The organism is Microbispora sp. CSR-4, assembly GCF_008033685.1.
In the GTDB taxonomy this organism is placed as follows: domain Bacteria; phylum Actinomycetota; class Actinomycetes; order Streptosporangiales; family Streptosporangiaceae; genus Microbispora.
The window spans coordinates 1-45,660 of record NZ_VJVX01000062.1 but is presented as its reverse complement, the minus strand read 5'-3'; the positions used below and the strand labels follow the sequence as shown (position 1 = coordinate 45,660).

Annotated in this window: 40 protein-coding genes, 1 rRNA gene and 1 pseudogene; 22 read left to right on the top strand and 20 right to left on the bottom strand. The window is 71.3% G+C overall.

Annotated features, from left to right (window positions below; all coding sequences use genetic code 11):
- Positions 1–882 precede the first annotated feature (882 nt).
- The 3 genes from FLV34_RS33225 (at position 883) to FLV34_RS33215 (ending at position 3,530) form a co-directional block, all read left to right on the top strand.
- Entirely contained in the window at positions 883–2,205 is a 1,323-nt protein-coding gene (locus FLV34_RS33225; RefSeq protein ID WP_147944973.1) for an alkyl sulfatase dimerization domain-containing protein, read from the top strand.
- 81 nt (positions 2,206–2,286) lie between these two features.
- Positions 2,287–3,111 carry a HipA family kinase gene (locus FLV34_RS33220; RefSeq protein ID WP_142651907.1) on the top strand — a complete coding sequence of 275 codons (825 nt, stop codon included), beginning with the start codon at positions 2,287–2,289 and terminating at the stop codon, positions 3,109–3,111.
- Positions 3,108–3,530: a DUF3037 domain-containing protein gene (locus FLV34_RS33215; protein ID WP_147944972.1), complete on the top strand. Its 423-nt coding sequence runs from the start codon at positions 3,108–3,110 to the stop codon at positions 3,528–3,530. Before FLV34_RS33220 ends, FLV34_RS33215 begins: the two co-directional genes overlap by 4 nt.
- 111 nt (positions 3,531–3,641) lie before the next feature.
- Here FLV34_RS33215 and FLV34_RS33210 read toward each other — a convergent pair whose 3' ends face one another.
- The 3 genes from FLV34_RS33210 to ispG form a co-directional block, all read right to left on the bottom strand.
- Positions 3,642–4,484, bottom strand: coding sequence for a GNAT family N-acetyltransferase (locus FLV34_RS33210; protein ID WP_142651937.1), 843 nt, complete (start codon positions 4,482–4,484; stop codon positions 3,642–3,644).
- A gap of 55 nt (positions 4,485–4,539) precedes the next feature.
- Entirely contained in the window at positions 4,540–6,312 is a 1,773-nt protein-coding gene (locus tag FLV34_RS33205) for an alpha/beta hydrolase (RefSeq protein ID WP_261985991.1), read from the bottom strand.
- A 124-nt stretch (positions 6,313–6,436) separates the two neighbouring features.
- Entirely contained in the window at positions 6,437–7,600 is a 1,164-nt protein-coding gene (gene ispG, locus FLV34_RS33200; RefSeq protein ID WP_142651910.1) for a flavodoxin-dependent (E)-4-hydroxy-3-methylbut-2-enyl-diphosphate synthase, read from the bottom strand.
- A gap of 334 nt (positions 7,601–7,934) precedes the next feature.
- Between ispG and FLV34_RS33195 the strand changes: the two genes are divergently transcribed.
- The gene (locus FLV34_RS33195) at positions 7,935–9,080 is read left to right on the top strand and encodes a lytic polysaccharide monooxygenase (RefSeq protein ID WP_222709706.1); all 1,146 of its coding nucleotides are present in this window, start codon (positions 7,935–7,937) and stop codon (positions 9,078–9,080) included.
- A gap of 52 nt (positions 9,081–9,132) precedes the next feature.
- On the opposite strand, the gene dxr is transcribed toward FLV34_RS33195, so the two are convergent.
- Entirely contained in the window at positions 9,133–10,320 is a 1,188-nt protein-coding gene (gene dxr / locus FLV34_RS33190) for a 1-deoxy-D-xylulose-5-phosphate reductoisomerase (protein WP_147944971.1), read from the bottom strand.
- Between the two features lie 221 nt (positions 10,321–10,541).
- Between dxr and FLV34_RS33185 the strand changes: the two genes are divergently transcribed.
- On the top strand, positions 10,542–11,690 hold the full coding sequence (locus FLV34_RS33185; protein ID WP_147944970.1) for a serine protease: 1,149 nt from the start codon (positions 10,542–10,544) through the stop codon (positions 11,688–11,690).
- Positions 11,691–11,741: 51 nt separating this feature from the next.
- Positions 11,742–12,836 carry a serine protease gene (locus FLV34_RS33180; RefSeq protein WP_147944969.1) on the top strand — a complete coding sequence of 365 codons (1,095 nt, stop codon included), beginning with the start codon at positions 11,742–11,744 and terminating at the stop codon, positions 12,834–12,836.
- A gap of 4 nt (positions 12,837–12,840) precedes the next feature.
- Here the strand turns inward: FLV34_RS33180 and FLV34_RS33175 are convergent, their stop codons facing one another.
- The gene (locus FLV34_RS33175) at positions 12,841–13,782 is read right to left on the bottom strand and encodes a cytochrome d ubiquinol oxidase subunit II (protein WP_187280796.1); all 942 of its coding nucleotides are present in this window, start codon (positions 13,780–13,782) and stop codon (positions 12,841–12,843) included.
- Between the two features lie 25 nt (positions 13,783–13,807).
- Positions 13,808–15,019 carry a cytochrome ubiquinol oxidase subunit I gene (locus FLV34_RS33170; protein ID WP_222709705.1) on the bottom strand — a complete coding sequence of 404 codons (1,212 nt, stop codon included), beginning with the start codon at positions 15,017–15,019 and terminating at the stop codon, positions 13,808–13,810.
- A gap of 267 nt (positions 15,020–15,286) precedes the next feature.
- On the opposite strand from FLV34_RS33170, the gene FLV34_RS33165 reads away from it, so the two are divergent.
- Together FLV34_RS33165 and FLV34_RS33160 are read left to right on the top strand one after the other, a co-directional pair.
- Entirely contained in the window at positions 15,287–16,453 is a 1,167-nt protein-coding gene (locus tag FLV34_RS33165) for a sensor histidine kinase (RefSeq protein ID WP_147944967.1), read from the top strand.
- Positions 16,450–17,118, top strand: coding sequence for a response regulator transcription factor (locus FLV34_RS33160; RefSeq protein WP_142651915.1), 669 nt, complete (start codon positions 16,450–16,452; stop codon positions 17,116–17,118). Before FLV34_RS33165 ends, FLV34_RS33160 begins: the two co-directional genes overlap by 4 nt.
- 153 nt (positions 17,119–17,271) lie before the next feature.
- Here FLV34_RS33160 and FLV34_RS33155 read toward each other — a convergent pair whose 3' ends face one another.
- Positions 17,272–18,237, bottom strand: a complete 966-nt coding sequence (locus FLV34_RS33155) for an aldo/keto reductase (protein ID WP_147944966.1) — start codon at positions 18,235–18,237, stop codon at positions 17,272–17,274.
- Here FLV34_RS33155 and FLV34_RS43485 point away from each other — a divergent pair.
- Positions 18,128–18,898 carry a TetR/AcrR family transcriptional regulator gene (locus tag FLV34_RS43485; RefSeq protein ID WP_369074161.1) on the top strand — a complete coding sequence of 257 codons (771 nt, stop codon included), beginning with the start codon at positions 18,128–18,130 and terminating at the stop codon, positions 18,896–18,898. The two genes, FLV34_RS33155 and FLV34_RS43485, sit on opposite strands and share 110 nt — an antisense overlap.
- An 83-nt stretch (positions 18,899–18,981) precedes the next feature.
- Here FLV34_RS43485 and FLV34_RS43480 read toward each other — a convergent pair.
- Both FLV34_RS43480 and FLV34_RS33140 read right to left on the bottom strand, forming a co-directional pair.
- Positions 18,982–19,776, bottom strand: a pseudogene (locus FLV34_RS43480) (sensor histidine kinase); the annotation flags it as partial.
- 287 nt (positions 19,777–20,063) lie between these two features.
- Positions 20,064–20,717 carry a response regulator transcription factor gene (locus FLV34_RS33140; RefSeq protein WP_142651919.1) on the bottom strand — a complete coding sequence of 218 codons (654 nt, stop codon included), beginning with the start codon at positions 20,715–20,717 and terminating at the stop codon, positions 20,064–20,066.
- Between the two features lie 309 nt (positions 20,718–21,026).
- Between FLV34_RS33140 and FLV34_RS33135 the strand changes: the two genes are divergently transcribed.
- Positions 21,027–22,217, top strand: coding sequence for a S41 family peptidase (locus FLV34_RS33135; RefSeq protein ID WP_142651920.1), 1,191 nt, complete (start codon positions 21,027–21,029; stop codon positions 22,215–22,217).
- Positions 22,218–22,282: 65 nt separating this feature from the next.
- Here FLV34_RS33135 and FLV34_RS33130 read toward each other — a convergent pair whose 3' ends face one another.
- Entirely contained in the window at positions 22,283–23,728 is a 1,446-nt protein-coding gene (locus FLV34_RS33130; RefSeq protein WP_147944963.1) for an aldehyde dehydrogenase family protein, read from the bottom strand.
- Positions 23,729–23,946: 218 nt separating this feature from the next.
- Here FLV34_RS33130 and FLV34_RS33125 point away from each other — a divergent pair, with 218 nt between their 5' ends.
- Positions 23,947–24,576, top strand: coding sequence for a TetR/AcrR family transcriptional regulator (locus FLV34_RS33125; protein ID WP_142624811.1), 630 nt, complete (start codon positions 23,947–23,949; stop codon positions 24,574–24,576).
- A gap of 22 nt (positions 24,577–24,598) precedes the next feature.
- Here FLV34_RS33125 and FLV34_RS42840 read toward each other — a convergent pair whose 3' ends face one another.
- Complete coding sequence (locus FLV34_RS42840; protein ID WP_261985992.1) at positions 24,599–26,776, bottom strand: PucR family transcriptional regulator; 2,178 nt, start codon at positions 26,774–26,776, stop codon at positions 24,599–24,601.
- A 37-nt stretch (positions 26,777–26,813) separates the two neighbouring features.
- Here FLV34_RS42840 and gabT point away from each other — a divergent pair, with 37 nt between their 5' ends.
- Both gabT and FLV34_RS33095 read left to right on the top strand, forming a co-directional pair.
- Positions 26,814–28,163, top strand: a complete 1,350-nt coding sequence (gene gabT, locus FLV34_RS33100) for a 4-aminobutyrate--2-oxoglutarate transaminase (protein ID WP_142651922.1) — start codon at positions 26,814–26,816, stop codon at positions 28,161–28,163.
- A gap of 170 nt (positions 28,164–28,333) precedes the next feature.
- Positions 28,334–28,582, top strand: a complete 249-nt coding sequence (locus FLV34_RS33095) for a hypothetical protein (protein WP_139576006.1) — start codon at positions 28,334–28,336, stop codon at positions 28,580–28,582.
- Between the two features lie 31 nt (positions 28,583–28,613).
- Here the strand turns inward: FLV34_RS33095 and FLV34_RS33090 are convergent, their stop codons facing one another.
- The gene (locus tag FLV34_RS33090) at positions 28,614–28,799 is read right to left on the bottom strand and encodes a hypothetical protein (protein WP_142651923.1); all 186 of its coding nucleotides are present in this window, start codon (positions 28,797–28,799) and stop codon (positions 28,614–28,616) included.
- Entirely contained in the window at positions 28,796–28,951 is a 156-nt protein-coding gene (locus tag FLV34_RS40865; RefSeq protein WP_168066557.1) for a hypothetical protein, read from the bottom strand. The genes FLV34_RS33090 and FLV34_RS40865 overlap by 4 nt, the downstream gene beginning before the upstream one ends.
- 427 nt (positions 28,952–29,378) lie before the next feature.
- Between FLV34_RS40865 and FLV34_RS33085 the strand changes: the two genes are divergently transcribed.
- Entirely contained in the window at positions 29,379–30,467 is a 1,089-nt protein-coding gene (locus FLV34_RS33085) for a sel1 repeat family protein (RefSeq protein WP_147944962.1), read from the top strand.
- A 106-nt stretch (positions 30,468–30,573) separates the two neighbouring features.
- Here FLV34_RS33085 and FLV34_RS33080 read toward each other — a convergent pair whose 3' ends face one another.
- Complete coding sequence (locus FLV34_RS33080; RefSeq protein WP_147944961.1) at positions 30,574–31,164, bottom strand: TetR/AcrR family transcriptional regulator; 591 nt, start codon at positions 31,162–31,164, stop codon at positions 30,574–30,576.
- Between the two features lie 87 nt (positions 31,165–31,251).
- Here FLV34_RS33080 and FLV34_RS33075 point away from each other — a divergent pair, with 87 nt between their 5' ends.
- On the top strand, positions 31,252–31,890 hold the full coding sequence (locus FLV34_RS33075) for a hypothetical protein (RefSeq protein WP_222709704.1): 639 nt from the start codon (positions 31,252–31,254) through the stop codon (positions 31,888–31,890).
- Between the two features lie 48 nt (positions 31,891–31,938).
- Here FLV34_RS33075 and FLV34_RS33070 read toward each other — a convergent pair whose 3' ends face one another.
- From FLV34_RS33070 to FLV34_RS33055, 4 genes are all read right to left on the bottom strand, one after another.
- Positions 31,939–33,105 (bottom strand): extracellular solute-binding protein, encoded by a 1,167-nt coding sequence (locus FLV34_RS33070; RefSeq protein ID WP_147944960.1) that lies wholly within the window; start codon positions 33,103–33,105, stop codon positions 31,939–31,941.
- 96 nt (positions 33,106–33,201) lie between these two features.
- Positions 33,202–34,695, bottom strand: a complete 1,494-nt coding sequence (locus FLV34_RS33065; protein WP_142651927.1) for a CoA-acylating methylmalonate-semialdehyde dehydrogenase — start codon at positions 34,693–34,695, stop codon at positions 33,202–33,204.
- Positions 34,682–35,977 carry an aspartate aminotransferase family protein gene (locus FLV34_RS33060; RefSeq protein WP_147944959.1) on the bottom strand — a complete coding sequence of 432 codons (1,296 nt, stop codon included), beginning with the start codon at positions 35,975–35,977 and terminating at the stop codon, positions 34,682–34,684. Before FLV34_RS33060 ends, FLV34_RS33065 begins: the two co-directional genes overlap by 14 nt.
- 69 nt (positions 35,978–36,046) lie before the next feature.
- Entirely contained in the window at positions 36,047–37,516 is a 1,470-nt protein-coding gene (locus FLV34_RS33055; protein ID WP_147944958.1) for an MFS transporter, read from the bottom strand.
- A gap of 83 nt (positions 37,517–37,599) precedes the next feature.
- On the opposite strand from FLV34_RS33055, the gene FLV34_RS33050 reads away from it, so the two are divergent.
- From FLV34_RS33050 to FLV34_RS33030, 5 genes are all read left to right on the top strand, one after another.
- On the top strand, positions 37,600–38,310 hold the full coding sequence (locus FLV34_RS33050) for a TetR/AcrR family transcriptional regulator C-terminal domain-containing protein (protein WP_142651930.1): 711 nt from the start codon (positions 37,600–37,602) through the stop codon (positions 38,308–38,310).
- Positions 38,311–38,392: 82 nt separating this feature from the next.
- Entirely contained in the window at positions 38,393–40,003 is a 1,611-nt protein-coding gene (locus FLV34_RS33045; RefSeq protein ID WP_142651931.1) for a PucR family transcriptional regulator, read from the top strand.
- Positions 40,004–40,043: 40 nt separating this feature from the next.
- A complete protein-coding gene (locus FLV34_RS33040; RefSeq protein WP_222709703.1) occupies positions 40,044–41,117 on the top strand; it encodes a P1 family peptidase in 1,074 nt (357 codons plus the stop codon).
- Between the two features lie 87 nt (positions 41,118–41,204).
- Positions 41,205–41,417 (top strand): hypothetical protein, encoded by a 213-nt coding sequence (locus tag FLV34_RS33035; RefSeq protein ID WP_142651933.1) that lies wholly within the window; start codon positions 41,205–41,207, stop codon positions 41,415–41,417.
- A gap of 132 nt (positions 41,418–41,549) precedes the next feature.
- Entirely contained in the window at positions 41,550–43,019 is a 1,470-nt protein-coding gene (locus tag FLV34_RS33030) for a phosphodiester glycosidase family protein (protein ID WP_147944956.1), read from the top strand.
- A 115-nt stretch (positions 43,020–43,134) separates the two neighbouring features.
- Here FLV34_RS33030 and FLV34_RS33025 read toward each other — a convergent pair whose 3' ends face one another.
- The gene (locus FLV34_RS33025) at positions 43,135–44,025 is read right to left on the bottom strand and encodes a phenylalanine 4-monooxygenase (protein WP_147944955.1); all 891 of its coding nucleotides are present in this window, start codon (positions 44,023–44,025) and stop codon (positions 43,135–43,137) included.
- A 131-nt stretch (positions 44,026–44,156) separates the two neighbouring features.
- Here FLV34_RS33025 and FLV34_RS33020 point away from each other — a divergent pair, with 131 nt between their 5' ends.
- On the top strand, positions 44,157–44,630 hold the full coding sequence (locus FLV34_RS33020; RefSeq protein WP_142651936.1) for an Lrp/AsnC family transcriptional regulator: 474 nt from the start codon (positions 44,157–44,159) through the stop codon (positions 44,628–44,630).
- A 229-nt stretch (positions 44,631–44,859) separates the two neighbouring features.
- Positions 44,860–45,078 (top strand): hypothetical protein, encoded by a 219-nt coding sequence (locus tag FLV34_RS33010; protein WP_205831160.1) that lies wholly within the window; start codon positions 44,860–44,862, stop codon positions 45,076–45,078.
- 473 nt (positions 45,079–45,551) lie between these two features.
- Here FLV34_RS33010 and rrf read toward each other — a convergent pair.
- Positions 45,552–45,660: ribosomal RNA gene (gene rrf, locus FLV34_RS33000) — 5S ribosomal RNA — on the bottom strand; the annotation flags it as partial.

Here is a 45,660-nt window from a genome sequence, read left to right as displayed (position 1 = left end):
GGACCAGCCCACTCGGACACCCCTACCGCAGCCCACTCCCGAAGATCATCCAGCCCGTCCCCGACCCCCAGCCCCGCCCCTGGCCCGACGCCCCACCCGGACGCCTGCCCGCCGACCTCCCCGGAGCACCAGACACGATCATGGCCCCACCATGCCCTCCCACCACCCCACCAGCACAAACCCCCGCAGAAACCCCGGCACAACCAACCCGTAGGCACACGACCCAGACACCCGACGCGGACAGCCCCGACACGGAGGAACACGACAACGCCACACCACAGGACGAATCAAGAGGAACACTCATCCAACGCGACCTCGAGGCACCGCCCTTTTGACGCCCCCTCCTCGCCCCCGACACTGTTGGAGGGAGAAGCAGTGTCAAGACGCGGCCCGCATCCCGTTCGGCTGCTGAGCCACGCCGGGTGCCACACGCAGCACTGACCCGAATGACGCTGACTTCACGGTGATGAACTGCGCTGTGCCGAACTGTGCGCTGCGACGGAACTGCGCGGCGGTGAACTGCGCGGCGCTGACCCGCATAGGGCCAGCCTGCGCGGTGGTGGATCGCGCTGCGGTGACCCCCGTGACGCTGGCCCGCGCGACGGCGGCCGGCGCGGTGGCAGATCACGCGGCACTGACCCCCGTGACGCTGGCCCGCGCGGTGGTGAGCTGGGGGTGAACTGCGGGCGGTGAAATGCGGGCGGTGAACTGCGGGCGGTGAACTGCGGGCGGTGAACTGCGGGCGGTGAACTGCGCGCGCCGGCCCCTACGGCGCGGGCCTACGCCGCCCACGCGGGGCGTACGGGGCGCGGTGCGAGACCGGCACGGACATTAGGGATCTCCCTACTGTGCACCGTCCGCCTAGAGGATCAGGCTCTTGACATGGAATCACCGATCCTTTCGTACGCCGACGAGGTCTGGCGTGGTTCGGTGCGCCCCGAGGACGTGCCCTACGCGGAGCTGCGCCGCGACGGAGTGCAGGAGATCGCCTACGGCGTGGCGATGTGGCCGGCGTGCGGCAACGTGTACGTGGTCCGTGGCGAGGACGGGCTGGGCCTCTTCGACACGGGCGACGCCCGCGAGGCCGAGCAGTCGTACCGTGCGATCAGGAAGTGGTCGTCCGAACCGCTCAAATATGCGATCTTTTCCCGCAGCCGGGCCGACCGGCTGGCGGGGATGGAGGAGTTCGACGCCGAGCCGGGCCCCCGCCCACTGGTGGTGGCGCAGGAAAGGCTGGCCCTCAGACTCGCCCAGCAGGGCAGGACCGCCGGATACAACGCGGTCGTCGACCTGCGCGAGCGCGGCTTCCCCCGGCTGGTCTGGCCGCCGCCGCAGCGGTTTCCCGACCTGACCTACCGCGACCGGCTGTCCCTGTCGCTGGGAGACGTCACGTTCCAGCTCACCCATGCCTGCGGCGACACCGACGACGCCACCTGGGCGTTCCTGCCCGAGCGGGGCGTGCTGATGACCGGCGACCTGTTCGCGTGGTCGGTCCCGGGGGCGGGCCACCCGCAGCGGATCCAGCGCTATCCGGACGACTGGGCGGTGGCGCTGCGGGCCATGGCCGCGCTCGACGCCGACCTGCTGCTCCCCGGGCGGGGGCTGCCGATCCGCGGCCCGGCCCGGGTGCGCCGGGCGCTCACCGACACGGCCGACTATCTCGACAGCCTGGTCGAGCAGACGCTCGATCTGATGAACGCCGGAGCACGCCTGGACGAGATCCTGCACTCGGTCAAGCCACCGCCCGCGCTGGCCGGGCGGCCCTACCTGCGTGAGCGCCACGACGAGCCCGAGTTCATCGTGCGCAACATCTGGCGGCTGCACGGCGGCTGGCATGACGGCAACCCCGCCAATCTCAAGCCCGCACCGGACGCAGTGTTCGCCCGGGCGGTCGCCGAGCTGTCGGCGGGGGCGGCGTCGGTCGCGGGCCGGGCCGTCGCCGCGGCGGCCGACGGTGATCTGCGCCTGGCCTGCCAGCTCGCCGAGCTCGCGGCGCAGGCCGAGCCGGAGAACCACAAGGTGCACGAGATCAGGGCCCTCGTCTATGCGATGCGGGTCCAGCAGGAGAGCGGCTCGATCGCGCGAGGCGTGTACGCCTGGGCCGCCGCCGAGTCGCGCAGCAAGATCACCGGCATGGACCTGCTCGACGTCTACCACGACGTCGCCGAGGGACGGATGTGGTGGCTGCCGAGCAAGGCCAACTGAGCCGGCCGAGCGGAGCCGCCCAGGTGGCCGGCGGGCGCGAGGAGGGGAGCGCCCGCCGGCCCTGCCGGTAACCTTCCTTCCGTGCTCGAACAGATCACGGCGACCCGGTATGTCGCGCCCCTGCGCGAGGGCGGGTCGCTGCCCGGAGTCGTCGAAGCCGACGACCTCGGCACGTACGTCGTGAAGTTCCGCGGTGCGGGACAGGGCAGGCGGGTGCTCGTGGCCGAGATCGTCTGCGCCGAACTCGCCAGGCGGCTCGGCTTCGCCACGCCGGAGCTCAAGGTCATCGACCTCGATCCGCAACTCGGCGTCCGCGAACCCGACGAGGAGATCCAGGACCTGCTCACGGCGAGCGCCGGGCACAACCTCGCGATCGACTTCCTGCCCGGTGCGCTCGGTTTCGACCCGCTCGCCTGGGAGCCCGACGCCGAGTTCGCCTCCCGGGTGCTGTGGTTCGACGCGTTCGTCCACAATGTTGACCGGAGCTGGCGCAACCCGAACCTGCTCGTCTGGCACGGCGGGGTGTGGCTGATCGACCACGGCGCCGCCCTGTGGTTCCACCACAACTGGCCGACGGCCGACCCGCGCCGCCGGTTCGACGGCCGCGACCACGTGCTCGCGCCGTTCGCGACGAAACTGGAGCAGGCCGACGCCGACTTGGCCGGGCTCGTCACCCGGCCGCTGCTCGACGAGGTGACCGCGCTGGTGCCGGACGAGTGGCTGGAGGACGAGCCGGGCTTCCCGGACGCCGACGCCGTACGGCAGGCCTATGTCGAGCATCTGCTCGCCCGGGCCGCCGGCCCCCGCGACTGGCTCCCCGACCCCGCCGCTCCCGCTCCGCGCCGGGGCGGGCCGAGCGCGACGATCGGCGGCTTCTGGCGTGCGGCGCGAGAGGGCGGCCGATGAGCGACGTCTACGAGTACGCGGTGATCCGCGTGGTGCCCAGCGTGGAGCGGGGCGAACTGGTCAACGCCGGGGTCATCCTCTACTGCCAGCCGCGCGGCTACCTGTGCGCACGGGTGGAGCTGGACGAGACCCGGTTGCTGGCGCTGGGCGTGCCGGTGGACCTGCCCGGCGTACGGCTGGCCCTGGCCGCCTACGAGCGGGCGTGCGGCGAGGAGGCGGGCCCCCTGTGCGGGGAGCCGCTGGGCGCCCGGTTCCGCTGGCTCACCGCACCGCGCAGCACGGTCGTGCAGACCGGGCCGGTGCATGCCGGGCTGACCGGCGACCCGGCGGCCGAGCTGGACCACCTGCTGACCCGGCTGGTGCGACCCGTGCAGGCCGGCCTCGGCACCGGTTGTCAGGCCGGCCTCGGCACTGGTTAGTGCGCCGCCCGCCGACGTTCACCGGGTTCGGGAAGCGGAGCGAAAGGGAGCGAGGACCACAGCGAAAGCCCGGCGGAGCGGGCTTCGCGACGACCGGGGTCCCAGGACCGGCTAGAACAGCACGGACATGAACGTGTCGACCTCCTGGAAGCCCACCTTGCGGTAGACGGCCCTGGCCGGGAGGTTGAAGTCGTTCACATAGAGGGTGACGACCGGGGCGAAATATTTCAGCGCCTGCTCGACCACGGCGGCCATGCCCGCCGCGGCGTGACCACGTCCGCGTAGATCGGGGTGGACCCACACGCCCTGGATCTGGCACGCCTGCGGTGTGACCGCGCCGATCTCGGCCTTGAAGACCACCTGGCCGTCGTCGATCCGCGCGTACGACCGGCCGATGCGGATGAGCTCGGCGACCCGCGACCGGTAGAGCGCTCCACCGTCGCCGTTGTCCGGGGAGACGCCCACCTCTTCGGTGAACATCGCCACGCAGGCGGGCAGCAGGATGCCGAACTCCTCGGGACGGACCCTCCGTACGAGCGGGTCCGGGTCGACTGCGGGCGCGGAGGTCGTGGCCATGACCGGCTGGGCCCACCGGATCGCCCGGGCACCGCCCCAGTGCGGCTCCAGCCGCTCCCAGAGCTGTTCCACGGCGCCGGCCGGGCCGACGATGGACGAGCAGCGGCGGCCCTGCTTGCGCGCCCGGTCGGCGAACGCGTGGATGGCCTCGCGGGTGGCGTTCACGGGCACCAGGTTGGCGCCCGCGTAACACAGGGACACCAGCCCTCCGCGGGGGCCGTAGCCCCACATCTGACCGCCGAGCCGTGAAGGGCTGAGGCCGACGGCCCTGACCCGGGCCGCTACGAACACATTGGCGACCGGATCGGTGTCGAGGAGTGCCAGCACCTCGTCACGATCGTTGTCGTCGAGCACGCGCGACGCCGATGTTCGCAGCATCACGGGCCCAGCCTACGCGAACGGTTAGCGTTTGGGAGGTATCGGCCGGGCCGGGCTACCGCCGTTTGGCGGAGGTGTGGGACGCCGTTCCCTGCCCACCCTCCGTGACCTTCATCAGCGTGGCCCGCGGCTCCGGTTCGCCCGGGCAGGTCGCGTCGGCACCCCGCGTGCCCCTGCGCTGCGGCGACAGCACCGCGTCGCGCAGATAGGCCGACAGTTGCCGGTCGACGCACGCGTTCCCGGCGAGCGACACACCGTGGTTGCCGCCGTGCGAGACGAGCAGGCGCGAGGTCGGGAACAGGCTGCGCATGCGCAGCGCCCCCGCGTACGGCGTGGCGGCGTCGCGCTCGGCCTGGATCAGCAGGACGGGCGGTAGGTGCGACGTGCCCACCTTGACGGGGGTGCCGCCCTTCTCCGGCCAGAAGGCGCACGGTGCGTTGTAGACGGCGTTGGGCCAGGCCATGAACGGCGCCTCGGCGTGCTCCTTGCGGGTGTCGGCCCGCCAGCGGTCCCACGACCGGGGCCAGGCCGCGTCGCGGCACTCCACGCCCAGGTAGACCGCGTAGGAGTTCTCCTCCTCCTCATCGATCTCGGCCACCGTACGGAACAGTTTCACCAGGACCGAGGAGTCGCCGTTGCGGACGTACGCCGAGAAGGCGGAGCCCAGGTAGGGCCAGAGGCGGTCGCTGTAGGCGCCGTTGGAGAAGACGTCGTCCAGTTCGCTCGGGCCCACGACCCCGCCCGCGGGCCTGTCGCGCAGGCGGGAGCGCATGGAGTACCACGCGAAGGACACCGTCGCCTGGGTCGTGCCCAGCTTGTAGACGTCGTTGTGCTCGGCCACCCAGGCGAGGAAGTCGCGGTGCCGCCGGTCGAAGCTGCGGTCCTGGGCGATGTTGGCCTGATACCAGACGCCGGCGGGGTCCACCACGCTGTCGAGCACGAGGCGGCGCACCCGCTGCGGGAACAGCGTGGCGTAGACCGCCCCCAGGTAGGTGCCGTACGAGTAGCCGAGGTAGCTGATCTTCTCCTCGCCGAGCGCCGCGCGCACCGCGTCCATGTCGCGGGCGGAGTTCTCGGTGGTCAGGTAGGGCAGGAACCAGGCCCAGCGGTTGCCGCACCCCTCGGCGTACTGCTTGGCCCGGCCGACCAGCACCCGTTCCTCGGCGTCGTTCTTCGGAACGTTGTCGGGGCGGGGCGGCGCGTAGAAGCGGGCCGGGTCCACGCACGACATGGCGGGCTGGCTGGGCGCCACCCCGCGCGGGGCGAACCCGACGATGTCGAACCGGGCCGCGACCTCCTTGGGCAGCTTGGCCGCGACATACCTGGCCAGGCTGAGCCCCTCGCCGCCCGGTCCGCCGGGGTTGACCAGCAGCGTGCCGAGGTGGTTGCCGTCACGTGAGACGGTGCCCCTGATGCGGTTGAGCGACAGGGTGATCTGCTGGCCGTACGGCTCGCGGTAGTCGAGCGGGACACGCAGCTCCGCGCACTCCTGCACCGGCTCCCGCCGACCGGCCCGGCGAGCCGGCGCGGCCGACGCGAAAGGCTCGGCCGGCCCGCTCGACGCAAAAGGCCCGCTCGACGCAAAAGGCCCGGCGAAACGCCCGGTCGATGCGAAAGGCTCGATGGACCCGATCGGCCGGGCCGAGCCGAGGCCGAGCAGGCCGCCGGAGGACGATTTCTTCTCCGGCGGGCACTGCTTCCACTCGAGCGGACGCTTCGGCGGCCCCCAGTGCCCCGGCCGGTCCGTCCCGGCTGCCACACCTTCCGGCCCGACCAGCCCGGCGACCAGCACCGCCACGCCCGCGACCACACCAACGACCCGCTTCACCGGCATTGCTCCTCTGCTTCCGAACAGCAGAGGACAGCTTCGCGATGTGATCGACCGAGTACGGTCCGTACTACCCGTTCATTGCCATTGTGTAGTCAGAGCATTGCGAACTGTAATGCCAGGGTCAGCTGACGACGACCTCCGGACCGGCGTCCTCGTCGTCGAGGTCCACGTCGACGCCCATCTCCTCGGCCAGGCGCAGGGCCTCCTCGATGAGGGTCTCGACGATCTGCGACTCGGGGACGGTCTTGATGACCTCGCCCTTCACGAAGATCTGGCCCTTGCCGTTGCCGGAGGCGACGCCGAGGTCGGCCTCCCTGGCCTCGCCGGGCCCGTTGACCACGCAGCCCATCACGGCCACGCGCAGCGGCACCTTGAGCCCGGTCAGCCCGGCCTGCACCTGCTCGGCGAGGGTGTAGACGTCCACCTGGGCACGGCCGCAGGACGGGCACGAGACGATCTCCAGGCCGCGCTCGCGCAGGCCCAGCGACTCGAGGATCTGCGTGCCGACCTTGACCTCCTCGACCGGAGGCGCCGACAGCGACACCCGGATGGTGTCGCCGATCCCCTCGGCCAGCAGCGCGCCGAACGCCACGGCCGACTTGATCGTGCCCTGGAAGGCCGGCCCCGCCTCGGTCACGCCGAGGTGCAGCGGGTAGTCGCAGCGCTGGGCGAGCAGCCGGTAGGCCTGGACCATGACGACCGGGTCGTTGTGCTTGACCGAGATCTTGATGTCGCGGAAGCCGTGCTCCTCGAACAGGGAGCACTCCCACAGCGCCGACTCGACCAGGGCCTCGGGCGTGGCCTTGCCGTACTTCTGCAGCAGGCGCGGGTCGAGCGAGCCGGCGTTGACGCCGATCCTGATCGGCACACCGGCGTCGGAGGCCGCGCGGGCGATCTCTCCGACCTTGTCATCGAACTTCTTGATGTTCCCGGGGTTCACCCGGACGGCGGCGCATCCGGCGTCGATCGCCGCGAAGACGTATTTGGGCTGAAAATGGATGTCGGCGATGACGGGGATCTTGGACTTCTTCGCGATGGCCGGCAGCGCGTCGGCGTCGTCCTGCGAGGGGACCGCGACGCGGACGATCTGGCAGCCGGCGGCGGTGAGCTCGGCGATCTGCTGCAGGGTGGAGTTGACGTCGGCGGTCAGGGTGGTGGTCATGGACTGCACCGAGACCGGCGCGTCCCCGCCGACGGGGACCGAGCCGACCATGATCTGACGTGACACCCGCCGCTTGGCGATCGGCTGGGTCCGTACGGCGGGAATCCCGAGATCAACAGACATTTCTGCACCTTGTTGTGATAGGCGACGCCCGGTGGGGGCCCTCCCAGTCTAAGGAGTGCCGCGACGCCGGGCGGGCCGAAAGCTTTTCACGATGAATGAAGGTTTCATGACCCGCGGCTGAAGGAAGAGCCGCCACCTGCGAGGACGGGCGCGGCGGCCATCGCGCGGGTGGGCAGGGGGCGGAGGCCGACCTAGAGTCCGAATCGCGTGAGCGCTCTCGCACCACCTGGTTGGTAAGTCAACGGCTGTCCCCCCGGGCCGACGTGCTCGCGCCGTCGGCGGTGCCGTGCTGCACCACGAGTGCGGCAGCCATGACCACGCGAAAGGGTAGCCCGTGGGTAGACCACGAAGAAAACTGTCGACAGCGACGATCGCACTGATCGTCGCCGCGCTGTCCGCCCTCGTCTCCGCCGTCGTTCTCGCCTCCCCGGCGTCCGCGCACGGCGCTCCGATGATGCCCGGCAGCCGCACCTACCTGTGCTGGAAGGACGGCACGACCTCAAGCGGAGCCATCCAGCCGAAGAACCCCGCCTGCGCGGCCGCGGTGGCCAAGAGCGGCACCAACGCGCTGTACAACTGGTTCGCCGTGCTGCGTTCGGACGGCGCGGGCCGGATGTCCGGCTTCATCCCGGACGGGCAGCTGTGCAGCGGCGGCGCGGTCGTCTACGACTTCAGCGGTTTCGACCTCGCCCGCGACGACTGGCCGGTCACCCACCTGACCTCCGGGGCGACCATCCAGTTCAAGTACAACAAGTGGGCCGCGCACCCGGGCACGTTCCGGTCGTACATCACGAAGGACTCCTGGAGCCCGACCCGCGCACTGGCCTGGAGCGACCTGGAGTCGACGCCGTTCGACAGCGTCACCGACCCGCCGAGCGTCGGCTCGGTGGGCACCGAGGACGGCCACTACTACTGGAACGCCCGCCTGCCCTCGGGTAAGAGCGGCCGCCACATCATCTACACCGTGTGGCAGCGCTCGGACAGCAACGAGACGTTCTACAGCTGCTCCGACGTCGTCTTCGACGGCGGCAACGGCGAGGTGACCGGCGTCGGCGAGACGGGCAACCCGCCCGTCAGCCCGTCCCCCAGCCCGCGCGTCTCCCCGTCGCCCGGCACCACGCCGGACACGTCGCCGAGCCCGCGGGTCAGCCCCACGGTGAGCCCGACCCCCGGTGGCAACGGCGGAGCCTGCTCGGCCACCTACAAGGTCGTCAGCTCGTGGGGCAGCGGATACCAGGGGGAGGGCACGGTGACGGCCGGCTCCTCGTCCATCGGCAGCTGGGCGGTGAGATGGACCCAGCCGAGCGGCGCCACGATCACGCAGGTCTGGAACGGCACGCTCAGCCAGTCCGGCAGCGAGATCACTGTGAAGAACGTCAGCTACAACGGCAGCGTGAGCGCCGGAGCCTCGACCACGTTCGGCTTCCTGGCCAACGGATCGGGCAGCGGCACCCCGACGCTGACCTGTTCGACGACCTGACCCGACCGGCCTCGGCGCGGCCCGCCTGACCCGGATCGCGCCGAGGATCGGCTCAGGCCGTGAGCTCGGCCGCCCGCGCTCTCGCCCACGCGTCCGCCGCGAGGACCTCCTCGACGGACGCCGCCGGGCCGGGGGTGTGGGCGGCCACCACGCGTTCCACCGTGTCCACGATGCCGAGGAACGGCAGAGCGCCCTTCAGGAACGCCTCCACGCATACCTCGTTCGCCGCGTTGTAGACCGCCGGCGCCGTGCCGCCCAGGGCTCCGACGTGACGGGCCAGCCCGACCGACGGGAACGCCTCGTCGTCGAGCGGCTCGAAGGTCCAGGTGTGGGCCGTGGTCCAGTCGACCGCACGCGCCGCGCCGGGCACCCGCTCGGGGTAGGCCAGCGCGAGCGAGATCGGCAGCCGCATGTCGGGCGGGCTCGCCTGCGCGACCGTCGAGCCGTCGGTGAACTCCACCATCGAGTGGATCATCGACTGCGGGTGGACCACCACCTCGATCCGGTCGAACCCGATGTCGAACAGCAGATGGGCCTCGATCACCTCCAGGCCCTTGTTCACGAGCGTCGCCGAGTTCACCGTGATGACCGGCCCCATGCTCCAGGTCGGGTGGTTGAGCGCCATCTCAGGGGTCACGTCCGTCAGCTCGGAGCGCTTCCTGCCCCGGAAGGGGCCGCCGCTCGCTGTCACGACCAGCCGCCGTACGGCCGCCGGGTCGGCCCCGCCCGGACCTGCCGCCCACAGGCACTGGGCGAGCGCGGAGTGCTCGGAGTCCACGGGGATTATCTGCTCCGGCCCGGCCAAGCGCTTGACCAGCGGGCCGCCCACGATCAGCGACTCCTTGTTGGCCAGCGCGAGCACCCGGCCCGCCTCCAGCGCGGCGAGCGTGGAGGTCAGCCCCAGGGCTCCGGTGATGCCGTTGAGCACGATGTCGCAGGGCGACGCCGCGATCTCTGCCACCCCTCCGGGACCCGCCAGCCCCCGCGCCCGCGCGCCCGCCGCCGCCAGGGCCTCGCGCAGCGCCGGTACGGCCGGGGGGTCGGCGACCGCCACCGCCTCGACCTCGAAGTCGGCCGCCTGCTTCGCCAGGAGGTCGACCCGGCCGCCGCCCGCGGCGAGCGCGGTCACGCGGAACCGTCCGGGGGCGTTGGCGACGACGTCGAGAGCCTGGGTGCCGATGGAGCCGGTCGAACCCAGCACGACGACAGACCGGGGCTGCGGCAGGGATTGGGAGCTCATTCCCTCATTGTCTCCGAGACGGTCCGCGGGCCCGCAACGGCACGCGGCCGTACGCGGAGGGGCCGCCGAGGGGGCGGGCGCCGCGTCCAAAGATGCTGGGGAGAAACAAGCACATATATGCCCGAATCTGCCCATAACCGTATCGGCAGATCGTGAGAAATCCAGTTGAAGGCGTCGCTACTTTCCCGCGTCAGGACATCCCGACACGGAGGTAGCCGAGCATGCACCCCAGGGCACGACGTCTCGCCGTTCTCGCGGTCCCCGCCCTCGCCGCGGCGGGGGCGATGCTCCCCGCCGCACACGGCGCCGCGGCGACCGGGACAGGAACCGTCACGCGGTCGGCCGCGGCCCCACGGCCCGCCGTGCACGAGGCGGCCGACACGGCGAAGGAACAGACCACGGTCAAGAAGTTCTGGACCGTCGCGCGCATGAAGGCCGCGAAGCCGCTGGACGCCCCCGGCACCGGCGACCGGCACTTCGCGGCGGCCGGCTCCGCGACCGGCTCCGCGACCGGCTCCGTGACCGGCTCCGCGGGGGGCTCGACGGCGGCCACGGCGCGGTCCATGACCGTCTCCCCCACGCAGATCTCCGCCACGCAGACCTCCGCCACGCAGACCTCCGCCACCCTGACCGCGGCCACGACGTCCGCCGCGGCCCAGCCCTCGTCGCGTACCTCCGGGTCGTCCTGGACGGCGGGCGGGACGGTGGCGAAGACGACGGGCAGGGTGTTCTTCACGGTCACGGCCGGATCGGACGCCGGGCGCAACGCCTCCTGCTCGGGCACCGCCGTCACCAGCGCCAACAAGAGCGTGGTCATCACCGCGGGGCACTGCGTGAAGCTGAACGGCGCCTTCCACGCCAACTGGGTGTTCGTCCCCGGATACGACCAGGGCAACCGGCCCAACGGCACCTGGCCGGCGACCACCCTGCTCACCACCCCGCAGTGGAACTCCGGCGAGAACATGAACTTCGACATCGCGGCCGCCGTCGTCGCGCCGCAGGGCGGCAAGAACCTCACCGACGTCGTCGGCGGCCAGGGCGTCGCGTTCAACCAGCCGCGCGGGCAGCAGACGTACGCGTTCGGCTACCCGGCGGGCGCGCCGTACGACGGGTCGAGGCTGGTCTACTGCGGCGGGCGCACTTTCGACGACTACCTCAGCTCGCAGGACCAGGGGCTGAGCTGCGGCATGACCGGCGGCGCCAGCGGCGGCCCGTGGTTCGTGCGGTTCGACACGCGCACCGGCAGCGGCCTGCTCAACTCGGTGAACAGCTTCAAGTACAACTTCGCGTCCTACTGGATGTTCGGGCCCTACTTCGGCCCGGAGGCCGAGGCGGTCTACAACACGGCCCAGAAGACGGCCCTCACCTGATTCACGGAAAGTAGCGGCAAGAACACGCCGGGTGGTCCACACTCGGGAGCCATGACTCCGAGCCTCCCCTTGCTTGCCGTCACCGCCCTCGTCACCGGACTCCTGAGCGCCCCCGGCCGGGACATCTCCCCTGTGGGAGACGTCGTGGAGCACGTGGCCGGGCATGTTTCCGAGACCTACTGGACGCCGCAAAGGATGGCGGGCGCGGTCCCGATCGGGCTGCTGGGGGGTCTGCAGAAGATCGCCGCCGCCCGGCCCGCCGCCTCCTCGGTGCTGAAGCCGGCCGCTCCCCCGGCGTCCGTGCTGCCGCCCGTCGCCCGGGCCGCCCTGCTACCGGCCGCCGGCGTGGTCCTCGCCTCCGAGCAGGCGGCGCGTACCTCCACCGGAACGGCCAGGACGGGCACGACCAGCAGGACCGGCAGGACGGCCAGGGCCCGGCAGGCGGCGGCGATGCCCCCGGCGACGACGAGCGGCACACGCTGGGCGGCGGGCGGCTCCGTGACGAGGACCACCGGCAGGGTCTTCCTCACGCTGAACGGCGTGGACTTCTCCTGCTCGGCCAGCGCCGTGCGCAGCGCGAACAGGGACCTCGTCGTCACCGCCGGGCACTGCGTCAAGGACGGCGCAGGAGACTGGGCGGAGAACTGGACCTTCGTCCCCGGATACGACGGCGGGCGGCAGCCGTACGGCTCCTTCCCCGCACGGCGGATGTTCGTCGCCGGGCCCTGGTCGCGGTCGGGCAACGACGACTACGACGTGGGCATGGTCGCCGTGGACGACCTCGGCGGGCAGCACCTGACCGACCTGGTGGGCGGGCAGCCCATCGCCTTCGACCCGCCCCGGGGCCGCCGGACCTACGGATTCGGCTTCCCCGCGGATCCGCCGTACGACGGCGAGCGGCTGCTCTACTGCGCGGGCGTCCCCCACGGCGACCCACAGAGGCAGACCCGCGACCAGGGCCTGCGCTGCGACCTCACGGCGGGGGCCAGCGGCGGGCCCTGGCTCAGCGGCTTCGACCCCGCCTCCGGCCGGGGCACGCTGACGTCCGTCAGCAGCTTCAAATACAGCAACGACCACCGCACGATGTACGGCCCCTACTTCGGCTCCGCCGTACGCGACCTGTTCCGCACCGCCGAGCGGGCATGACGGGCTAGAAGAAGACAGGGGTACGCGCGTCGATCCGGCGGAGGAAGGCCCACCAGGTCCACGCCTGGACCGCAGTCACGAGCGGAATCACGACCACGAGGAACGCGGCCAGCGCGTCCAGAGCGGGCCCGGCGGCGAGTGAACGCGCGGCGGCCGGTTCCAGGCGGAGGCCGACGGGCACCGCCGGGACGGCCGCCGCGAGCGCGGTCAGGGCCGGCGCGATGCGGGGCCGGGCCGCGACGATCCTGACCGAGGCGACCAGGGCGACCACGGCCGTCGCCTCGGCGGCGACCGCCCCGGTCCCCTGCGAGGGCGATCCGGTGAGGAGACCGGCGCCCAGCAACACGGCGTACGACGCGGCGGCGGCAGGGGCCAGGCGGCGGACCACCCGCAGCGGACCCCCGATCAGGTCCGCGGACAGGCGCACGACGAGAAACGCGGCACCGTGGACGAGAAAGACGACGGTCACGGTCAGCGCCCACAGCAGCGGATGCCAGCCGAAGGGCATCCGGACCGGCTCCGACCCCGGCGGCGTGGTCACCACGTTGCCTACAAGGAGTCCGAGCGCCGCCGCGAAGGCCGTGCTCGCCCCGGTGAGCACGCGGTCCCACCCCCGCCGCCAGCCCGGCCTCTCCAGCCGGCTCCGGAACCAGACGGCGGCGTCCCTGATCATCCAGATCACCAGCACGGCCGCGATGAGGGGGTAGTGGGTGCGGAACAGCGCTCCCTCCAGACGGGGCAGTACGGCCAGGAACGTCGCCACCGTGACCACCAGCCACACCTCGTTTCCGAGGAAGAACGGGCCGAACGCGGTGACCGTGGCGCGCCGCGCCCGCTCCCCGGATCCGCCGGCGCGCAGCAGCATGCCGGCACCGATGACCGTGCCGTCCAGCATCAGGTAGACGCCGAACAGCGCACCGAGCAGGCAGAACCAGAACGTGTTCACATGTGCTCCCGGATGGTCGACGATGTCAGATCACGGCGGTGCCGACCGGCCCGGCCGGTTCGGCCTGGCCGAGGGGCGTGCCGAACGCGCCGTCCTCCGGTCCCCGCCGGGCGAAGCGGGCGATCAGCAGGCAGCCGGTGACCGCGAGCACCAGCATCACTCCGGCCGTCACCAGGAAGGTCGTGAGAACGACGTTCGCCGACATGGGCGTCACCGCCTGCTCGGTGGTGAGCAGGCCGTAGACGGTCCAGGGCTGGCGGCCCACCTCGCGCACCAGCCAACCGGCCACGACCAGCCCGAACGGAACCGGGATCGCCGCGACCAGGACGCGTAGAGGCACGCGAAGCCGGATGATCCAGTCGCGGAAAAGCAACACCGCCAGAGCCACGGACAGGAGCACCAGCCCGAATCCGGTCCGCAGCATGACCTGATAGGCGACGCCGATCCATTCCGGCGGCGCGTGGTCACCGGGACGGATCGCCTCCAGCACCGCGAGCTTCATCGGCTGGATGTCCTCGATGACGACGAGTTGCAGCATCCCCCAATGAACGGTGGCGAGCGTCCCGACGGGCAGGACCGCGACGGCCATCCGCAGCGAACGCCGGAAGAACGCCGCCTCGCCGGTGCGCCTGAGCAAGTGCCAGGCGCTCACGCCTGCCACGAACATCGAGCCGACGATCAGCGAGGCGAACACCACGTGCAGGAAGGCGTCCCCCAAGGCGGGGTTGCCCAGCAGCTCTCCGAACCCGGCGAGCGGGCGGCCGTCCGCGTCCCGCGTCCCGACCGGGTGCTGAAGAAACGCGTTGGCGGCGAGAATCCACAGCGCCGACGCGTAGGCGGAGATCCCCACCAGCCAGATGAGGACCAGGTGGGTTTTCCTGCCGAGCACGCCCCAGCCGAAAACCCAGGCGCCGAGAAGCGTCGACTCCACGAAGAAGGCGGTCAGGGTCTCCAATGCCAGAGCGCCGCCGAACGCGTCGCCGAAACCCTTCGTCAGGGTGCCCCAGTTCAGCGCGAATTGAAGTTCGACGACGATGCCGCCGATGACGCCCACTCCGTAGTTGACGACGTACAGCCGGCCCCAGAACTTCGCCATACGCTCGAACGACGCGTTGCCCGTGACGACGTACGCGGTCTCCATGGCGATCACGAAAACGACGAGGCCGAGCGACAGCGCGACGAAAAGGAAGTGGATCGACGCGGTGGTCGCGAACTGCAGGCGGGCGATCGTCGCCACATCCATCATCCCTCCGGCACGGTCACCTAGTCGGCGCCGTCACACAGTCGGCACGGTTTGCGCGGTTTGCGCGGTTTGCGCGGTTTGCGCGGGGAAGCCTCCTGGTGACGAGGCTGCCGCAGGCCCGGATGCCCGTCATCGCGCCGTGGGCGCCCGGCGCGCACGACCCGGGGAAGGATTTCGCACCCCCGCGATGTCCGGCAGTCGTACGGCGGATAATCCCGCGGGATGATCCGCACGCGCCTGCGACGTCGTACGGTCGATTGAGTGGGTCGCGAGAGCTTGCGCCGGATGCCCAGGGCGTTCGTCGTCGACTGTGCCTTGTCCTTCGCCGTCGCCGTCTCCACCGTCCTCACCAGCGTCATAGCCGGAGGCCGGGCGGAGCAGGGCCCGCCCGACTGGGTCGGCCACCTGCTGCTGGTGGTGGCCGCCGCGTTCCTCGTGGCGCGACGCCGATATCCGCCGCTGGTGATGGTCCTCACCATGCTGGTGTCGCTTGTCTATTTCGGCCTCGGATTCGGAACCGGCGCCTTCACCATCGCACCCGCCCTGGCCGTCTACACCGCGATCACCGCCAAGCACAGGATCGCCGGATTCGCGGGTGCCGCCGTCTACCTCGTCATCGTGCTGCTGGCCGACAGCTCTCGCGGACCGCAGGACGTCTCCGAGGGCCACGTCTGGCTGGTCATCTGGATTTTGGTGATCGTCGTGGCGGGCGAGGTGTCGCGCAGCAGGGCCGAACACCTGCGGATGATCGCGGAGCAGGCGGCACGGGCCGAGCTCACCCGCGAGATGGAGGCACAACGGCGGGCCGATCAGGAGCGCCTGCGCATCGCGCGCGAACTGCACGACGTGCTGGCGCACAACATCTCGGTGATCAGCATCCAGGCGGGCGTCGCCGAGCATCTCCTGCGCAGGGATCCCGACAAGGCCCACGCCGCGGTGACGACGATCAAGCGAGTGACCAAGGACGTGCTGGTCGAACTCCGCTCGATCCTCGACGTGCTCCGCCGTGTCGACGAAGCCGGCGAGATCTTCCCTCCGTCCGGCATCGAGGACATCGAGCGGCTGGCGGGCATGGCGGCCGCGGGCGGCATCACGGTCGACCTCGACGTACGGGGCCAGGCGAGCCGCGTGCCCGCGGACGTCGGCCTGGCCGCCTACCGCGTTGTTCAGGAGTCGCTGACCAACGTGATCAGGCACTCCGGTGCGGCACACGCGAGTGTCGTCGTCCACGTGAACGAGGCCGACGTACTGGTTCGCGTGCGGGATGACGGGCGGGGCGCCTCGGGGGACGATGTCCGGGCCGGCAACGGAATAGCGGGGATGACGGAGAGGGTGAGAGCGATGTCCGGCACGATCACGGCCGCGCCCGCGGACGGGCGCGGCTTCGTGGTGGAGGCGTGGTTGCCGCTGCGACGGCCCGAGCCATGATCCGCGTCCTGCTGGCCGACGACCAGCCGCTCGTGCGCATGGGACTGCGTACGCTGCTCGACTCCGAAGACGACATCGAGGTGGTGGGTGAGGCGAGCCGGGGCGACCAGGCGGTCGGGATGACCGTGGCGCTCCGGCCGCACGTCGTCCTCATGGACGTCCGCATGCCGGGAGTCGACGGCATCGAGGCCACCCGCAGGATCGCGAGAGACCCGCGCCTCGACCATGTCCGTGTCGTCATCCTCACCACGTTCGAGAACGACGAGTACATCTTCAGGGGGCTGCGTGCGGGAGCCGTCGGGTTCCTGGTCAAGGACATAGAGCCGACCGGCCTGCTGGAGGCGGTGCGAGTGGTCGCCGCGGGCGACGCCCTGCTGTCCCCCACCGTGACCCGGCGGCTGATCGAGGAGTACGTCGACCGCAGCGGCGACCCTGTGCACTTCCCGGAGCTGCGGCACCTCACCGAGCGGGAGCGTGAGGTGCTCGTGCTGGTCGCGCGTGGACTGTCCAACAACGAAGTGGCCGACGCCCTCCGGTGCAGCCCCGCGACCGCCAAGACGCACGTCAGCAGGATCATGACGAAGCTCGCCGCCAGAGACCGGGTCAGGCTCGTCGTCATCGCGTACGAGTCGGGCCTGGTCCGGCCGGGGTGGAACGTCGGCTGAGGGGTCTAGAACGGCGACAGCGGCTCGGCGTTGTCCTCGTCCACGATGTCGGCGGCGGACACGACGGAGGCGTCGCGAAGCTTCCGCAGCTCGATCTGCGGCAGCCGCTTGTCCCGCCGGGTCTCGTCCGCCCGGCACCGCCGTTCGCGTCCCTCAGCGGGAGATCTCGTCGAGATGGGCGGCGACGTCGGGCGGCAGGACGAGGTCGAGCCCGGCGAGGTTGGCGCGCAGCTGGTCGAGCGTACGCGGGCCGACGATGACCGAGGTCACCTCCGGCCTGCTCCGCACCCAGGCCAGCGCCACGGCCGCCGGGGCGACGCCGAGCTTTGCGGCGGCGTCGGCGACGTGCGCGGCGATCGCGAGGTTGCGCTCGGTCAGAAAGCCCTCGGCCCAGGTGCGGGCCGCGGGGATGGGCGACGCCATGAGCCGCCCCAGCCGGGTGTCGGCTCCGGGGGTCTCGCCGCTGCGGTAGCGCCCGCTGAGCACGCCGCCGCCGAGGGGCGACCAGACGAGCGTGCCGAGCCCATACCGCTGGGATACGGGCAGGATCTCCGCCTCGATCCCCCTGGCAACCAGCGAATACTCCGGCTGGAGGCTGACGAAGGGCGTCCCGCCCACGCGCTGCGCGGCCCACTGGGCCTCCACGATCTGGGCCGCGGTGAAGTTCGAGCAGCCGATGTATCGCACCTTGCCCGACCGCACGAATCCGTCCAGAGTCGCCATGGTCTCCTCGATCGGAGTCGAGTCGTCCCAATGGTGGCATTGGTAGAGATCGATGTGGTCGGTCCCGAGCCGGCGCAGGCTGTTCTCCAGCGCCCTGGTGAGGTGGGCCCGGGACAGCCCGTGGTCGTTGGGACCGGGCCCCTGCGGCAGGAACGCCTTGGTGGCGAGCACCCCCTCGTCCCGCCTGCCCCGCACGGCCCGCCCGACGATCCGCTCCGACTCTCCGCCGGTGTAGGCGTCGGCGGTGTCGATGACGTTCCCGCCCGCCTCCAGGAACGCGTCCACGATGCGGGTGGCCTCCGTCTCGTCGCAGCCTCCGGGGGCGCCGAAGTTCATCGTGCCGAGGCCGGCTGTGGAGACCCGGAGTCCCGAACGGCCGAGCGTCGCGTACTCCATCACGTATCCTCCCGTAGTATCAGGAACGCCTGTTCCGGTTGATTCGGGACGATACGGAACATGCGTTCCGGATGTCAAACGTGCGAGGAGGACGATGACCGGCGAAGCAAGGCCCCGGCGTGCGGACGCGCAGCGCAACCGGGAGCGCATCCTGGAGGCGGCCGAAGCCGTGCTGGCCCGCGAAGGGACGTCCGCGTCCGTGCGCGCGGTCGCCGGGGAGGCAGGGGTGGGGCTCGGAACGATCTACCGGCACTTCCCCACCCAGGAGGCGCTCTACCAGGCGGTGATCGTGGACCGTACGCGACGGCTCCTCGCTGAGGCGGACAGGCCGTCGCCGGATCCGGGCACGGCCTTCTTCATGTTCCTCGAGCGGATCGTGGCACACGCGGCCCGGACGAAGACCGCCGCCGACCTGCTCGCCGAGTCCGGGGCCGATCCCAAGGCCGGGACGGCCGACGTCAGCCGCGACATGCGACAGGCGATCGGGCGGCTGCTCACGGCCGCGCAGCAGGCGGACGCGGTGCGGCCCGACCTCCGGGCGCCCGAACTGCTGGCCCTGCTGTGCGGGGTGTGCCTGGCGGCCGAACGCGACGAGTGGAGCGACGAACTGCGTCGTCGCGCCCTCGCCGTCTTCTTCGACGGCCTGCGCCCCCGTCCCTGACCACGCCCCATGTCCCGGGGCGACAGGTCCTGGGGCGACCGGTCATGAGGCGGCCGCTGTCTTACGGCGCCCGCCGGGAACGTCACGGCGACTTCGAGACCGCCGCCGGGATTCGGGCGCGCCGCGACGGCGGCCCCGTGCGCCGCCGCGATCGACGCGACGATCGACAGCCCGAGCCCCGCGCCCTGCCCTCGCGTCGTGTGCAGGCGGCGGAAAGGCGCGAAGAGGTCGCCGAAGCGTTCGGCAGGCACCTCGGGGCCGGTGTTGCGGACCCTCAGCACACCCCCGGCGAGCGTCACCTCGACGGAGCCGCCGGGGTGGTTGTAGCGCACGGCGTTGTCGACGAGGTTGGTGACGAGCCGGTTCAGCAGCACCGGGTCGCCGTGGACGAGGAACGGCTCGACGCGCGCCGTCACCGTCACCGCGCCCATGTCCGTCACCGCGCCCGTGTCCGTCTCGGCCAGGACGAGCCGTACGACCTCGTGGAAGGCCACCGGATCCCGCCTCTGCAGGCCGTGCTCGGCCTGGGAGAGGACCAGCAGGGCGTCGATGAGGCCCTCGATGCGGTGGTTGTGGACCAGGAGCGTGTCGCGGATCTCCCCGACATCCTCGGGGAGGCCGACCTCGATCGCCGTACGCTGCACGGCCAGCGGGGTCCGCAGTTCGTGGGACGCGTTGGCGATGAACCGCCGCTGCCCCTCGACCGAGCGCTCCAGCCGGTCGAGCATGGCGTCGAAGGTGTCCGCCAGCTCCTTCAGCTCGTCACGCGGCCCGGTGAGGGCGATCCGCTCGTGCAGGGTGGACAGGGACAGCCGCTGCGCCGTGGCGGTGATCCGGTGGAGCGGCCGCAGGATCCGTCCCGCGATCAGCCAGCCCACGACCACCGACACAAGGGTCAGGACCCCGATCGCCAGCGCGCTCACGTCCCACTGATAGTGGATCAGGTCCCTGGCCAGCTCGGACAGGGGCGGGAGCGGCTCCACCCCGGCTTCGATGTCCGGGGCCGGCGGCGCCACCGGCGCCTCGCCCGGCAGCGGCGCCACGAGGCGTTCGATCCGCGCGTGCAGCGCCTGGCGCAGGAGCGTGTTGACGATGACCAGCAGCACGACGGAGGTGAGCAGGAAGAGCCCCGAGTAGATGAGCGTCAGCCTTACCCGGACCGTCGTCACAGCAGATATCCGGCGCCGGGAACGGTCTGGATGCACGGCGGTTCACCCAGTTTGGCCCGCAGGCGGCTGACCACGACCCGCACCACGGTCGTGAAGGGGTCGGCGTTCTCGTCCCAGGCCTCCTCCAGGAGCCGCTCGGCGCTCACCACCGCGCCCTCCGCCCGCATGAGCACCTCCAGGACGGCGAACTCCTTGAGCGACAGGTGCAGGTGCCTGCCGTCCCTGGACGCCTGGAGCCGATGCGTGTCGAGCACGATCCCGTGCCGGGTCAGCACCGGGGGCACCTGGTCGCGGCTGCGCCGTCCCAGCGCCCGCACGCGCGCGACCAGTTCGGTGAAGTCGAAGGGCTTGGGCAGGTAGTCGTCGGCCCCCATGCCGAGCCCGGCGACCCGCTCCGGCACCGACGACGCCGCCGTCATCATGAGGATCCGCGTACGGCTCCCGCGCGCGACCAGCTCGCGGCACACGAGGTCGCCGTGCAGCCCGGGCAGGTCGCGGTCGAGCACGAGGACGTCGTAGTCGCTGACCGCGAGCCGCTCGGCCGCGGCCGTCCCGTCGTACACGACGTCGACCGCCATGGCCTGGCGGCGCAGGCCCATCGCGACGAGGTCGGCCAGATCACGCTCGTCTTCGGCCACGAGAATCCGCATGCGAGCTTCGTATCCGAAGCGGGGTAACAGCGGCGTTAACGGTGTCGTTCACGGCCGTGCAACCCGTCGGTGGCCACGCTGACCGGCATGATCAGAACTCTTCCCGCCGCCGTCCTGCTGACGGCCGCCGCCTTGTCCACCGCTCCCCCGGCCCCCGCCGCGCAGGCCGGACCAGTGCAGGCCGGAACAGTGCGAGCCGAAACAGCGCAGGCCGAAACAGCGCAGGCCGCTGTCACGCGGGCCACTGCCAGTGGCGGCGCGTGTGCCCGGATAACCTCGCCGCCATCCGAGTCCGCGCCGCCGACGTCGGTGAACACGCTCCGGCAGGCGTACGAGTGCGTGCTGGACAACTACTACGGCGGGCCCGCGCTGGACCCGAGAGTCCTGTTGCGGGACGCCCTCTCCGCCTACACCCGGGAGCTGATGCGGCGCGGGGCCGACAAGCCCGGCCTCCGCCTGCCCGCGCTGACGGGGAACCGCGAGTCCGACTGGGCCGCGTTCGCCGGGATGATCGGCGCCGGCGACCCGGACGCGCTGCACGCGGCGATCACCGGCATGGTCGCGGGGCTGCACGACGACCACGCCGGGGTGGAGAAGATCACTCCCCCGCCGGAGGGCGGGCCGGTGGGGACGGGCATCGCCGGTCTGTCGGCCGCGCAGGGCCCGCGGCTCGACCCGGCCGCCCGGCCTCCCCTGTTCATCACCCGCGTCCTGCCCGGGAGCCCGGCGGACAAGGCCGGCATCCGGCCCGGCGACATCATCGAGAAGGCCGACGGCGTCCCGGCGTTCATCGGGAACACGGTGAACCAGAGCCTCGCCGACGTGTTCGCCTCCCACACCGTACGGCTCACGCTGAGGCGGCCCACGACGGGACGCGTGCGGACCGTGACCCTCACCGAGGGTCCCCTCCAGGAGCAGGAGCGGGCGGTGACGTCGAAGAAGCTCCCCGGCGGCGTCACCTACGTCGCGGTGCCCGGCTTCTTCCAGGGCGTGGCCGACCAGGTCATCGCCGCACTGAAGGGCACGTCCAAGGCGGCGGTCATCGACCTGCGCGGCAACGGCGGCGGGTCGCCGCGCGAGGTGACCCGGCTGCTCGGCGCGTTCGCGCACGGCAAGGTCACGAGCTACTTCTGCCCGTTCACCGGTGACTGCACGGCCAACCGCACCGACGACACCGTGCCGCTGCTCGGGCTGCGCCTGGTCGTGCTCACCGACCGCGCGTGCGCCTCGGCCTGTGAGGACTTCAGCGCGGCCGTGAAGGACAACGGCCTGGGCACTCTCGTCGGGACCCGCACCGCGGGGGCCGTCTCCGGGCCGGCCGAGGCGTATCTCCTCGACGACAACAGCGTGCTGCTGCTGCCCAGGGTCCGCCACCTCGGCCCGGCCCGGGAGATCATCGACACCGTCGGCGTCCCCGTCGACCATTACGCCCCCATGACGGCACTCGACCTGGCCAAGGGCCGCGACCCCGGCCTCGCCAAGGCGCTGAGCCTCCTCTAGACGGGGCTCCTACGAACGAGGGGTCCGGGGGACGGCGGTCCCCCGGACCCCTCGGACGCGTGGGGCTACAGCGTGAGGCCGGTGAGCACCATGACCTTCTCGTAGGTGTAGTCCTCCATGGCCGAGCGCAGTCCCTCGCGGCCCACGCCCGACTCCTTCACCCCGCCGTACGGCATCTGGTCGGCCCGGTAGGAGGGCACGTCGCCGATGATGACGCCGCCGACCTCCAGCTCGCGGTTGGCCCGGAAGGCGACGTCAAGGCTGCGGGTGAAGACCCCGGCCTGCAGGCCGTAGCGGGAGTCGTTGACCGCCGCGAACGCCTCGTCGACCGAGGCGACCCGCTGCACGATCATGACGGGCCCGAAGACCTCCTCGCGGGCCACCTTGGCGTCGGCGGGCACGTCGGCCAGCACGGTGGGGGCGAAGGCCGCGCCCTCCCTGGTCCCGCCGATCAGCAGCCGCGCCCCGGCCGCGACGGCCTCGTTGACCCAGCTCTCGACGCGGATCGCGGCGTCCTCGCTGACGAGCGGGCCGACCTGCGTCTTGTCGTCCGCGGGGTCGCCGGTCACGAGCGCTCCGACAGCGGCGACGAGCTTGCCGGTGAACGCGTCGGCGACCGCGTCCTCCACGATCACCCGCTGCACCGCGATGCAGCTCTGCCCCGCCTGGTAGTTGGAGAACAGCGCCACGCGGCTCGCCGCCCAGTCGAGGTCGGCGTCGGCCAGCACGACCGCGGCGGCGTTGCCGCCGAGTTCGAGCGTGACGTGCTTGCGCGGCACGCTGTCCATGATCGAATAGCCGACCGGGCCGGAGCCGGTGAAGGAGATGACCGGCAGCCGCGGGTCCTCCACCAGCGCGGACGCCCGGTCGTTGGGCACCGGCAGCACGGAGAACATGCCCTCCGGCAGGTCGGTCTCGGCCAGGATCTCGCCGAGGACGAGCGCCGACAGCGGGGTCGCGGGCGCGGGCTTGACCACGATGGGCGCGCCCACGGCGATCGCGGGAGCGACCTTGTGGGCCACCAGGTTGAGCGGGAAGTTGAACGGCGTGATCGCCAGCACCGGGCCGTACGGCACGCGTGAGACGTAGGCGAGCCGCCCCTGCGCGGCGGGCTCGGTGTCGAGCCGCTGCACCTCGCCGCTGAAGCGGCGGGCCTCCTCTGCGCCGAAGCGGAACGTCGAGATCGCGCGGCCCACCTCGCCACGCGCCCAGAAGATCGGCTTGCCGTTCTCCGCGCTGATCAGGCGGGCGATCTCCTCGGCGCGCTCGGTCAGCCGCCGGGCCACGTGGGCCAGCGCCTCTGCGCGTACGTGGATGGGCAGCGCGGCGGCCTGCTTGCGCACGGCGTCGGCGGCGGCCACGGCCTGCTCGACCTGCTCGGAGGTCGGCACCGAGTGGACGCCGACGACCCGGCCGTCGTGAGGATTGGTCACGGGCTGCTCGGCGTCTCCCGTCGCGGGGCGCCCGGCGAGCCAGAAGGGGCGGGGTTCGGAAGTGCGGCCTACGTCCATGTCTTCACGCTATGCCGGCTGGTGTGAGCCGGTCGTTACTCCGGACGGGCCAATCGCCACCCTCCACTGCGCCATCATGGACAACTCCCCGGATGTCACAGATGCGCGGCAATTTCATGATGTTTTCTGTTTCATCGCGGTTTGAAAGGCGAGCAGCATGGTTAAGTCATCATCCGGGTCTGTCGCGGGACCCCCAATATGAGAAGGGCTCGTCGCTGATGGGTACGCCGGCGCCGCTCGGTCTTCAGGGTGCCTACGCACGCGGCCATCGCAGCAACTATGACGAGCTGCGCACCCGTCTTCTCGATGTCGCCAACGACCTGCTCACCAAGGCCGGGCCGGAGAGTCTCACCGTACGCAGGATCGCCGCCGAGGCGGGCTGCTCCACCCAGGTCATCTACACGATGTTCGGCAGCAAGGAGGGCCTGGCCGAGGCGCTCTATCTGGAGGGCTTCGAACGGTTCCGGCGCAGGCTGGAGGCCGTGCCGCACCGCAGCGACCCGCTGGAGCACCTGAGCCTGCTCGGTCCCGCCTACCGGGAGGCGGCGCTGGCCGAGCCCGGTTACTACAGCCTCATGTTCGAGCGGGCCATCCCCGGCTTCGTGCCGAGCGAGCGCGCCCGCACGCTCGCGCGGGCCGCGCTCAACATCGTCGACCGGGTGATCGCCGACTGCATCTCCGCAGGTCACCTCGTGCCCACCCAGCCGAGGAAGATCGCCGACGCGCTGTGGGCCGCGGCCCAGGGCGCGCTCAGCCTGGAACGTGCCGGTCACCTGCCCGACGGCAAGACCTACGAGATCGTCACGGAAGCCGCCATCCGCGCCTTCCGCACGCATCCCCCGGCCTGAGCTGCACTGACAAGCACAGGGGTCAGAGGCACAGCGCGATCCACAGCTCGGCCCGGACCGCGGGGTCGTCCAGATCGCGTCCGAGCAGCTCGCTCACCCGCTTCATCCGATATCGCAGCGTGTGCCGGTGCACGCCCAGGCGCTGGGCCGCGGCGTCCCAGTGGCCGTTGCTGGCCAGGTAGGCGCGCAGCGACTCGACCAGGTCGGCGCGCGAGCCGTACTCGCGGAGCGGCGCGAGGATCGCCGCCGCGAACGACGCGGCGGCGGCGGGATCGAGCAGCGACAGCAGCCCGCGCCCGGCGAGCTCGCTGAAGCGCGCGACCGGCGAGGCCGAGACGAGCGCCCGCCGCGCCTGGTCGAGCGCCCGGTCGAGCGCGGCGGCAAGGGCCTGGTCGGGGACGCGATCGGGGACCCGGTCGGGTGCGCGGTCAGGTGCGCGATCGGAGACACGGCCGGAGACACGATCGAACCCGTCGGCGGCAACGGGACGGGACGCGCCCCGGTCGGCTGATCCGGCCGCGGCAGGCCCCGCGCGGCCGTCCGTACGGCTGTCCATGCGACTGTCCATGCGACTGTCCATGCGACTGTCCGTACGGCTGTCGCCGCGGCTCTCGGAGCGGACGATCTCCACGCCGGGCGCGCTGACCCCGACCCGGCCATGCTGGGCGGCCAGCGCCACGACCTCGTCGGCGTACGAGTCCGGGGCGAGCACGACGAGCATGCCTTCCCAGGGCGCGGTGAAGATGTCGTCATGCCGGCGGCGGGGGCCCGACACGGCCGCGAAGGCGCCGCGCGGGCCGGGCGCCGCGCCGGTCGGGGCCCCCGTCTGGGCCTGTCTCGGGGCCCCTGCCTGCGCCCCTGCCTGCGCCCCTGTCTGGGCCCCTGTCTGGGCCTGTCTCGGGGCCCCTGCCTGCGCCCCTGCCTGCGCCCCTGTCTGGGCCCCTGTCTGGGCCTGTCTCGGGGCGCCGGTCATGGCCCCCGTCATGGCTTCGGTGAGCGCCTCGGCCAGCGCCTCGGGATCGGAGGTGTCACAGGCGAGGACCGTGACCGGCTCCCCCGGCAGCCGCAGGCCCAGGGCCGCCAGCGTCTCCACGGCGGCCCCCGCCTCGCCGGCCAGCAGCAGCCGGAGCACCGCCGACCGCACCCGCGCCGCCGCCGAGCGCTGCTCCCTGCCCTGTTCCAGCGCCAGCGTCAGCAGCGACCCGGCGGCGTTGACGACCGTGTGCGCGATGGGCGAGAACGGCCGGGACGACCCCACCGCGAAGAACCCCCTGCGGCCCAGCGGCTGGACCACGACGTGCTCGTCCGGGGACGACAGGGCGAGGCTCGCCAGGGACGGCGCGGTCCGCAGCCGGGCGATCTCGGGCTCCAGCCACCGGGCCGTCTCGCCCGCCCAGTCCTCCGCCGTCCAGTCCTGCGCCGTCCGGTCCTGCGCCGTCCGGTCCTGCGCCGTCCGGTCCTGCGCCATCCAGTCCTGCGCGGCGCAGCCCCCCGCGGCGCGGTCCCCGGCCGCGCCGCTCCGGCCCGCCGTGCCCGCGTGCCTGTCACCCGGGCCCGCTCTCCCCGGCCCGGCATGGCGGCCGGTCGCGTCGGCGGCGTGCCGTACGGCGCCGGCGGGGTCGAGCAGCAGCGCCCAGCCGCCGATCTCCCTGGCCAGCCGGTCCACCACGGCCGGCGGCCCCTTCCGCTGGAGGGCGGCACGGGTGAGCCTGCCCTGCGCCGCGAAGGCACGGCTGATCTCCTCGTACTGTTCCCCCGCGAGCAGCTCGCTGACGGCCTTGCCGATCGCGATGAAGGGCGTGTCCCGCGGCACCTCGACCAGCGGCAGCCCGGCGGCCTCGGCCGCCTCGGCGAAGCCGGGCGGCACGGTGTCGTGGCTCAGCCCCACCCCGAACCCCAGCCCGGTGACGCCCCGGGCCACGAGCCGGGAAACGTACGGCACGGCGTCGCCGGCGGACAGCCGCATGCCGGTCGTGAGCACCAGCTCGCCGCCCTCGAGGAACGGCGTGGGGTCCTCCAGCTCGCTCACCGCGACCCAGCGGACCGGGCGGTCGAGACCGTTCCGCCCGGCGAGAACCTCCAGGTGGAGCGGTACGATCGCGGTGATCCGGCGCAGCGTGGGTGCCACTGCTCTTTCCCCCCGAACGGCCGGCTTGTCCGCACCGGCCAAAAGTACGCCTTCATTCTGACATAGCGGCATATCGGCTGGTGGCGACGGCGGCCGTACCGTCGGAGATATGAGCACTGCCACCACGCACGGCGGCCCGCAGCTTCCGCAGGAGCGCCGCCTCGTCACCGAGATCCCCGGTCCGCGGTCGCGCGAGCTGCTCGCGCGCAAGCAGTCCGCCGTGCCTCCGGGCATCGGCACCACGCTGCCCGTCTTCGTGACCCACGCGGGCGGCGGTGTGATCGTCGATGTCGACGGCAACTCGCTGATCGACTTCGGCTCCGGCATCGCCGTCACCAACGTCGGCAACGCCGCCCCGAGGGTCGTCGAGCGCGTGCAGAAGCAGGTCGCCGACTTCACCCACACCTGCTTCATGGTCGCCCCGTACGAGTCGTACGTCGCGGTGTGCGAGAAGCTCAACCAGCTCACGCCCGGCGACCACGAGAAGCGGACGTTCCTGGTCAACAGCGGCGCCGAGGCCGTCGAGAACGCGGTCAAGGTCGCCCGGCACGCCACCGGACGGCAGGCGGTCGTCGTCTTCGACCACGGCTACCACGGCCGCACGCTGCTGACGATGACGCTTACGGCCAAGAGCATGCCGTACAAGCACGGGTTCGGGCCGTTCGCGCCCGAGGTCTACCGGGTGCCGCTCGCCTACCCGTTCCGCTGGCCGACCGGCCCGGACAACTGCGCCGAGGAGGCCGCGGCCCAGGCGATCGACATGATCAACAAGCAGATCGGCGCGGAGAACGTCGCGGCGGTGCTCATCGAGCCGATCGCGGGCGAGGGCGGCTTCATCGAGCCGGCCCGCGGCTTCCTGCCGAAGATCGTCGAGTTCTGCCGCGCCAACGGCATCGTCTTCATCGCCGACGAGGTGCAGACGGGCTTCGCCCGCACCGGCAACATGTTCGCCTGCGAGGACGAGGACATCGTCCCCGACATCATCACCACCGCCAAGGGCATCGCGGGCGGCCTTCCGCTGGCGGCCGTGACCGGCAGGGCCGACCTGCTCGACCACGTGCACAGCGGCGGCCTGGGCGGCACGTACGGCGGCAACCCGCTCGCCTGTGAAGCGGCCCTCGGCGTGCTGGAGACCATCGAGCAGGACAAGCTCGTCGAGCGTGCCCGGCACATCGGCGCGACCATGCTGCCCCGCCTGCGCGCCATCCAGGAGCACAACCCGATCGTCGGCGACGTGCGCGGGCGCGGCGCGATGATCGCGATCGAGCTCGTCGTCCCGGGGACCAAGGAGCCCTACCCGGCCGCCGAGATCGCGCGCAGGTGCCACGAGCAGGGCCTGCTCGTGCTCACCGCCGGCACGTACGGCAACGTGCTGCGCTTCCTGCCTCCGCTGGTGATTCCGGACCACCTGCTGGAGGAGGGCCTCTCCATTCTGGAGAAGGCACTCAACGTAGCGTAGAACGTTTGATAGACACCAAAAGGGGCACCCGGTCTGTTCCGAGGTGTCCCTTTTGTTGTTATACGGCTTGCGTTATGCCTCGATTTAACCATCGCTTGGCCCGACTCGCGCCGATCACGAAGGGTAACCGCGTTATAACGGTTCCGATAGGCGATCGAGGGGGGACTTTGATGGGCTGGAACCCGAACGGCGCCGAGCGGCTCATGCTGACGTTCGACCCTGCCGGCCTCACCACCACGCAGCGCGACGGCGACGCCTGCGTCGTCTGCCACAAGAAGTGGCCCCGCCCCCGCGTCAAGGTCGGCATGCTCCCCGACAACGCCCCCGTCCACGCCTGCGACGACTGTGCCGAGGCCCTGCTGCCCGCCCCCGAGGGCAAGGTGCCGCTGCCCCGCCGCTCCCGGGCGGCCATGTCCTGACCTCAGTTCGCCGGTGGAGGGCCTTGGTCACCTACTCGTCGTGGTCACGGCGATCCTCCAGCAGGCGCGGCAGGATGCCCAGCACGCCGCCCCCTGCAGCGCCGCCGCCGAGCAGCGCGGTGGGCCAGGGGGCACCGGCGGCCAGGGCAAGCGCGCAGGCGATCGCCGCCACCAGGGCGGCACAGACGAGCAGGACCAGCAGGGGCAGAGGAATCATGTCTGTCGCTCCTGAAGCGGGTTCAGGGTGCCGGCGGTGTGGTCGTCGGCCCAGAACTCGATGAGTTCCGAGCTGGACAGCTCGCAGGGCGGCCGGTCGGGCGGGATGCGCCCAGTGGCCAGCACCCAGGTCGACACCAGCAAGATGAGCAACTGCCGCTCATCGCACCGGCCCCGGTCAGGTCGAGGGCCGGGTCGCGCGCCAGCGCAGCGCGGAGATGCGTTCGGGGCGGCACGCAACATGGGCTCGACTTTCACTTGGGGGATTGGACGGGCCCCACCTTGACCCGGCCAGGCTGGGGCCGCCACCGCTTCGGCACTGTCCGGACAACTCCGGATCATCTGGGCGGCACACGATCGCCGCCCGCACGCCACCGCTGATTCACCCCTCCCGAGGGGCGAGCCCGCCCCGCCCAGTTCGAGATCATCCGCTCCCGTCCTGTCTTATCCGGAGCCGTCCGGAATCATCCGGCAACGTTCGGAACCGTCTGGGTCCTGCCGGCGCGACAGGCTCAACAGAATTTCCGGATGAGGTGGGATATGCCAATCATGCGAACATCTGTCCCGCCCTGATGCCACCATGACCATCAGCAAGCGCTTCCGTAATTTGTGGATCTCTCTCCTTGCGGCTGAGGCGATGACCGAAGAAGCTCGCGTCGCGGCGTGCCGCGCCTTCCTCGCGCAGCTGAATACGCTGCACGAACAGGCAGGCTCCCCCACGATGTCCGAATTGGAAAAACTATCGGGCGGTACCGGCAATAACGGACACCAACCCCGACTTCTTACCAGGAGCACCACACACGACATATTGCGCGGAAAGCGGAAGAAGGTTCCCAGCTGGCCATGGGTTGCCTCGTTCGTGACCGCCTGTCACGCCGCAGCCGAGCAGACCGGTCTGCCGACCGAAACGATGGGCACACTGACGGACTGGCACGCCCGCTGGCGCGCCGCCCGGGGCGACCAGCCGGCCGTCGCCCTGGACAGCGAGGCGTCGGAAGAGCCGCTGGCGGAACCGTCGAGGGACCCAATGCCACCCGTGCCTTCGTCGCCGACTCCCGCGCCCGACGACGATCCCCTGCTGCCCGCCGAGGACGCGGGACAGCCGGACGAACACGCCCAGCGCATGCTGCAGGTCTACGGCAGGACGGGGGTGCGGTTGATGAAGGACTGCCCGTTCGACGTCAGGGTCGGAGTGAGCCTGGCGGTGATCGCGTTGCTGCGTGGACACGCCCATGAGGGCGTCCAGCGACTGAGGGAGGCCGCCCAGGCCGGCCACCGCGACGCCCTGGAGCTGCTGTCGCATCCACGCCGGCAGCAGATGGCCGCCGACTACGCCTACCGCTGCGGCCTCGGCTACCAGCGCGCCGACCGAACCGAGGTCGCGATGTTCTTCTACAGGATGGCCGCCGACCCGGGAGGCCATCCCGAAGCCGCCTACCAGCTGGCGCTGATCCATCGGGACAAGGGCGAGGGCTGGTCGGCCGCCTACTGGTTCCGCATCGCGGCCGCGAAGGGCCATCACCTGGCGACCGCTGCCTTCGACGGAATCTCCGAAGAGCTCAGCCATGCCCATCCCGGTGAGAGCTGGATGCTGCCGACTGACATGGTCGATTCGTCCCAGCCGCCGCCTCCATCCCTGACCGGCGACCCACCCGCACCGTTGATTTGACGCCCGGAATCTCTTCTCCGGCACCATTTCTATCGGTAGTGATGAGATCACTTCCCGTGAATGGCGGATTTCGCGTTCGCCGCGGCGGAAGGCCCGGCGCGCTTCCTCAGGTCGCCAGGTCGTCCAGATGAGCGGCCAGCACGGCGCTCGTACGGTCAGGGTGCATCGACTCCGGCCGGGTCAGCATGTGGATGGTCAGACCGTCGATGAGGGCGTGCAGCCGCGCCGCCTCGAACTCGGCGTCCCGATGGGCCGCGAGCTCTCCCTGCTCGGCGAGGGCGCGGACGGCCAGGGCCGTCGCCTCCGCCACTCCGTCGTCCGCGCGGCGCAACCAGGCGACGGCGGCCGGGTCGCCCTGGGCCCGCGCGGCAAGCTGCAGCCAGACCTCCGCCTCCGCGCGCCGCTCCTCGTCCATGGGCAGCAGCTCCTCCAGCAGGCGGCGTACGGCGACGCGCACGGGTCCGTCGTAGACGGTGGCCTCGATGCGCGCGCGGGCCCGCGCGATGACGTGCTCCATCGCGAAGGCGAGCAGCTCCGCCTGGGTCGAGAAGTAGTGCCGCAGCGCGCTCGGTGACCAGCCGGCCTCGGCCGCGATGCTGCGGACGGTGGCGGCGGCCACGCCGTCCCGGCGCACGACCCGCCACAACGCCTCGGCGATCTCCTCGCGCCGCACCTGGTGGTCCACGATCTTCGGCACAGCTTCCTCCCGCCACGCACCCGCGCGCTTTTTATAGCACACTGTGTGATAAAGGTTAGTAGCACGCCGTGCGAAAAAGGAGCCGGGATGCTGTTCGGACTGATCGTCGCCTGCGAGATCGCGTTCTGGGTCCTGCTGGGCGCGGGGCTCGCCGTCCGTTATCTCCTGCGCAGGCAGCGGCTCGGCGGCCTGCTGCTGCTCGCCGTCCCCCTGGTCGACCTGGTCCTCCTCGTCGCGAGCGTGGCCGACCTCCGCGCCGGCGGGAGGGCGGAGTTCACGCACGGGCTCGCCGCGGCCTACCTGGGGTTCACCGTCGCCTTCGGCCACGACATGGTGCGGTGGGCCGACGTCAGGTTCGCCCACCGCTACGCCGGAGGGCCGCCGCCCGACCGGCGCAAGCTGTACGGCAGGGAGCGGGCCCGATACGAATGGCACGCCTGGGGCAAGGGCATGATCGGCTGGGCCGTCGCCTGCGGCCTGCTGCTGGCCGGGGTCGTGGCCGTCGGCGACCTCGGACACACGGCGGCGCTCCTGGAATGGGCCGGCCGCCTGACGTTCGCCATGGTGGTCTGGCTGGTGTTCTGGCCGCTCGCCTGCACCGTCTTCCCCACCCGCGCGCCGCGGGATGCCCGAGCACCCCATGCCCAAGCACCCCATGCCCAAGCACCCCATGCCCGCGGGTCCCACCCCGACCGGGTGCCGCACGGCACCGGCGAGCCGAAGTGACCGTAGCCCTCGCCGGATCAGGACACCCGGGTCAGGACACCCGAGGGGTCAGGACACGACGCGTGACCAGCGCTCCACCCACTTGTCGTACGCCTTGGGGCGCACCGCGAAGTAGACGCCCCGGAACGCCTGGGCGGTGCCGACACGGTAGTCCGCGCAGATCCGGCGGGCCGCGCCGGTGCACCCCTTGGGGTTGGCGGGGGCGAGCCCCATCCAGGACGAAACCCTGCGCTGCACGTCCGGCGACATCGTGAAGTCGAGCCACTTGTACGCGCACGAGGGGTGCGGGGCCTGGGCCGACACCATCCACGAGTCGGCCCAGCCGGTCACCGGCCGGTCCGTCAGCGCCCTGACCGGCTTGTGCCCGCGCCTGAGCACGTCCAGGTGGTACGGCGTGGCCTGCGCGAGCCATACGGACCCGGTCGCGAAGCCCTGGACGACCTCGACGGGGTCACGCCAGAACGTCCGCTGGTCGTCCCCGTCCGAAGTGAACAGGTCGGCGGCGGCGTCGAGCTGGGCGTCGGTGAGATCGAACGGGTCCTTGATGCCCTCGCCGACGTCCGTGCCCTGGGCCTTGAGCACCAGCGCGGCGTCGGCCAGCGTCAGCGGACGGTCCCGGAACATCACAGGCCCCTTGTCCGTGAAGAGCGACTCCGGGCCGTCGGGGCTGACCTTGCCGGTGTCATAGAGGATCTCGTTGGTCGACCACACGTACGGCACGCCGTAGACGCGCCCGCCCCGGGTGACAGACGGCAGCGTGCGCAGCCGCTTGGGGATCTCGTCGTAACCGTGCAGCAGACCGGTGTTGAGCGGGGCGGCCTTGCCCTCGTCCATCAGCCGGCCGCCCACCTCGGGCGTCGCGGAGATCACGTCGAACGACTGCGGCGGGAAGTCGCCCGGCCGCTCCTGCGCGCGCGGGTCGTAGTAACGCAGGCTGACCTTGCAGCCCGTCGCCTTCTCGAACGTGCCGACCCACTTGACCTTGGGATCGACGCCGCCCCACTCGGCGTACCCGTCGATCGCGACCACGCTGAGCGTTCCCTCGCCGCGCCCGAGGGACGCGAGCGGGGTGGGCGTGGCGCCGGACGAGCGGGACGACGGGCTGGGTCCCGCCTCGCCCGCGGCGGCCGAGGTGCCCGGCGTGGCCACCTTGGTCGCGGGCGAAGGCCGACCGGCGCAGGCGGCGGCGAGCAGTCCCACGGCCGCGACCGTCATGACCAGGTGTGTACGGCGCACGCACGACCCCCCGTGACAGAAGACGGACGCCCCGAGCCTACTGGCCCCCGGCGGCCCGGGGCGTCGCCTGCGACGTCAGGCGTTGGTCGGGAAGCCCAGGTTCACGCCACCGTGGGAGGGGTCGAGCCACCGCGAGGTGACGACCTTGCCCCGGGTGTAGAAGTGGACCCCCTCGGTGCCGTGCACGTGGGTGTCGCCGAACAACGAGGCCTTCCAGCCGCCGAAGCTGTAGAAGGCCATCGGCACCGGGATCGGCACGTTGACGCCGATCATGCCGACCTCCACCTCGTTCTGGAAGCGCCGGGCCGCGCCGCCGTCGTTGGTGAAGATCGCCGTGCCGTTGCCGTACTCGCCGGTGTTGATCAGCTCAAGGCCCTCCTCGTACGAGCGGACGCGCACGATCGACAGCACCGGGCCGAAGATCTCCTCGCGGTGCACGCGGGAGTTCGGCGGCACGTGGTCGAGGACCGTCGGGCCGAGCCAGAAGCCGTTCCCCCGGCCCCCGCGCACGGGGGTCTCCCGGCCGTCGACCACGAGCTTGGCCCCCTCCTGGACGCCGAGGTCGAGGTAGGACGCCACCTTGTCACGGTGGGCGGCGGTCACGAGCGGGCCCATCTGCGACTCGGGGTCGGTTCCCGGCCCGACCTGGAGGTCCCGCACCCGCGACACGATCTTCTCGACCAGCTCGTCGCCGATCGGGTCGACCGCGAGCACCACGGAGATCGCCATGCACCGTTCCCCCGCCGAGCCGAAGCCCGCCGAGACGGCCGAGTCGGCGACCAGGTCGAGGTCGGCGTCGGGCAGCACGAGCATGTGGTTCTTGGCCCCGCCGAGCGCCTGCACCCGCTTGCCGTGCGCCGTCCCGGTCTCGTAGACGTACCGAGCGATCGGCGTGGAGCCGACGAACGACACGGCCCGTACGGACGGGTGCTCCAGCAGCCGGTCCACCGCCGCCTTGTCGCCCTGGACCACGTTGAACACGCCGTCCGGCAGGCCGGCCCGCTGCCACAGCTCGGCGAGCAGCAGCGACGCGGAGGGGTCGCGCTCGGAGGGCTTGAGCACGAACGTGTTCCCGCAGGCGATCGCCACCGGGAACATCCACATCGGCACCATCGCCGGGAAGTTGAACGGCGTGATGCCCGCCACCACTCCCAGCGGCTGGCGGATCGAGTAGGAGTCGACCCGGGTCGAGACGTTCTCCGAGTAGCCGCCCTTGAGCAGGTGGGGGATGCCGCAGGCGAACTCCACGACCTCAAGGCCGCGGGCCACCTCGCCCAGCGCGTCGGAGTGCACCTTGCCGTGCTCGGCCGTGATCAGCGCGGCAAGGTCGTCGCGGTGCGCGTCGAGCAGCTCGCGGAACCGGAACAGCACCTGGGTGCGCTTGGTGAGCGACGCGTCGCGCCAGCCGGGAAAGGCCCGGGCGGCGGCCTCCACCGCGGCGTCGACCTCCTCGGCCGTGGCCAGCGACACCCGGCCGCTCACCTCGCCGGTCGCCGGGTCGAACACCTCCGCCGTACGGCCCGCGCCCTCGGCGAGCGCGCCGTCGATCCAGTGGTTAACGTGCTTCATCGTTGACGGTCTCCAGAGCGGTGACGAGGATGCCCAGGCCCTCGCGGGCCTCGTCCTCGGTGAGCGTGAGCGGCGGGGCCATGCGCAGCGTGCTGCCGTACAGGCCGCCCTTGCCGGCGAGCAGGCCGAGCTTCTTGGTCTCCTCCATGAAGCGGGCGGCGAGGGCCGGGGCGGGCGCGCCGGTGGCGGGGTCGACCAGCTCGATCGCGAACATCAGGCCCTTGCCCCGCACGTCGCCCACGACGGGCAGCCGCCCGGCGGCCTCGCGCAGCCCGGAGATGATGATCTCGCCGGTGCGCGCGGCGTTGGCCTGCAGGTCGTGGTCGAGCACGTAGTCGAGCGTCGCGTTGGCCGCCGCCATCGAGATCGGGTTGCCGCCGAAGGTGGACAGGCCCACGGCGTGCGGGCCGTCCATGAGGTCGCCGCGCGCGACGATGCCGCCGACCGCGAAGCCGTTGCCGAGCCCCTTGGCGAAGGTCATCATGTCGGGCGTCATGCCGTGGTTCTGGATCCCGAAGAAGGCCGAGCCCGTACGGCCCCAGCCGGTCTGCACCTCGTCGGAGATGAACAGGATGCCCTCCTCGTCGAGGACCTCCTTGTAGGCGGCGAACAGCCCGTCGGGGGCCATCGTGAAGCCGCCGACGCCCTGGATCGGCTCGGCGATCAGCGCGGCGACGTCCTTGGTGACGGCCGTGGCGAGCACGTGGCGCAGGTCGTCGACGCAGGCCGCGATGTAGTCGGCGTCCGACATGCCGCGGAACTGCACGAGGTGGCGGTCGGCGCCGTGCAGGAAGTGCACGTTGAGCGGCGACAGCGAGTTGTTCTTCCACGACCGGTTGGAGGTCACGCTGATCGCGCCGAACGACCTGCCGTGGTAGCTCTGCCGCATGGCGAGCACCTGGTCGGACCCGCGGGCGTAGGTGGCCAGCAGCAGGGCGGTCTCGTTGGCCTCCGTGCCGGAGTTGGTGAAGAAGACCTTGGCGTCCGGGATGCCCGACAGGCGGGCGATCTTCTCGGCCAGCTCGACCTGGCTGCGGATCAGATACAGCGTCGAGGTGTGGACGACGCCGGTGGCGAGCTGGCGCTCGACGGCCTCCCGCACCTCGGGCACGTCATACCCGATCATGTTGGTGAGGATCCCGGCGAAGAAATCCAGATAGCTCTTCCCGTTCGCGTCGACGACGCGGTTGCCCTTGCCTCCGACGATTTCGATGGGCTCGTTGTAATAGAGGGCCATCCAGTTCGGCATGACCGCGCGATGGCGTGCGAGAAGGTCCGACATGCTCCGAGTATCCCGGCTGGCGGGTGACCGCCTCACCCGTCAGCCTGTCTGGGATATCTCGAACTTCACTTACACAGTGGTGGCCTGCGCGGGCTCCTCCGCGGAAGCCGGGTCTGCGGCCTTCCGGCGCAGGACCAGCAGCGCGACCAGAGCCGCCGCGAGCGAGCAGGCCGCGCCCACCCACGAGCCGACGGACATCGCCGACACGAACGCCTCGCGTCCGGCGGCGGCCACGGCCGGGTCGCCCAGGGTCGTCGCGACGCCGATCGACTCGCGCGCCGCCGGCGGCGCCGACTCCGGCATGGCCGCGGTGTACGCGGCGGCGAGCACGCTGCCGAGGACGGCCACGCTCAGCGCCATGCCGACCTGCTGCACCGTGTCGTTGAGCGCGGAGCCGACCCCGGCGCGCTCGGGCGGCACCGCGCCCATCAGCGTCGCGTACGCCGCGGGACCGGCCAGGCCGCCGCCGACTCCCATGACCAGGAGGCCGGCGATCAGCGTGCCGTATCCGCCGGTGAGCGTGGACAGCAGGGCGAACCCGGCGGCCATGACGACCAGGCCCGAGGCGATGAGCACCCGGTTGCTCACCTTCCTGCCCAGCGACGCGCCAAGCACGTTGAACACCGCCGCCGCCACCACGTAGGGCAGCAGGGCGAACCCGGCCTTCAACGGGTCGTAGCCCAGGACGAACTGCAGATACTGCGTGATGGCCAGCATGAGCGCGCCCGCGCCGAACGACAGCAGCACGATGGAGAAGCACGCCCCGCTGAACGAGCGGTCCCGGAACAGGCCGAGCGGCAGCATCGAGTGGGGGTTGCGGCGCTCCCACAGCACGAACGCCAGCAGGGCGGCGGCCGAGAGCGCCACCGCGAGGGGGTTGAAGTGCCCGCCGGGCGCGGAGATGACGGCCCAGACCAGCCCGCCCATCCCGGCAGTGGACAGGATCACCCCGAGCGGGTCGGCCCGCCGCGTCTCGCCGTACGTCTCCGGCATGAGCGCGAAGGCCGCGATGATCGCCAGCACCGCGATCGGCACGTTGAGCAGGAAGACCGAGCCCCAGTAGTAGTGCTGGAGCAGGAACCCGCCGACGGTGGGACCGGCGATGACGCCGACCATGGCGACCGAGCTCCACACGGCGATGGCCTTGCGCCGCTCGCTCTCGTCGAACACCGTGATCAGGATCGACAGGGTCGACGGCATCACGCAGGAGCCGCCGACCCCCATCAGCGCGCGGGCCGCGATGAGCTGCCAGGGCTCGGTGACCAGCGTGGCCGCCAGCGACGCGCCACCGAAGAACGCCAGGCCGATCACGAGCATCCGCCGCCTGCCGTACCGGTCGGACAGGCTGCCCGCGGTGAGCAGCAGGCCCGCGAAGACCAGGACGTACGCGTCGATGACCCACTGCACGTCGGACGGCGTGGCGCCGAGGTCGCGCATGAGCGACGGGATCGCGAGGTTGAGGACGGTGTTGTCCACGACCAGGGTCAGCAGGCTCAGACAGAGGACGCCGAGGATCCACCAGCGTCGGGGATGGGACATGAAGGTCTCCTCGAACAGTGTGCGAGTAGTGTCGGACACTGTACGACTCCATCGAACACTGTGCGAGCGAATATTGTGAGGCCGTGTCAGCGAAGCCGTTCTCCTCGGTCTGGACCCGCGAGCGCAAAGGAGGGCGCGAGCAGGGCCTCAGCCGCGACCAGATCGTCCGGGCGGCCGTGGAGCTGCTCGACGCCGAGGGTCTCGACGCGCTCAGCATGCGCAGGCTCGGCGCCCGGCTCGGCGCGGGGGCGACCAGCCTCTACTGGCACGTGGCCAACAAGGACGAGCTGATCGAGCTCGTGATGGACGAGGTCTACTCGGGCGTCGTGGTGCCCGAGGAGGCCGACTGGCGGGAGGCGGCGAGCGTCTTCGCCTACGCCATGCGTCAGGCGGTCTTCGACCATCCGTGGAGCGCGAGCCTCATCGGCGTGGTCCCCGGGCTCGGGCCGAACGCGCTCACCGCGGCCGACCGGTTGATGGGCGCCTTCGTCCGCGCGGGGTTCGAGGGCATCGACGTGGACTACGCCATGACGGCCGTCGTGTCGTACACGCTGGGCGCCACGATCCCCGAGGTCGCCTTTCTCAGCTCGCTGAAGGCCACCGGCAAGAGCGTGACGGAGCTGCAGGCCGCGGTGGACCCGCTCCTGACGAAGCTGTCGGCCGACCTGCCCAACCTGCGGGAGCGCTACGGTTCCTACGCGCACCAGGACTTCGACCCGATCGTGGCCCGGCGGCTCGCCTTCGACTACGGGCTGATGGCCCTCCTCGACGGCCTCGGCACGCGCCTGCGCTGAGATCCGGACGCGACCTGCGCCGAGATCAATGTGTCAGCCGGTGGAGGGTCATCCTTACATTGTGATCAGGTAGCCTCTGAGCATGCTCCCCACGGTGGCAGACGTGCTCGCGCTGGACGCGGTCCGGCGTGGCAGCCCCAGGGTGGTGGCGGGCGGCGACCGGCTGGACACCCGGGTCCGATGGGTGCACGTGGGCGAGGTCCACGACATCGCCCATCTGTTACGCGGCGGCGAGCTGGTCCTCACGACCGGGGTGGCGCTGCCGAGCGAGCCCGACAAGCTGGCCGACTATGTCAGCGACCTGGCCGCCGTCGGCGCCTCGGGCCTGATCGTCGAGCTCGGCCGGCGGTTCGTCCGCGAGCTGCCGAGGGCGGTGGTCAAGGCGGCGGAGGAGCACGGGCTGCCGCTGATCACGCTCGCCCGCGAGACGCCCTTCGTCCAGATCACCGAGTCGGTCCACGCGCGCATCATCGACATCCAGCTCCAGGAGCTGCGGGCCTCCGAGCAGTTGCACGAGGTGTTCACCGAGCTGTCGGTCGAGGGCGCCTCTCCGGCCGAGGTGCTCAACCAGGTCGCCCGCTTCTCCGGCCGCCCGGTGCTGCTGGAGAACCTGGCCCACCAGGTGCTGGCGTGCGACGCGGCCGGGGGCGACACCGGTAGCGTGCTGGCCAACTGGGAGGCCAGGTCGCGCGCGGTGATGCCGTCCGAGCGGACCGCGTACGACGCCGCCGCCGGCTGGCTCGTGACCATGGTCGGCGCCCGCGGCCAGGACTGGGGACGGCTCATCCTGCTGTGCGACGGCCGGCCCAGCCCCCGCGACATCGTGCTCGCCGAACGCGCGGCGACCACGCTCGCACTGAGCCGCCTGCTGGAGCGCCACCAGGAGTCCCTGGAACGGCAGGCGCACGGGACCATACTGACCGGCATCCTCACCCACGCGTACGCCGATCCCGACGAGGCCGCCGCCCGCGCCCGCGCCGTCGGGGTCCCGCTCACCGGGCGCAGGCTCGTGAGCGCCGTGATCCGGCTGACCGCGTCCGTCGGCACCGCGCTGGGCGAGCAGGCCAGGCTGGGCGAGCTCGCCGAGGCCGGCGCCGCCGCCTGCCGCGAGGCCAAGCTGCCCGCCCTGGTCGGGGCGCTGGACCAGAGCCGCGTCGGAGTGCTGCTGCCGCTGCCGCCCCGCATGGCCGCCGAGGCCGCGCTCGGCGCGCTGGCCGAGCGCCTGCGGGCGAACTTCGCCACGCCGTTCGTGCTGGCGGCCGGCTCGGTCGTGGAGTCGATCAAGGACGTACGGCGCGGCTTCCTGGAGGCCGAGCAGGTGGCGGAGGTCGCGGTGCGCCAGCCCGACGGGCGGCCGTTCTACCGCCTGCCCGACCTGCGGCTGCGCGGCCTGCTCCACCTGCTGCGCGACGACGCCCGGCTGCAGACCTTCGCCGAGCGCGAGCTGGGGGCCCTGCTGGCCCACGACGCCCAGCGGCACGGCGACCTGACCAGGATCCTGCGCATCTATCTCGACTCCGGGCGCAACAAGGCGGTGGCCGCGCAGAAGGCCCACCTGTCCCGGCCCGCGTTCTACGACCGGCTGCGGCGGCTGGAACGGGTCCTCGACACCGACCTCGACGACGTCGAGTCGTGCCTGTCGCTGCACGTCGCGCTGCTCGCCCTGGAGACCTTCCGCCGCGAGGCCACCTGATCGCGAACCCGGGACCGTCGTCGAGAGTATGGGAGTGTCGTTGCGAGCACGGGATTTCGGCATCGTCGTGGGCACCGGAACGCCTGGCGGGCACAACGCCATCACCGACGTTCCGGGCGTGAAGGTCGGGCACACCACGCTGATCAGCGGGAGCGGCCCACGGGTGGTCGGCGAGGGCCCGGTGCGCACCGGCGTCACCGTGATCGTCCCGCACGACGGCTCGGCCTTCGACGAGCCTGTCTACGCGGGGCTGCACTGGCTCAACGGCAACGGCGAGATCACCGGGATGGCGTTCCTCCAGGAGTTCGGGCTGCTCGCCTCGCCGATCGGGCTGACGAACACGGGCTCGGTGGGCGTGGTCCGCGACGCGCTCGTCGAGATCGAGGTCGGCTCGCTCGGCAAGGGCCGGCAGGCGTGGTCGCTGCCCGTCGTCGGCGAGACCTGGGACGGCATGCTCAACGACATCGACGGACAGCATGTGAAGGCCGCCCACGTCCGGGAGGCGTACGAGAAGGCGGCGGGCGGGCCCGTCGCCGAAGGCGCGGTCGGCGGCGGCACCGGGATGATCTGCCACGGCTTCAAGGGCGGCATCGGCACGGCCTCCCGCGTCGTGGACGGCTACACGGTGGGCGTGCTCGTCCAGGCCAACCACGGACGGCGGGACCGGCTGACGGTCAACGGCGTCCACGTGGGCAGGAGCCTCCCGGCCTCGGCGCTGCGCCACGAGGAGGCGGGGTCGATCATCGGGATCGTCGCCACCGACGCGCCTCTGCTGCCGCACCAGTGCCGGAGGGTGGCGCAGCGCGCGGGGCTCGGTGTGGCGCGTACGGGCGGCGCCGGGGAGAACTCCAGCGGCGACGGGTTCCTGTGCTTCTCGACCGGCAACCGCAACCTGCCGGCCAGCGCCCTCGACGCGGCCCCTCCGCGCACGTTCCAGGTCACGGTGCTCGCGGACGACTACCTCGATCCGCTCTTCTACGCGGTCATCGAGGCGACCGAGGAGGCCATCGTCAACGCGCTCGTCGCGTCCGAGACGATGACGGGGGCAGACGATTTGACCGTTACAGGGCTCGATGGGCGACTCCTCGCGGAGTTGGTGACACCCGGAACGTAGGTATGTCGTCCCGGGTGTAAGTCCTATCGCACCTGACTACTCTTCGTATACTCGCGCTCACTGGGTGAATCATGCTTACCTCGAAACGTGCCGACGATAAGCGAACCCAAGATCAGCCCGACGGTCGTCGTGCGGGCCCTGTCCGCGCGATTCCCCAAATGGACCATCTGGTGGGGCGAGGCCACCGCGCACTACTGGGGCATGTCCCGGAGGCGTGACGGGCTGCTCGTCCACATCGAAGCCCGGTCCGCACAGGAGTTCGTCCAGCGCGCCCGGGAGATCGATTCCGATCCTCCCTGACGTTTTATGGGCTTATGCCCCTAATGTCCGGCTGTTGTTGGGAAATTCATGCGCTTCGCCGCGTTTCGGTCGTCTCCGGTGGAAATTGTCGCCACGATGGTCCCGCAAGGATCACCGATGGGGAGTAATCGCATGAGACGCCGCCTTGTCGTCGGGGCCGCCCTGCTGGCCCTGACGACGACCATCCCTTCGGCCCCGGCCGCCGCCGAGCCCGTCGCCGGGCTGCCGACGACGAGCTTCCCGCTCGGCGAGCCCGGGATCCCGAAGTCGGCGGCCAAGAGCCTGGCCCCCGGAGTCAGCTACTTCACGCTCCGCCACGGCACGCCGCAGGACGGATACACGGTCAGCGTCGTCGTCAAAGGCAAGGACTTCATGTCGGAGGCCAACGCGCAGGCCCAGGCGACAGCCGTACAGATGGCCGGACTCGAGCCCGTCATCGTGAAGTTCACCCGGCCCGCCGTCGCCGACCACCCCGCCGGCGACTACTTCATGGTGCGGGTGGGCAGCTGGCCGCTCGACCAGAAGGCCGAGGCCGCCGCGGTCGTCAAACAGCTCAAGGACGCCGGGGTGAGCGCGAAGGTCGACTTCCAGGGCGACGACGGCTTCGTCACCACCGGCCCCTGGAGCGTGCGGGTCATCGTCGTCGACCCGCGCACCTTCCGCGGCTCCTACCAGGCGTCCCTGGGCACGAGCGTCGCCAAGCGGGAGAAGGTCTCGGCCATGGCCTCCGCCGCCAAGGCCCTCGCCGCCGTGAACGGCGGCTTCTTCGACATCCACACTCTGCCCGCCTTCCGCGGCGACCCCACGGGCATCTCCGTCGTCGGCGGCAAGCTGCTCAGCGAGGCCGTGGCCGGCCGCGTGGGCCTGGTCCTCCGGGGCCGTACGGCCCGCGTCACCGAGTTGTCGTCCTCGGTCGCCGCGCGGGCGGCCGACGGAGCCACGGCCGAGGTGACCGGCCTCAACCGGGTGCCGAAGCCGGACGAGCTGGTCATGTACACCGAGGAGCTCGGACGGGACACCCCGAAGGACGACGGGATCGAGGTGGTCCTCGACGCCTCCGGCAGGGTGACCGCCGTCCGCGCGTCCGGTGGTCCCGTGACACCCGGCACCCGTGTGCTGCACGGCGTCGGGGCCGCCGCCGGCTGGCTGTCGCAGCACGCGGGCGAAGGCACGGCCGTCACGGTCACGACCCGGGTCACCGACCTGCGGACGAACAAGGCCATCCCGCTGACCCCGGAGACCAACATCATCGGCGGCGCGATCGGCCTGGTCAGGAACGGCAGGACCTCCATCACCGCGGCGCGGGACGGCATGGCCAACACCAACATGATCCTGCGGCGCCACCCCCGTACGCTCGCGGGCGTCACCCGCGACGGCAAGCTCCTCGTCGCGGTCGTCGACGGCCGCGCGCCGGGCAGCACGATCGGCGCCTCGTTCTTCGAGGCGGCCGAGCTCATGCGCTGGCTCGGCGCGCGCGACGCGATCAACCTGGACGGCGGCGGATCGACCACCATGGTCATCGGCAAGAAGGTGGTCAACCGTCCGTCCGACGGCGCCGAGCGGGCGGTCGGCGACGCCCTGCTGATCGTCGGCGCGCGCTGAGCCTGTTTTCGGGCCGCTTACGCGGCCTGCACGCGGGCCTGTTTCCGGGCCTGCACGCGGGGCTGTTTCCGGGCCTGCTTACGCGGCCTGCACGCGGGGCTGCGTACGAGCCTGCTCAGGCCGAGGACGTCGTGAGCAGGCGGGCGATGGACTCGTCATCGCAGGTGTCCCAGAACGTCCCGACCGTGTCTTCGAGGTGGTCGAACGAGGCCGCCTCGAAGAGCACCTCCTGATATTTCGTGATGTCGTACTGGGTGGTCCCCATCGCGGCGAGGTCGAGCGGGCGGATGTCCATCCCGCGAAACTCCTCGATCTCGCCGTACGAGCTGAGGATTCCCGCGCCGTACGCCCTGAGCTCGCCGTCCTCCCGCATCACGCCGAACTCCAGGGTGAACCAGAACACCTTGGACACGAACTCCAGCGCCTCGTCGGTCTCCACCCGGCGGGCAGCACGGCCGGCGGCCCGGTACAGCTCCGCGAAGCGGGGTGAGGCGAGGGTGTTCGCGTGCCCGATCACCTCGTGGATGACGTCGGGTTCGGGGGTGTAGAAGGGCACGGAATGGTGCCGGATGTACTGCGTGGAGTGGAACAGGCCGTCCGCCAGGACGCCGTAGAACTCCCGGAGCGGGACCAGCCCGGCCGCCGGCAGGTAGCGGAAGCCGGTCAGCGGCTCCAGCAGGTCGCCGACCTCCTGAAGCTGCGGGATGCGGGCCTCGGGCAGGCCGAGCCGCTTACTCGCGTCGAGGAACTCGCGCACCGCGTACTTCTGGTGCTTGACCGCCAGCTCCTTGGTGACGAGCGCCCACACATGGTGCTCCTCGTCGGTGTACTCGGCCGTGGGGATGGGGTCACCGGGGGTGTGACCGAGCGCCAGCGCCGCGATCGCATTGCGCCGCTCGCGGTAGACGGCGTCCGCGAAACCGGGGTGGCTCGTGGCCAGCTCGACGACGACGGATCCGTCATCCTTCGTCGCGACCGGGGCGAAATACTGCGCTTCTTCGAACATACTCCCATAGGACAGCAACTATTCGTTTGGCTGGCAAGAGTGACCAGTTCAGGTGTGCGAAACGCTCAAAAAAGCGCATTCGAGGTGGATGTCACTGGTCGATCCGCTCAGTCGAGGCGTACCCTCGGCGCATGCTCGACGCGCTCGACAGCCGCCTCCTGATCACCATGCGGGCCAACCCCCGAATCGGGCTCACCGAACTGGCCCGCCTCCTCGGCGTCGCCCGCGGCACCGTGCAGGCGCGGCTCGACAAGCTCACCGCGCGCGGCGTCATCAGCGACTTCGGCCCGACGATCACGACCGAGCAGATCGGCTATCCGATCCTCGCCTTCGCGTCCCTGCAGATCGCCCAGGGCCGGCTGACCGAGGCCGTGCAGTGGCTCGCGGACGTCCCGGAGATCCTGGAGGTGTACGGCACCAGCGGCCAGGCCGACCTGCTGTGCCGCGTGGTGGCCCACAGCACCCCGCACCTCCAGGAGATCATCGCCCGGATCCTCGCCTCGCCCGCCATCCAGCGGACCGACACGACGATCGCCCTGTCGACCCAGATCCCCTTCCGCATCGAGCCCCTGCTGAAGGCCGCGGTCACGCCTCCCCCGGCATAACGGCCGGACTCAGGCCGATCGGGCCGGGCGGAATTCGGGTGCCGGGCCGGGACGTCCCGCTGCGGGCAGATCAACAGGACGCAGCAGATCAACATGGCCCGGCAGCTCGACAGGGAGCGGCAGATCAACAGGGAGCGGCAGATCAACAGGGCGCAGCAGCTCGACGACGACACGGAGTCCACCCTTGGGGCGCGGGACGATGGGGCTCACCCGCGGACAGCTACGGCGGATGCCGGCGACCGAGGCGGTGCTGCTGACGGTCGTGGCCACCCTGCTCGGCACCGTGATCGGCATCGGCTTCGCCTGGGCCGGCTGCGAGACCATCGTGAAGCGGGCTCTCCGCGACGCCACCATGCACATCCCGTGGTCGTCACTCGGCGCCGTCGTCCTTCTCCGCATTTGCGGGACTCCTCGCCGCTGTCCTCAAGAGCCCCTGCCCCACAGTTAACCAGCCGCCCCACACCCGACCAGCCGCCCCCGCCCCGGTGTTGACCCTTCTCCCACGGCCTGCCGACTGCTTTCCCTCTCGGCTTTCCCTCTCGGCATCGCCGATCGCCCCGCCGCGTGCCTGCTATTCCCATCCCCGGCGCCGCCCGTCACCCCACGGCCTGCTGACTGCACGCCCCAGCGCGTCCCTCGACCTGCGGGCCTGCCGGCTCCTCAACCGTCTCCCCCACCAGCCCCCGACCAGTGCCGATCGACACCCCCGGAAACCGCCCCCGGACATGCGAAAGCCCCGGCCACACCCCGGCCGGGGCCACCACACCACCCACCACACCCACACCCACCGCCCACACACGCAGGAACAAGCAGCGGAAACCAACACCAGCAACCCCGGGAACAAACCCGCGAAAAAGAAAGGTGCCCGGAAATGCGGAAGGGCCACCCCAAACGGGATGGCCCAACCACATATCAAAGATTGTCCGGCGGTGTCCTACTCTCCCACACCGTCCCCGGTGCAGTACCATCGGCGCTGACAGGCTTAACTTCCGGGTTCGGAATGTAACCGGGTGTTTCCCTGCCGCTATGA

Excerpts from the sequence above, each read along its gene's own strand:
- FLV34_RS33225 (WP_147944973.1), top strand. The coding sequence starts at position 883 with ATGGAATCACCGATCCTTTCGTACGCCGACGAGGTCTGGCGTGGTTCG.
- FLV34_RS33215 (WP_147944972.1), top strand. The coding sequence starts at position 3,108 with ATGAGCGACGTCTACGAGTACGCGGTGATCCGCGTGGTGCCCAGCGTG.
- FLV34_RS33210 (WP_142651937.1), bottom strand. The coding sequence starts at position 4,484 with ATGCTGCGAACATCGGCGTCGCGCGTGCTCGACGACAACGATCGTGAC.
- ispG (WP_142651910.1), bottom strand. The coding sequence starts at position 7,600 with ATGTCTGTTGATCTCGGGATTCCCGCCGTACGGACCCAGCCGATCGCC.
- dxr (WP_147944971.1), bottom strand. The coding sequence starts at position 10,320 with ATGAGCTCCCAATCCCTGCCGCAGCCCCGGTCTGTCGTCGTGCTGGGT.
- FLV34_RS33185 (WP_147944970.1), top strand. The coding sequence starts at position 10,542 with ATGCACCCCAGGGCACGACGTCTCGCCGTTCTCGCGGTCCCCGCCCTC.
- FLV34_RS33180 (WP_147944969.1), top strand. The coding sequence starts at position 11,742 with ATGACTCCGAGCCTCCCCTTGCTTGCCGTCACCGCCCTCGTCACCGGA.
- FLV34_RS33160 (WP_142651915.1), top strand. The coding sequence starts at position 16,450 with ATGATCCGCGTCCTGCTGGCCGACGACCAGCCGCTCGTGCGCATGGGA.
- FLV34_RS43485 (WP_369074161.1), top strand. The coding sequence starts at position 18,128 with ATGCGGGTGGCCTCCGTCTCGTCGCAGCCTCCGGGGGCGCCGAAGTTC.
- FLV34_RS33155 (WP_147944966.1), bottom strand. The coding sequence starts at position 18,237 with ATGGAGTACGCGACGCTCGGCCGTTCGGGACTCCGGGTCTCCACAGCC.
- FLV34_RS33140 (WP_142651919.1), bottom strand. The coding sequence starts at position 20,717 with ATGCGGATTCTCGTGGCCGAAGACGAGCGTGATCTGGCCGACCTCGTC.
- FLV34_RS33130 (WP_147944963.1), bottom strand. The coding sequence starts at position 23,728 with ATGGACGTAGGCCGCACTTCCGAACCCCGCCCCTTCTGGCTCGCCGGG.
- FLV34_RS33125 (WP_142624811.1), top strand. The coding sequence starts at position 23,947 with ATGGGTACGCCGGCGCCGCTCGGTCTTCAGGGTGCCTACGCACGCGGC.
- FLV34_RS42840 (WP_261985992.1), bottom strand. The coding sequence starts at position 26,776 with ATGCCGCTATGTCAGAATGAAGGCGTACTTTTGGCCGGTGCGGACAAG.
- gabT (WP_142651922.1), top strand. The coding sequence starts at position 26,814 with ATGAGCACTGCCACCACGCACGGCGGCCCGCAGCTTCCGCAGGAGCGC.
- FLV34_RS33095 (WP_139576006.1), top strand. The coding sequence starts at position 28,334 with ATGGGCTGGAACCCGAACGGCGCCGAGCGGCTCATGCTGACGTTCGAC.
- FLV34_RS33090 (WP_142651923.1), bottom strand. The coding sequence starts at position 28,799 with ATGATTCCTCTGCCCCTGCTGGTCCTGCTCGTCTGTGCCGCCCTGGTG.
- FLV34_RS33085 (WP_147944962.1), top strand. The coding sequence starts at position 29,379 with ATGACCATCAGCAAGCGCTTCCGTAATTTGTGGATCTCTCTCCTTGCG.
- FLV34_RS33075 (WP_222709704.1), top strand. The coding sequence starts at position 31,252 with ATGCTGTTCGGACTGATCGTCGCCTGCGAGATCGCGTTCTGGGTCCTG.
- FLV34_RS33070 (WP_147944960.1), bottom strand. The coding sequence starts at position 33,105 with ATGACGGTCGCGGCCGTGGGACTGCTCGCCGCCGCCTGCGCCGGTCGG.
- FLV34_RS33065 (WP_142651927.1), bottom strand. The coding sequence starts at position 34,695 with ATGAAGCACGTTAACCACTGGATCGACGGCGCGCTCGCCGAGGGCGCG.
- FLV34_RS33060 (WP_147944959.1), bottom strand. The coding sequence starts at position 35,977 with ATGTCGGACCTTCTCGCACGCCATCGCGCGGTCATGCCGAACTGGATG.
- FLV34_RS33055 (WP_147944958.1), bottom strand. The coding sequence starts at position 37,516 with ATGTCCCATCCCCGACGCTGGTGGATCCTCGGCGTCCTCTGTCTGAGC.
- FLV34_RS33045 (WP_142651931.1), top strand. The coding sequence starts at position 38,393 with ATGCTCCCCACGGTGGCAGACGTGCTCGCGCTGGACGCGGTCCGGCGT.
- FLV34_RS33030 (WP_147944956.1), top strand. The coding sequence starts at position 41,550 with ATGAGACGCCGCCTTGTCGTCGGGGCCGCCCTGCTGGCCCTGACGACG.
- FLV34_RS33025 (WP_147944955.1), bottom strand. The coding sequence starts at position 44,025 with ATGTTCGAAGAAGCGCAGTATTTCGCCCCGGTCGCGACGAAGGATGAC.
- FLV34_RS33020 (WP_142651936.1), top strand. The coding sequence starts at position 44,157 with ATGCTCGACGCGCTCGACAGCCGCCTCCTGATCACCATGCGGGCCAAC.
- FLV34_RS33010 (WP_205831160.1), top strand. The coding sequence starts at position 44,860 with ATGCCGGCGACCGAGGCGGTGCTGCTGACGGTCGTGGCCACCCTGCTC.